The sequence below is a fragment of the Martelella mediterranea DSM 17316 genome, assembly GCF_002043005.1.
GTDB lineage: Bacteria > Pseudomonadota > Alphaproteobacteria > Rhizobiales > Rhizobiaceae > Martelella > Martelella mediterranea.
Map to the genome: position 1 here is coordinate 871,479 of NZ_CP020330.1, position 56,275 is coordinate 927,753.

General features: G+C 63.4%; 53 protein-coding genes (1 of these 53 running past the window's edge). 24 read left to right on the forward strand and 29 right to left on the reverse strand.

What is annotated here, in order from left to right; genetic code table 11:
• Positions 1-253: 253 nt before the first annotated feature.
• From Mame_RS03965 to Mame_RS03995, 7 genes are all read left to right on the forward strand, one after another.
• Positions 254-1,732, forward strand: a complete 1,479-nt coding sequence (locus tag Mame_RS03965) for an NAD-dependent succinate-semialdehyde dehydrogenase (protein WP_018065332.1) — start codon at positions 254-256, stop codon at positions 1,730-1,732.
• Positions 1,732-2,964, forward strand: coding sequence for an iron-containing alcohol dehydrogenase (locus tag Mame_RS03970; RefSeq protein ID WP_018065331.1), 1,233 nt, complete (start codon positions 1,732-1,734; stop codon positions 2,962-2,964). The genes Mame_RS03965 and Mame_RS03970 overlap by 1 nt, the downstream gene beginning before the upstream one ends.
• A gap of 201 nt (positions 2,965-3,165) precedes the next feature.
• Complete coding sequence (locus tag Mame_RS03975) at positions 3,166-3,696, forward strand: hypothetical protein (protein WP_155122020.1); 531 nt, start codon at positions 3,166-3,168, stop codon at positions 3,694-3,696.
• Positions 3,697-3,792: 96 nt separating this feature from the next.
• On the forward strand, positions 3,793-4,512 hold the full coding sequence (locus Mame_RS03980) for a sulfate transporter family protein (RefSeq protein WP_026173564.1): 720 nt from the start codon (positions 3,793-3,795) through the stop codon (positions 4,510-4,512).
• Positions 4,513-4,607: 95 nt separating this feature from the next.
• Complete coding sequence (locus Mame_RS03985; RefSeq protein WP_018065328.1) at positions 4,608-5,465, forward strand: D-amino-acid transaminase; 858 nt, start codon at positions 4,608-4,610, stop codon at positions 5,463-5,465.
• 406 nt (positions 5,466-5,871) lie between these two features.
• The gene (locus tag Mame_RS03990; RefSeq protein ID WP_018065326.1) at positions 5,872-7,011 is read left to right on the forward strand and encodes a TAXI family TRAP transporter solute-binding subunit; all 1,140 of its coding nucleotides are present in this window, start codon (positions 5,872-5,874) and stop codon (positions 7,009-7,011) included.
• A 9-nt stretch (positions 7,012-7,020) separates the two neighbouring features.
• Entirely contained in the window at positions 7,021-9,012 is a 1,992-nt protein-coding gene (locus Mame_RS03995) for a TRAP transporter permease (RefSeq protein WP_018065325.1), read from the forward strand.
• Positions 9,013-9,074: 62 nt separating this feature from the next.
• On the opposite strand, the gene Mame_RS04000 is transcribed toward Mame_RS03995, so the two are convergent.
• Together Mame_RS04000 and arfB are read right to left on the reverse strand one after the other, a co-directional pair.
• Positions 9,075-9,686, reverse strand: coding sequence for an alpha-ketoglutarate-dependent dioxygenase AlkB family protein (locus tag Mame_RS04000; RefSeq protein WP_018065324.1), 612 nt, complete (start codon positions 9,684-9,686; stop codon positions 9,075-9,077).
• A 5-nt stretch (positions 9,687-9,691) separates the two neighbouring features.
• Entirely contained in the window at positions 9,692-10,129 is a 438-nt protein-coding gene (gene arfB, locus Mame_RS04005) for an alternative ribosome rescue aminoacyl-tRNA hydrolase ArfB (protein WP_018065323.1), read from the reverse strand.
• Between the two features lie 254 nt (positions 10,130-10,383).
• On the opposite strand from arfB, the gene Mame_RS04010 reads away from it, so the two are divergent.
• On the forward strand, positions 10,384-10,824 hold the full coding sequence (locus Mame_RS04010) for a glyoxalase superfamily protein (protein WP_018065322.1): 441 nt from the start codon (positions 10,384-10,386) through the stop codon (positions 10,822-10,824).
• A 95-nt stretch (positions 10,825-10,919) separates the two neighbouring features.
• Here the strand turns inward: Mame_RS04010 and Mame_RS04015 are convergent, their stop codons facing one another.
• On the reverse strand, positions 10,920-12,527 hold the full coding sequence (locus tag Mame_RS04015) for a phosphoenolpyruvate carboxykinase (protein ID WP_018065321.1): 1,608 nt from the start codon (positions 12,525-12,527) through the stop codon (positions 10,920-10,922).
• A gap of 334 nt (positions 12,528-12,861) precedes the next feature.
• Here Mame_RS04015 and Mame_RS04020 point away from each other — a divergent pair, with 334 nt between their 5' ends.
• The 7 genes from Mame_RS04020 (at position 12,862) to Mame_RS04050 (ending at position 18,639) form a co-directional block, all read left to right on the forward strand.
• Positions 12,862-13,578 (forward strand): response regulator transcription factor, encoded by a 717-nt coding sequence (locus Mame_RS04020; RefSeq protein ID WP_018065320.1) that lies wholly within the window; start codon positions 12,862-12,864, stop codon positions 13,576-13,578.
• A 127-nt stretch (positions 13,579-13,705) separates the two neighbouring features.
• A complete protein-coding gene (locus Mame_RS04025) occupies positions 13,706-15,412 on the forward strand; it encodes a HAMP domain-containing histidine kinase (RefSeq protein ID WP_018065319.1) in 1,707 nt (568 codons plus the stop codon).
• Positions 15,409-15,891, forward strand: coding sequence for an HPr kinase/phosphorylase (locus Mame_RS04030; RefSeq protein ID WP_018065318.1), 483 nt, complete (start codon positions 15,409-15,411; stop codon positions 15,889-15,891). The genes Mame_RS04025 and Mame_RS04030 overlap by 4 nt, the downstream gene beginning before the upstream one ends.
• 113 nt (positions 15,892-16,004) lie before the next feature.
• A complete protein-coding gene (locus Mame_RS04035; RefSeq protein WP_018065317.1) occupies positions 16,005-16,406 on the forward strand; it encodes a PTS sugar transporter subunit IIA in 402 nt (133 codons plus the stop codon).
• 8 nt (positions 16,407-16,414) lie between these two features.
• Positions 16,415-16,690, forward strand: a complete 276-nt coding sequence (locus Mame_RS04040) for an HPr family phosphocarrier protein (protein ID WP_018065316.1) — start codon at positions 16,415-16,417, stop codon at positions 16,688-16,690.
• A gap of 55 nt (positions 16,691-16,745) precedes the next feature.
• Positions 16,746-17,531 (forward strand): ThuA domain-containing protein, encoded by a 786-nt coding sequence (locus Mame_RS04045; protein ID WP_018065315.1) that lies wholly within the window; start codon positions 16,746-16,748, stop codon positions 17,529-17,531.
• A gap of 16 nt (positions 17,532-17,547) precedes the next feature.
• Positions 17,548-18,639 (forward strand): Gfo/Idh/MocA family protein, encoded by a 1,092-nt coding sequence (locus Mame_RS04050; RefSeq protein WP_018065314.1) that lies wholly within the window; start codon positions 17,548-17,550, stop codon positions 18,637-18,639.
• A gap of 79 nt (positions 18,640-18,718) precedes the next feature.
• Here Mame_RS04050 and Mame_RS04055 read toward each other — a convergent pair whose 3' ends face one another.
• Entirely contained in the window at positions 18,719-19,474 is a 756-nt protein-coding gene (locus Mame_RS04055) for a Crp/Fnr family transcriptional regulator (RefSeq protein ID WP_018065313.1), read from the reverse strand.
• A 317-nt stretch (positions 19,475-19,791) separates the two neighbouring features.
• Between Mame_RS04055 and Mame_RS04060 the strand changes: the two genes are divergently transcribed.
• Positions 19,792-20,859, forward strand: a complete 1,068-nt coding sequence (locus Mame_RS04060) for a glycosyltransferase (RefSeq protein WP_018065312.1) — start codon at positions 19,792-19,794, stop codon at positions 20,857-20,859.
• Between the two features lie 13 nt (positions 20,860-20,872).
• Here Mame_RS04060 and Mame_RS04065 read toward each other — a convergent pair whose 3' ends face one another.
• The 6 genes from Mame_RS04065 to Mame_RS04090 all read right to left on the reverse strand — a co-directional run bounded on the left by Mame_RS04065 (position 20,873) and on the right by Mame_RS04090 (position 27,928).
• Positions 20,873-22,393, reverse strand: a complete 1,521-nt coding sequence (locus Mame_RS04065; protein ID WP_018065311.1) for an aldehyde dehydrogenase (NADP(+)) — start codon at positions 22,391-22,393, stop codon at positions 20,873-20,875.
• 311 nt (positions 22,394-22,704) lie between these two features.
• On the reverse strand, positions 22,705-23,655 hold the full coding sequence (locus tag Mame_RS04070) for an alpha/beta hydrolase family protein (protein WP_018065310.1): 951 nt from the start codon (positions 23,653-23,655) through the stop codon (positions 22,705-22,707).
• A 19-nt stretch (positions 23,656-23,674) separates the two neighbouring features.
• Positions 23,675-24,877, reverse strand: coding sequence for a CaiB/BaiF CoA transferase family protein (locus Mame_RS04075; RefSeq protein WP_018065309.1), 1,203 nt, complete (start codon positions 24,875-24,877; stop codon positions 23,675-23,677).
• Positions 24,878-24,950: 73 nt separating this feature from the next.
• Positions 24,951-25,919, reverse strand: a complete 969-nt coding sequence (locus tag Mame_RS04080) for a Bug family tripartite tricarboxylate transporter substrate binding protein (protein WP_018065308.1) — start codon at positions 25,917-25,919, stop codon at positions 24,951-24,953.
• 3 nt (positions 25,920-25,922) lie between these two features.
• Positions 25,923-27,485 carry a tripartite tricarboxylate transporter permease gene (locus Mame_RS04085; RefSeq protein ID WP_018065307.1) on the reverse strand — a complete coding sequence of 521 codons (1,563 nt, stop codon included), beginning with the start codon at positions 27,483-27,485 and terminating at the stop codon, positions 25,923-25,925.
• Positions 27,482-27,928 (reverse strand): tripartite tricarboxylate transporter TctB family protein, encoded by a 447-nt coding sequence (locus Mame_RS04090; RefSeq protein WP_018065306.1) that lies wholly within the window; start codon positions 27,926-27,928, stop codon positions 27,482-27,484. Before Mame_RS04090 ends, Mame_RS04085 begins: the two co-directional genes overlap by 4 nt.
• 123 nt (positions 27,929-28,051) lie before the next feature.
• Here Mame_RS04090 and Mame_RS04095 point away from each other — a divergent pair, with 123 nt between their 5' ends.
• The 3 genes from Mame_RS04095 to Mame_RS04105 all read left to right on the forward strand — a co-directional run bounded on the left by Mame_RS04095 (position 28,052) and on the right by Mame_RS04105 (position 32,216).
• Positions 28,052-29,038 carry a LysR family transcriptional regulator gene (locus Mame_RS04095; RefSeq protein ID WP_018065305.1) on the forward strand — a complete coding sequence of 329 codons (987 nt, stop codon included), beginning with the start codon at positions 28,052-28,054 and terminating at the stop codon, positions 29,036-29,038.
• A gap of 116 nt (positions 29,039-29,154) precedes the next feature.
• Positions 29,155-29,697 (forward strand): biliverdin-producing heme oxygenase, encoded by a 543-nt coding sequence (locus Mame_RS04100; RefSeq protein WP_018065304.1) that lies wholly within the window; start codon positions 29,155-29,157, stop codon positions 29,695-29,697.
• Positions 29,694-32,216, forward strand: a complete 2,523-nt coding sequence (locus tag Mame_RS04105) for an HWE histidine kinase domain-containing protein (protein ID WP_018065303.1) — start codon at positions 29,694-29,696, stop codon at positions 32,214-32,216. The genes Mame_RS04100 and Mame_RS04105 overlap by 4 nt, the downstream gene beginning before the upstream one ends.
• Before the next feature lie 17 nt (positions 32,217-32,233).
• On the opposite strand, the gene Mame_RS04110 is transcribed toward Mame_RS04105, so the two are convergent.
• Genes Mame_RS04110 through Mame_RS04120 form a run of 3 tightly spaced genes read right to left on the reverse strand, consistent with a single transcriptional unit; the run spans position 32,234 to position 33,895 of the window.
• Positions 32,234-32,596, reverse strand: coding sequence for a helix-turn-helix domain-containing protein (locus tag Mame_RS04110; RefSeq protein ID WP_018065302.1), 363 nt, complete (start codon positions 32,594-32,596; stop codon positions 32,234-32,236).
• Positions 32,593-33,150, reverse strand: coding sequence for a Smr/MutS family protein (locus Mame_RS04115; protein WP_018065301.1), 558 nt, complete (start codon positions 33,148-33,150; stop codon positions 32,593-32,595). The genes Mame_RS04110 and Mame_RS04115 overlap by 4 nt, the downstream gene beginning before the upstream one ends.
• Before the next feature lie 43 nt (positions 33,151-33,193).
• On the reverse strand, positions 33,194-33,895 hold the full coding sequence (locus Mame_RS04120; RefSeq protein ID WP_018065300.1) for a Tim44/TimA family putative adaptor protein: 702 nt from the start codon (positions 33,893-33,895) through the stop codon (positions 33,194-33,196).
• Positions 33,896-34,067: 172 nt separating this feature from the next.
• Between Mame_RS04120 and Mame_RS04125 the strand changes: the two genes are divergently transcribed.
• Together Mame_RS04125 and secB are read left to right on the forward strand one after the other, a co-directional pair.
• Positions 34,068-34,592, forward strand: a complete 525-nt coding sequence (locus tag Mame_RS04125; RefSeq protein ID WP_018065299.1) for an FxsA family protein — start codon at positions 34,068-34,070, stop codon at positions 34,590-34,592.
• A gap of 105 nt (positions 34,593-34,697) precedes the next feature.
• Positions 34,698-35,183, forward strand: coding sequence for a protein-export chaperone SecB (secB, locus tag Mame_RS04130; RefSeq protein ID WP_018065298.1), 486 nt, complete (start codon positions 34,698-34,700; stop codon positions 35,181-35,183).
• Between the two features lie 101 nt (positions 35,184-35,284).
• Here secB and Mame_RS04135 read toward each other — a convergent pair whose 3' ends face one another.
• The 13 genes from Mame_RS04135 to betI all read right to left on the reverse strand — a co-directional run bounded on the left by Mame_RS04135 (position 35,285) and on the right by betI (position 51,031).
• Positions 35,285-36,721 (reverse strand): aldehyde dehydrogenase family protein, encoded by a 1,437-nt coding sequence (locus Mame_RS04135; RefSeq protein WP_026173561.1) that lies wholly within the window; start codon positions 36,719-36,721, stop codon positions 35,285-35,287.
• Positions 36,722-36,747: 26 nt separating this feature from the next.
• Positions 36,748-37,812 carry an ABC transporter ATP-binding protein gene (locus Mame_RS04140; protein ID WP_018065296.1) on the reverse strand — a complete coding sequence of 355 codons (1,065 nt, stop codon included), beginning with the start codon at positions 37,810-37,812 and terminating at the stop codon, positions 36,748-36,750.
• A 42-nt stretch (positions 37,813-37,854) separates the two neighbouring features.
• Positions 37,855-38,562 (reverse strand): GntR family transcriptional regulator, encoded by a 708-nt coding sequence (locus tag Mame_RS04145; protein ID WP_018065295.1) that lies wholly within the window; start codon positions 38,560-38,562, stop codon positions 37,855-37,857.
• 38 nt (positions 38,563-38,600) lie between these two features.
• On the reverse strand, positions 38,601-39,455 hold the full coding sequence (locus Mame_RS04150) for a carbohydrate ABC transporter permease (protein WP_018065294.1): 855 nt from the start codon (positions 39,453-39,455) through the stop codon (positions 38,601-38,603).
• Entirely contained in the window at positions 39,452-40,393 is a 942-nt protein-coding gene (locus Mame_RS04155) for a carbohydrate ABC transporter permease (RefSeq protein WP_018065293.1), read from the reverse strand. Before Mame_RS04155 ends, Mame_RS04150 begins: the two co-directional genes overlap by 4 nt.
• 84 nt (positions 40,394-40,477) lie before the next feature.
• Complete coding sequence (locus Mame_RS04160) at positions 40,478-40,942, reverse strand: hypothetical protein (protein ID WP_018065292.1); 465 nt, start codon at positions 40,940-40,942, stop codon at positions 40,478-40,480.
• Positions 40,943-40,949: 7 nt separating this feature from the next.
• Entirely contained in the window at positions 40,950-42,548 is a 1,599-nt protein-coding gene (locus Mame_RS04165) for a GMC family oxidoreductase (protein WP_018065291.1), read from the reverse strand.
• A 31-nt stretch (positions 42,549-42,579) separates the two neighbouring features.
• Complete coding sequence (locus tag Mame_RS04170; RefSeq protein WP_033410350.1) at positions 42,580-43,806, reverse strand: mandelate racemase/muconate lactonizing enzyme family protein; 1,227 nt, start codon at positions 43,804-43,806, stop codon at positions 42,580-42,582.
• Between the two features lie 178 nt (positions 43,807-43,984).
• A complete protein-coding gene (locus Mame_RS04175) occupies positions 43,985-45,331 on the reverse strand; it encodes an ABC transporter substrate-binding protein (RefSeq protein WP_155122189.1) in 1,347 nt (448 codons plus the stop codon).
• Between the two features lie 220 nt (positions 45,332-45,551).
• Positions 45,552-47,165: a choline dehydrogenase gene (gene betA / locus Mame_RS04180; protein WP_418287797.1), complete on the reverse strand. Its 1,614-nt coding sequence runs from the start codon at positions 47,163-47,165 to the stop codon at positions 45,552-45,554.
• A 294-nt stretch (positions 47,166-47,459) separates the two neighbouring features.
• Positions 47,460-48,923 carry a betaine-aldehyde dehydrogenase gene (betB, locus tag Mame_RS04185; RefSeq protein WP_018065287.1) on the reverse strand — a complete coding sequence of 488 codons (1,464 nt, stop codon included), beginning with the start codon at positions 48,921-48,923 and terminating at the stop codon, positions 47,460-47,462.
• Positions 48,924-48,926: 3 nt separating this feature from the next.
• Positions 48,927-50,444 carry a choline-sulfatase gene (gene betC, locus Mame_RS04190; RefSeq protein WP_018065286.1) on the reverse strand — a complete coding sequence of 506 codons (1,518 nt, stop codon included), beginning with the start codon at positions 50,442-50,444 and terminating at the stop codon, positions 48,927-48,929.
• Positions 50,441-51,031, reverse strand: coding sequence for a transcriptional regulator BetI (betI, locus tag Mame_RS04195; RefSeq protein ID WP_026173558.1), 591 nt, complete (start codon positions 51,029-51,031; stop codon positions 50,441-50,443). Before betI ends, betC begins: the two co-directional genes overlap by 4 nt.
• Before the next feature lie 185 nt (positions 51,032-51,216).
• Between betI and choX the strand changes: the two genes are divergently transcribed.
• The 3 genes from choX to choV all read left to right on the forward strand — a co-directional run bounded on the left by choX (position 51,217) and on the right by choV (position 54,216).
• The gene (gene choX, locus Mame_RS04200; protein WP_018065284.1) at positions 51,217-52,158 is read left to right on the forward strand and encodes a choline ABC transporter substrate-binding protein; all 942 of its coding nucleotides are present in this window, start codon (positions 51,217-51,219) and stop codon (positions 52,156-52,158) included.
• Between the two features lie 181 nt (positions 52,159-52,339).
• Entirely contained in the window at positions 52,340-53,176 is an 837-nt protein-coding gene (choW, locus tag Mame_RS04205) for a choline ABC transporter permease subunit (RefSeq protein ID WP_018065283.1), read from the forward strand.
• The gene (gene choV / locus Mame_RS04210) at positions 53,176-54,216 is read left to right on the forward strand and encodes a choline ABC transporter ATP-binding protein (RefSeq protein ID WP_018065282.1); all 1,041 of its coding nucleotides are present in this window, start codon (positions 53,176-53,178) and stop codon (positions 54,214-54,216) included. The genes choW and choV overlap by 1 nt, the downstream gene beginning before the upstream one ends.
• A 51-nt stretch (positions 54,217-54,267) precedes the next feature.
• Here the strand turns inward: choV and Mame_RS04215 are convergent, their stop codons facing one another.
• The 3 genes from Mame_RS04215 to Mame_RS04225 all read right to left on the reverse strand — a co-directional run.
• Positions 54,268-55,260 (reverse strand): WavE lipopolysaccharide synthesis family protein, encoded by a 993-nt coding sequence (locus Mame_RS04215; RefSeq protein WP_018065281.1) that lies wholly within the window; start codon positions 55,258-55,260, stop codon positions 54,268-54,270.
• Between the two features lie 154 nt (positions 55,261-55,414).
• A complete protein-coding gene (locus tag Mame_RS04220; RefSeq protein ID WP_018065280.1) occupies positions 55,415-55,753 on the reverse strand; it encodes a hypothetical protein in 339 nt (112 codons plus the stop codon).
• On the reverse strand, positions 55,750-56,275 hold the 3' portion of the coding sequence (locus tag Mame_RS04225; RefSeq protein ID WP_018065279.1) for a glycosyltransferase family 2 protein. Its footprint extends 215 nt past the window's final position; the window shows 526 of its 741 coding nt (coding positions 216-741); its start codon lies off the right edge, out of view; it ends in the stop codon at positions 55,750-55,752. Before Mame_RS04225 ends, Mame_RS04220 begins: the two co-directional genes overlap by 4 nt.

The window sequence follows — 56,275 nt, forward strand, 5'->3', positions numbered from 1 at the left end:
AAATCTTGCGGCGGCAAGGCGCACGCCGGTCTTTATCCTTAAGCGGGTCGCGGAGCCGGCGCTTGGTTTTGAGCCTGACGCTTCCGGCGGCAAAAAATGCGCCGCAGACCTCGCTTTCACACACTCATATGGTATTACGGTATTATCGTCAATGACGCAAAATGCCCTTGTCATGATCATATTCCTATAATACCGTAATACGAACATATTAAAAAGGCAGCGACCAGCGCCGCTTCACCAAGGATGGTATGACATGAACACGCAAAGTCCGCTCTCCACGGATCACGAGGCTCTGATGCCCGATCGCAGGCTCTATATCGGTGGCCAATGGGTGGAAGGGCCGTCAGAGTTTCAGGTGATGAACCCGGCAAACGGACGGCCGGTCGCGTCGGTGTCGCATGCGACCTCGGCCGAGGCGCTTGCCGCCCTTGATGCCGCGGCCGCGGCCCAGCCCGGCTGGGCAAAGCTTGCGCCGCGCGCCCGCGCCAACCTCATGCACAAGGCCTACCGTCTGATGATGGAGCGCGAGGAAGCGTTCACGAAGGTCATGACGCTCGAAAGCGGCAAGCCGCTGACGGAATCGCGGGCGGAATTTCTGCTGTCCGCCGATTTCCTGTTGTGGTTCGCGGAGCAGAGCGCCCATATCCACGGTTCCTATTCCGACAGTTCCAGCGGTGATTTCCGGGTCGTGGTCAAGCATCAGCCGATCGGGCCCTGCCTGTTGATCACCCCCTGGAACTTCCCACTGCTGATGATCGTGCGCAAGGCGGGCGCGGCCCTTGCCGCCGGCTGCACCACGATCACCAAGACTGCCCAGGAGACGCCGCTCACGGGCGCGCTGTTTGTGGAAGTGCTGCATGATGCGGGCTTTCCGGCAGGCGTCGTCAACCTGCTGCACACCACCAAGTCCTCCGGCGTCTCCGAGCCGCTTTTGAAGGATAAGCGCCTGCGCAAGGTCTCGTTCACGGGCTCCACCGGAGTTGGCGGCCTGCTGATGGAGCAGGGCGCGCGCAACATTCTCAACGCATCGATGGAGCTTGGCGGCGACGGGCCGTTCATCGTGCTCGATGATGCCGATATCGATCTCGCGGCCGAGCAGGCGATCATCTGCAAGTTCCGCAATGCCGGCCAGGCCTGCGTTGCCGCCAACCGGATCATCGTCGACCGGAGGGTGGAGGCCGCGTTCACGGAAAAGTTCGTGGCCAAGGTCAAGGCGCTGAAAGTCGGCGACGGCATGGGCGCGGTCGATGTCGGGCCGATGATTTCGGCCAGGCAGCGCGACCGGCTGGGCGAGACCCTGAAGCAGCTCACCGATGCCGGCGGCCAGCTGCTTGCCGGCGGCAAGCCGGTGGCGGGCGAGGGCTATTTCTTCGAGCCGACGGTGGTGCGGTTCGAGGGCCGCAACGAAGTGATGTGCTCGAACGAGCTGTTCGCGCCGATTGCGGCCATCTTTTCGGTCGATGGTCCGGAGGCGGCGCTCGCCTTTGCCAATGAAAGCGATTTCGGCCTGGCCTCCTATGTGTTTACAAGGGACCTGTCGCGCGCGCTGACCTTTGGCGAGCGGCTGGAGTTCGGCATGGTCGGCATCAATCGCGGCATCATGGCCGATCCCAAGGCCCCGTTCGGCGGCACCAAGGCCTCGGGCATCGGGCGCGAGGCCGGGCAGGAGGGGATCTATGAATTCATGGAGCAGAAATACATGGCGGTCACGGTCAACGAGGCGCTGAGCTGATGACGATGGAGAATACACTGGGGCTTGGCCTCGTGCGCCAGCCGAAAACGGTGCTGTTCGGCCCCGGCCAGCGCCGCCAGCTTGGCCGCTATGCACGCGGCTTCGGGACCCGCGCGCTGGTGGTCACCGACGCCCGCATGGCGACGACTTCGGAATTTGCGGTGCTTGCCGAGGACCTGCGCGAATGTGGTCTTGCGGTTTCGGTCTATGACCAGGCCGAGCCGGACCTGCCGCGCCGCAACGTCATGGAGGTCGCGGAGACGGCGGGCGCTGTCGATGTCATCATCGGCGTCGGCGGCGGGTCCTGCATGGATCTCGCCAAGGCGGCCTCGGCCGTACTCGCCCATGGCGGCGATGTCCGCGATTATTTCGGCGAGTTCGCGGTGCCGGGCCCCTGCATTCCGGTGATCACCATCCCGACCACCGGCGGAACCGGGGCGGAGGTCACCAGCCTCGCGATCGTCTTCGATGAGGACACCGGCATGAAGATGGCGGTCGCCGATGCCCATATCGAGCCGGCGATTGCGATCATCGATCCCGAACTGACGCTCACCTGCCCGCCCGGCCTGACGGCGGCGACCGCCGCCGACGCGCTGTCGCATCTGGTCGAGGCCTATACCGCGAAACCGAAGAACCCGAGCCCTGAGCAGATCGAAACCCAGATCTATGTCGGCAAGAACCGCATCACCGACATGTTCTGCGAGAAGGGGCTCAGGCTGATGAACCGCTCGCTTGCGCGCGTGGTCGAAAACCCCGACGATCTCGCCGCGCGGTCGGATGTGATGTTCGCCGCCTATTGCGCCGGCATGGCGATCAATACGACGGGCACGGCGGCGGCCCATGCGATCCAGAGTCCGATGGCGGCGATCGGCCACACCTCGCACGGTTTCGGCGTCGGCGCGCTGCTGCCCTATGTCATGCGGCTGAACCTGCCTTATGCAACGGCGGAATTCGCGGAGATGGCGCATTGCCTCGATGTCGCCGACGCTGCGGCCGCGCCGGAGGAAAACGGCCGGGCTGCGATCGAACGAATCGAGGCGCTGCTGGAACAGGCCGGCACGCCGCTGGAGCTCAAATCGCTCGGGATCGAGGAACGCCATCTCGACCAGATCGCCCGCTCGGCGGTCAAGGCGACCCGGCTGGTGCTCAACAATCCGGCGCCGCTGACCGAGGATGCGGTCCGCAAGGTGCTGGCCCGCGGCCTTGCCGGCGACCGGAGCTGGTGGGCGTAGGCCGGTTCCGCCAATATGCGGATTGGACGGATGACGCCTTGGCGGGGCGGCCCCGCCGCTTTCGGCCGAGCCCGCAGCAATCTCTTGTTTTCCATCAGCAATCGCTCAAAAAATGCCTTTCGCACACGTCACAATTTGGGCGTGAAGGGCGAGCCATTGTCGCCGCGCTGTCAATGTACAGAAAGGAAAACGTTCATGAAAATGCGTTCACTTGTATATGCGGGGCTGGCGGCCTCGGTGGTTGGCGTGCTTTCGCTTCAGACCACGGCTTCGGCGGCGGAAGTGCTCGATACCGGCGCCACCTGGAACGCGGCCTGCAACGCGGCCATGACCTGCCGGCTGACCACCAGCGACCTGCCGGCCAATGATGGCGGCCTGGCGATCCCCTCCTTCGTGCGGACCAGCGGCGCGAACTCGCCGGTCATGATGGTGCTGCCGACGATCGACGGCTGGGACACGCTCCCGAGCGACGGCAAGTTCACCATCTCGGTGGACGGCGAGGAGGTCGCCGCGATCAAGGTCAACCAGCTCAGGCAGGATGACGCCGAGGGCGGTTATGTGACCACCGACCCGAAGATCGTCCAGCCGGTGCTGGCGGCGGCAAGGGTCGGCGAGGACGCGATCATGGTGAGCTATGACGGCCCGGAAAGCCAGGAAGTGGCGACCGCCGACCTCACCGGCTTCCGCGAAAGCCTCGACTGGCTGGCCCAGCAGCAGCATCACCCGGCCTGAAGCCGCTTGTTTCACGTGAAAAACCACCCTACATCGCGCAGGAAGCCTTGCGCGGTGTAGCCAAGGCCGGTCCTTGCCTGCATGCTGGAGCCGACCATGCTGATAGATGCCGCCCGCCGGGCGCTTTACGATCTGATCGACCCGAAGATGCGCGCCATCCTGTGGAAGGTGCTCGGCCTTTCGCTGCTCTGCCTGATCGGATTATGGGTTGCGATCCGCAGCCTGTTCATGTGGCTTGCCGTTCCCTGGCTTCAGAACCTGTTTCCGACCATGCCGGAATGGACCGGCTGGATCACCTTCGTGCTGCTGATGTTCGCCGCGGTCGGGTTGGCGCTCGGCCTCGCGCTGCTGATGGCGCCGGTCTCCGCGCTGGTCGCCGGCATTTTTCTGGACGAGGCGGCCGAGCATATCGAGCGCAATCATTATCCCGACGATCCGCCGGGCGAGGCGCTACCGGTCTTTGCCGCCATGAAGGAGGCGCTGGCCTTTCTCGGCGTCGTCATCCTCGGCAATATCTTCGCGCTGCTGCTGCTGGTGGTGCCGGGCGTCAACCTGATCGCGTTTTTCGTCGTCAACGGCTATCTGCTCGGCCGCGAGTTCTTCGAATTCGCGGCGATGCGGTTCATGAGCCCGCCCGAGGCGCGGGCGTTCCGGCGCAAGCGCGGATTGACGGTGTTCCTCGCGGGCCTCGTCGTCGCCGGCTTCGTGGCGATCCCGATCGTCAATCTCGCGACCCCGCTGTTCGCCACCGCCTTCATGATGCATCTGTTCAAGCGCATGGATCCGGTAAAAGCCGTGGTTCGTGCGGAAAATTGATTTCTATTCGCAACAAACAACGAAGATTTCGCGCTTGAATCGAAGCCTGCGAGCCGCTATGACATTTTCATACCACGAAAACGCAGGAGCGCGCGATGAGCCGTATCGTCTATCTCAACGGAGAATGGCTGGCCGAGGAAGAGGCCAAGGTCTCGATTTTCGATCGCGGCTATGTCTTTGCCGACGCGATTTACGAAGTCACCTGCGTGCTGGACGGCAAGCTGCTCGATTATGACGGCCATGCCGCGCGCCTGAAGCGCTCGACCAAGGCCATCGGCATCGCCATGCCGACCGATGATGATACCCTGCTTGCGCTCCATCGCGAGATCGCGGCGCGCAACGACATGACCGAAGGTCTGATCTACCTGCAGGTCTCGCGCGGCAATCCGGGCGACCGCGACTTCATGTTCGAAAACAACATGACCCCGACCTTCTCGATGTTCACCCAGAAGAAGAATGTGCTGGGCGCGGCAACGGGCAAGAACGGCATCACCGTGGTGACGGTCGAGGATCTGCGCTGGGGCCGTTGCGACATCAAGACCGTGCAGCTTCTCTATCCGAGCCTTGCCAAGATGGAGGCCCATGAAAAGGGCGCGGACGATGCCTGGATGGTCAAGGACGGCTTCATCACCGAGCAGACATCGGCAACCGCCTATATCGTGACGCAGGAGAGCGTGGTCGTGACCCGTCCGCTGTCGCGCGAGATCCTGCCCGGCATCACCCGCGCCACCGCGCTCGAGATCGCCGCCCGCAACGGCTTCAAGGTCGAGGAACGCGCCTTCACGGTGGAAGAGGCGAAGACCGCCAAGGAAGCCTTCTTTACCTCCGCCAGCAATTTCGTGACGCCGGTCACTGCCATCGACGGCCACAAGATCGGCGACGGCAAGCCGGGCGAGATCAGCCTGAAGCTGCGCAACCTCTATATCGCCGATCGGCGGGCGAACGCGATTTAAAGTTCTCTAACTTATTGAATCTGCGCATCGTGCGCTAAAGCGTATGATTGTCGCAGCAGCATCGCGATCAGGCTCAAGCCTCCCCGGTCTCGCTATCGGCGGAATCTCCTGACGCGCTTTTCCAGTTCATAACGAGCGCGCGGAGCCGTCCTCTTTTTTGCTGGGCTCCATTTTCGGGCTCTGGAAATTCCTTCAATTTGGGCGGTTCCACCGGGCTGCCCTTTTCGTGTTTCCGCGCGACCGCCTTCCTCTCATCCGGCGCCGAGATCATTCCGACAGGCGAAACGCATCCGGATTGAAATATCTCCAAAACGCAAGTCATCTTAACGTCGGGTCGGGACGGCGGATGGGCAGCGATTGCGCCTGCATGCCGGGAAGTCAGCGAAAATGACGAGGAGGAAGACCAATGAACATGATTGCGCGCATGGCGCTCGGCGCATTCTGCCTGGTGGCTGGCGGTGCTGTCGCCGATGACACCGTTACCCTGCCGAAGACGCTGGTCTGGACCAGCTTCGACACCGGCAGTCTTGGCTACAACCAGTCGATCGCGGTCGGCAAGGCGCTGGAAGATGCCTATGGCATTTCGCTGCGCGTGCTGCCGGCCTCCACCGACCTTTCGCGGATCGCGCCGGCGCGCGAGGGCCGGGTGCCGTTCGCGCTGGCCGGTAGCGATGCCTTCTATGCCTTCGAGGGTGTGTTGAGCTATGCCACGCCCGGTCTCGGGCCGCAGAAACTGACGGCCGTCGATCTGGCGGGCGCCGATAACGGCGTGGCCATGGGAGTTGCCGAGAATGGCGACATCAATTCGATCCAGGACCTGAAGGGCAAGAAGATCGGCTGGGTTGTAAGCTCGCCATCGCTTCAGTCCAATGTCCGGGCGTTTCTGGCCTTCGGGGGCCTCACCGTTGATGATGTCCAGCTTGTCGAGCAGCCGAGCTATGGCGGTGCCTGGCAGGCATTCACCAGCGGCCAGATCGACGCGATGACGGCGGTGACTTCCGGCAGCGGCGTGCTGGAACAGGCGGCGGCCTCGCCGCAGGGCCTGAAATGGCTGGCGATGCCGTTCTCCGACAAGGAAGGCTGGGAGCGCCTGCAGGCCGTCAACCCGCACTTCACCCAGCGCAAGGCAACCGTCGGCGTCCATATCGACGAGGAGCATCCGCTGGAATGCGCAGGCGTGCCCTATCCGGCGCTGATCACCTACACCGCGCCGCAAGACCTGGTCTACAACGTCACCAAGGCGATCGACCTGCAGGCGCCGGTCTATTCCAAGATGCAGTCGGGCACGTCCGGCTGGGCGGCGGACCGGCAGGTATTCGACTGGGTCGTGCCGTATAATGCCGGCGCCATCGAATACTACAAGGAAGCCGGCGTCTGGACCGACGAAATCCAGAAGCACAATGACGACCTCGTTGCCCGCGGCAAGGTGCTGCAGGATGCCTGGGCGACCATGGAAGGCGAAAGCGGCGACGGTTTTGCCGAGAAGTGGATGCAGGTGCGCGCCGATGCGTTGGAAGCAGCGGGCTTCCCGGCCTATTTCAGGTAAGAGAAGGCAATGTCCGAACCGGAAAAGATCTATCATGACGGCGAGTCGACGCCCACTCGCCAGCTTCCCGGTCCGGCGCGATGGACGGTCAGGGTCTTCACCCTGATCCTCCTCGTGCTCGGCACCAACCAGACGTTCAATCTCGGATCGCATTTCGGTTTCACGATCCTCGAAAACCAGTATTTCTATCTCGTGCTGGCGCTCGCCATCCCGATGGTGTTTCTGTTGATCCCCGGATTCGGCGGCAACACCGCCAAGGGGCCTGGCATCATCGACTGGGCGCTTGCCGCCATCACCGTCGGCACGCTCGCCTATTTCGTCATTCATTCCTATGACATCGTGCTGCTCGGCTGGGAAATGTCGCCGCCTCAAACGGCGGTGATCTTCAGCGCGATCCTGTGGGCGCTCATGCTCGACGCCGGCAGGCGCGCGGGCGGGCTTATCCTCGGCCTGATCGTGCTGTTCTTCTCTGCCTATCCGCTGTTTGCCGACCGGATGCCGGGGCCGATCTCGGCGTTTTCCTCGCCGTTTTCCTATGTCGCCGCCTATCACGCGATGAGCCTTGAAAGCATGCTCGGCATTCCGCTGAAGGCGTTCGCCAATCTGGTGTTCGGCTTCGTCGTGTTCGGCGCGGCGCTGGAACATACCGGCGCAGGCCGGTTCTTCATCAATCTCGCCTTTGCGCTTCTCGGTCATGTCCGCGGCGGACCGGCCAAGGTCGCGATCCTTTCGAGCGGGCTGATGGGTTCGCTTTCGGGCAGCGTCGTCACCAATGTGCTGACCACCGGCGTCATGACCATTCCGGCCATGCGCAGGGTCGGCATGAAGGGCACGACGGCGGCCGGGATCGAGACCTGCGCCTCGACGGGCGGCGTGCTCATGCCGCCCGTCATGGGGGCCGCCGCCTTCGTCATGGCGGATTTCCTGCAGGTGCCCTATGCCACGATCGCGGTTTCGGCCGCCATCCCCGCCTTCCTCTATTTCATGGGCCTGTTCATCCAGATCGACGCGCGTGCGGCGCGTGACGGGCTGAAGGGCATTCCGGTCGAGGAACTGCCGAAGCTGAAGCAGACGCTGAAGGAAGGCTGGCACCATGTCTTCGCCTTCGGGCTTCTGACCTTCATGCTGCTGGTGATGCAGAACGAGCAATATGCGCCGTTCTATGCCACCGCCGCGCTGCTGGTGATCAACCAGATCGTCTCGAAGACCGATCGCTGGGGCAGGAAGGAAGTGCTGCACTTCATCGACTCGCTTGCCCGGCTGTTCGCGACGCTCGCCGCCACCCTTGCCGCCGTCGGCATGATCGTCGGCGGGCTCTCGATGACCGGCCTTGCTGCGACGCTGGTCAACGATCTGCTGTCGATCGCCGGCGACAGCCCGCTGCTGCTCCTGATCATGGGCGCGCTGACGAGCCTCGTGCTCGGCACCGGCATGACGGCGACGGCCTGCTACATCTTCCTCGCGGTGATGCTGGCGCCGGCGCTGATCCAGGTCGGGCTCGATCCGCTGGCCTCGCACCTGTTCATCTTCTACTGGGGCATGCTGTCCTTCATTACGCCGCCGGTGGCGCTCGGCGCATTCGCCGCCGCATCGGTCGCCAACACGCCGCCGATGCGCACCGGCTTCGAGGCGATGAAGATCGGCAGCATCGTCTATTTCATTCCGTTCTTCTTCGTATTCGATCCGGCGCTGATCGGCCACGGCAGCTGGGGCAATATCGTGCTCTCGCTGATGCTGGCGCTGTTCGGGGTGTGGATGTTCGCGGGCGGCATCCAGGGCTATATCATGGGCATCGGTCCGGTGTTCCGCGACAGCCCCTATGCCTGGATCCTGCGGCTGCCGCTCCTGATCGGCGCGATCCTGATCGCGCTGCCGGGCGAGGCAATCGCCGGGATCGGCGATCTGGAACTGCTGGCGATCGGGCTTGCGGTGATGTCGCCGGTGGTGATCGCGGCGCTCATCCAGAACCGCCGCGGGTTGAGCCCGACGGGCGCGGTCTGAACACAGCCTCCCAAGGCGAGCCGGCGGGGTCATGCCCGCCGGCTTTTTTGTGCAATGAGGCGCTATGCCGTCACCCGGCGGAGCGTCAGATTGATCCGGCCGCCGTTCTTCAAAAGCGTCGAGGTGCCGGGATAGGTGCGGGTGACGCCGTGGAAGGCGAGGCGGCTTTTGCCTGCAAGCAGAACGATATCGCCGCTCTTGAGCTTCAGCGACACCGCCTTGTCGGTCCGCTCGGTCCCGCCGACGCGGAACAGGCAGGTATCGCCGAGCGAGACCGAAAGCACGGGTGCCGCGAAATCGGCCTCGTCGCTGTCCTGATGGAGGCCCATCTTGGCGGTATCGTCATAGAAATTGACGAGGCAGGCCTCGGGCGGGCGCTCGTAATCGGCGAGCGTATCCCAGAGGTTCAGAAGGCTTGCCGGCATGGGCGGCCACGGCCTGCCGGTCACCGGATGGGTTGCCTGATAGCGATAACCGCGTTCCTTGTCGGTGACCCAGCCGAGCGCGCCGCAATTGGTCATCCGGACCGACATCGGCTTGCCGGTGCGCGGCATGGTCGGCACGTAAAGCGGGGCGTCTGCGACCACGGCGCGGATTTCGGCCACCAGCGCCTCCTGGGCGGCGCGGTCGAGATAATCCGGCAGATAACGGAAGCCTTCGGGCAGGTCGTTCATCGCTCTCACTCGTCCGACGCGGGCTTGCCGCGCATCTTCTTGATGGCGCCGCGTCCGGTCTTTGCCTTCAGCCGGCGTTCGATCGAGCCCTTGGTGGGCCTGGTCTTGCGGCGTCTCGGCGGCGGCGGGGCGGCGGCGGCGAGGATCAGCTCCTTGAGACGCTCGCGGGCATCCTCGCGGTTGCGCTCCTGGGAGCGAAACCGGTTGGCCTCGATCATCAGCACGCCTTCCTTGGAGAGCTTGCGGCCGGCGATGCGCGCGGCATTGCGCTTGACCGTATCGGGCAGAGAGGGCGAGGCCGTGAGCGGAAAGAATAGCTGAACGGCGGTCGCCACCTTGTTGACGTTCTGCCCGCCGGGTCCGCCCGACAGCACGAACTGCTCGGTCAGCTCCCAGCCGAAAATGGTGATCCGGTCGTTGATGAAAAGGTCGCTTGAGGCCATGGCTGGCGTTATCTCACGCCGTCCCTTGCCCTTCAAGGTCGCAATCCCGGTCGGGCGGACTTTGCTTGACGCAGACGGAAAAGCGGCGTACCGAGCCATAACGGCAAGGGACGCCGGCCGCCCGCAAGCACGCTGTGCTCTGGTGAAGTTCCCTTCAAACCGATGAGCGATGTTTTCAAACCTTGCGCATTCGCGTTTCAGGCAATGCGGGCACCGGAACACCATAAAAGCGAATGCGAAGGGAAGACTTCGCAATGCCCCATACACCACTCCCAGCCCTTGAGACGCTCAAGGATCAGGCGAAACGCCTGCGCGCCCGGCTGGCGCAGGAAGACCAGACCATCAGCCACTCCCGCGCGCTGGAACTGATCGCCGCGCAATACGGTTTTCGCGACTGGAACACGCTGCATGCCAAGGTCGGCAACCGGCCGCCGCTCAATCCGTGGATGCTCGGCGCGCGCGTCAGCGGAACCTATCTCGGCCATAAGTTTACCGCCGAGGTGATCTCGGTGCAGGCGATCCAGAACAGACCGGGCTACTACCGGCTGACGATGAAGTTCGATGAACCCGTCGATGTGGTCACGTTCGAGAGCTTTTCGGCCTTTCGCCGCCGGATCAACTGCACCATCGACGAAACCGGCCGCTCGCCTTCAAAGACGTCCGATGGACGCCCGCATGTGGAACTGTCCTGGTAGCAGAGTGGGGAGGCCGGCGTCTAAACGAAAAATACCCGAGCAACCTGAGCCGCCCGGGTATTTCATGCACTCCTCCTGCGGAGCTAAAGCTGTTTTCAGGCCGCGGCCAGCACGCCCGGGGAAGCCGCCTTCACGCCGGCATCGACATGGTCCTCGAACTTGGCGAAGTTGGCGACGAACATGTCGACCAGCTTCTTGGCCTGCGCATCGTAGGCGGTCGGGTTCGACCAGGTGCCGCGCGGGTTAAGGATCGCGGCATCGACGCCCGGCACCGCGACCGGCACCTCGAAGCCGAAATTGTCATCGGTGCGGAATTCGGCTTGCGCCAGCCGGCCCGACAGCGCCTCGGCGAGCATGGCGCGGGTCTGGCGGATCGGCATGCGGCTGCCGGTGCCATAGGCGCCGCCGGTCCAGCCGGTATTGACCAGCCAGCACTGGACGCCATGCTTGGCGATCAGCGCTTTTAAGAGATTGCCGTATTCGGTCGGGTGGCGCGGCATGAACGGCGCGCCGAAACAGGTCGAGAACGTCGCTTCCGGCTCGGTCACGCCCTTTTCGGTGCCCGCGACCTTGGCGGTGTAGCCCGACAGGAAGTGGTACATCGCCTGTTCGGGCGTGAGTTTCGCGATCGGCGGCAGCACGCCGAAGGCATCCGCCGTCAGCATGATGACGGTCCTGGGATGCGGCGCGAGCCCGGTGCGCGAGGCGTTGGGGATGTAATCCAGCGGATAGGCGCAGCGGGTGTTTTCGGTCAGCGAGCCATCGTCGAAATCGGGCTCGCGGTCGGCATCGAGCACGACGTTTTCCAGCACCGTGCCGAACCGCTTGGTGGTGGCGTAGATTTCGGGCTCGGCCTCCGCCGAAAGCCGGATGGTCTTGGCGTAGCAGCCGCCCTCGAAGTTGAACAGGCCCTTTTCGCCCCAGCCATGCTCGTCATCGCCAATCAGCGTGCGCGCCGGATCGGCCGAAAGCGTGGTCTTGCCGGTGCCCGACAGGCCGAAGAACACCGCAGCGTCGCCATCCGGCCCGACATTGGCCGAGCAGTGCATCGGCATCACGCCGCGTTCGGGCAGCAGGTAGTTGAGCACGGTGAAAACCGACTTCTTCATCTCGCCGGCGTAGGATGTGCCGCCGATCAGCACCAGGCCGTTGACGAGATCGCAGGCGATCACGGTTTCGGTGCGGCAGCCATAACGTTTCGGATCGGCCGAAAACGACGGCAGGTTGATGATCGTCAGCTTTGCCTCGAAATGTTCAACCGCGTCGCGATCCGGACGGATCAGCAGGTTGCGGATGAACTGGGCGTGCCAGGCATATTCACTGATCACCCGCGTTGGCAGGCGATTGTCCTCGTCGGCGCCGCCGATCAGGTCCTGGACGAACAGGTCCTTGCCGGCGGCATGGGCCAGCATGTCGGCCTTCAGAAGCGCGAAATGCTCCGGCGACATCGGCTTGTTGTTATCCCACCAGATCTGGTCGCGGGTGGCGTCGTCGCAGACCACGAACTTGTCCTTGGCCGAGCGGCCGGTGTGCTGGCCGGTCAGCGCGCGCAAGGCGCCGCCCGCCGTCAGAACCGCTTCCCCGCGACGGATCGATTCCTCGCAGAGTTCGGCCGGAAGGAGGTTGTAGTAGACTGATTTCAGGTCTTTCAGACCCGCGCTCTCGACCGGAAAGCTGCGATTGTAGATTCCATGCTCCGCCATGTTCTCGCCTTTCAAGGGAAATTCAATTTTTTAAAAACATATTAAATTAATTCGCATCCGACAACCGGGGAAGTCGCAAAATCTAATGAAATCAGTCATTTAATCGATTAAAGAAATTTCGCCTATGACGCATATATGAAAATTTCTCTGTTTTCTCATGACTTTAACCCTCCAAAAAGGCCGACGCTAAATCCGGTTTAAACCGCAACGGATCGGACGTGTCGGGCGGCTTGCCACAATTTGTTCCAGTTTTTTTCCAAGAAATGCTAGAAACAGGGAGTTGGTCCGCTTTGCGGCGGCCCTTCCAAAAAACAAATGCTGACAGGGAGTTCCCATGCAGACGATCGCTCTGGTCGATGACGACCGCAACATTCTGACCTCGGTGTCGATCGCGCTCGAATCGGAGGGGTACCGCGTCGACACCTATACCGATGGCGCGACCGCGCTGACCGGACTTCAGGCCAACCCCCCGCAGCTTGCGATTTTCGATATCAAGATGCCGCGCATGGACGGGATGGAACTGTTGCGCCGCCTGCGCCAGAAATCCGATATGCCGGTGATCTTCCTCACCTCCAAGGATGAAGAGATCGACGAGCTGTTCGGCCTGAAGATGGGCGCCGACGATTTCATCACCAAGCCGTTCTCGCAGCGCCTTCTGGTGGAGCGCGTGCGCGCCGTGCTGCGCCGGGTCGCCGCCCGCGAGGCCGCCGCCAATGGCGTGAAGCCCGCCGATGGCGAGGCCAACCGTCCGCTGGAGCGCGGGCCGCTGGTGATGGACCGCGAGCGCCACACCTGCACCTGGAAGGGCGGCGCTGTGACGCTCACCGTCACCGAGTTCCTGATCCTGCAATCGCTGGCCCAGCGCCCGGGCGTGGTCAAGAGCCGCGACGCGTTGATGGATGCGGCCTATGACGATCAGGTCTATGTCGACGACCGCACCATCGACAGCCACATCAAGCGCCTGCGCAAGAAGTTCAAGATGGTCGATACCGATTTCGATATGATCGAGACCCTTTACGGCGTCGGCTATCGCTTCCGCGAGGCGGCCTGATTTTCCACGATGACGACCGGCGCTCCGCAGATAGGCGGCCGCGCCGGCGTTCGCAGGACGTAGCGTGACGGACACAGCCAGCAACAAAGCGAAACCGGCCCGGCGTTGGCGAAAGCCCTTCGCCGTGATGCGCTGGGTGCTGGCCTCGACCGTGTTTTCGAGCCTCAACTGGCGCATCCTGTTCTTCAACCTTCTGGCGCTGTTCTTTCTGGTCGGCGGCATTCTCTACCTCAATCAGTTCCGCGAGGGCCTGATCGACGCGCGTGTGGAAAGCCTGCTGACCCAGGGTGAAATCATCGCCGGCGCGATCGCCTCTTCGGCCTCGGTCGAAACCGACACGATGACGATCGATCCGCAGAAGCTTCTGGAACTGCAGGCCGGCGAAAGCGCCCGGCCGACCGCAAGCGACGAGGACCTTCGCTTTCCGCTCAACCCCGAAAAAGTGGCGCCGATCCTCCGACGGCTGATCTCGCCGACCCGGACGCGGGCGCGGATCTTCGATCCCGACGCCAATCTCATCCTCGATTCGCGCTATCTCTACTCGCGCGGCCAGGTGCTGCGCTACGACCTGCCCGCCGCCAGCCAGGATGACGCCGAAAGCATCGGCGACAAGCTCGGCAACCTCATGAACCGCTTCCTGCAGCCCGGCAACCTGCCGCGCTATGAGGAAGCGCCGGGTGGCGACGGCTCGATCTATCCGGAGGTCATCAAGGCACTGGACGCCCAGCGCTCCGCCGTGGTGCGGGTCACCGACAAGGGCAAGCTGATCGTCTCCGTGGCCGTGCCGATCCAGCGGTTCCGCGCGGTGCTCGGCGTGCTGCTTTTGTCCACCCAGGCCGGCGATATCGACGAGATCGTCCATGCCGAGCGGATTGCGATCATCCGTGTCTTCGGGGTCACCGCGCTGGTGACGATGATCCTGTCCTTCATGCTGTCCTCGACGATCGCAAGCCCGCTGCGCCGGCTGTCGGAGGCCGCCGTGAGGGTGCGGCGCGGCGGACCGCGCGAGCGCGAGGAAATCCCGGATTTCTCTGCCCGCCAGGACGAGATCGGCCATCTGTCGACGGCGCTTCGGGAAATGACCACGGCGCTTTATGACCGGATCGACGCGATCGACAGTTTCGCCGCCGACGTCGCCCATGAGTTGAAGAACCCGCTGACCTCGCTGCGCAGCGCGGTCGAAACCCTGCCGCTGGCGAAAACCGAGGAATCCAAGGCCCGGCTGACGGAGATCATCCAGCACGATGTCCGCCGTCTCGACCGGCTGATCAGCGACATTTCCGACGCTTCCAGGCTCGATGCCGAGCTTGCCCGCGAGGATGCGGCGCGCTTCGATGTCGAGGCTTTGCTCACCGATCTGGTGAATATCTCGCGCGAAACCAGCAAGCGCCACAAGAAGGTTCAGATCGGCTTTACCGCCCATCCCGGCAATCACGGCAAGAGCGCGTTCGAGACCTATGGCCATGACCTGCGCATCGGCCAGATCGTCACCAACCTGATCGAGAATGCCCGTTCCTTCGTGCCTGAAAAGACCGGCCGCGTCGACGTGGCGCTGACCCGCACACGGGCGCAGATCATCGTCACCGTCACCGATAACGGCCCCGGCATCCGCCCCGACGCGTTGGAGCGCATTTTCGAGCGGTTTTATACCGACCGGCCGGACGGCGAGGCGTTCGGCCAGAATTCCGGGCTCGGCCTGTCGATCTCGCGCCAGATCGCCGAAGCCCATGGCGGCACGCTGATGGCGGAAAATGTCACCGATGCGGAGACCGGCGCGGTCAAGGGTGCGCGCTTCACCCTCACCCTGCCGGCCGCCACCGGCAAGGCGTCATGACCGGCGCGGTCAATCTGCATGCAACCGCAATCGTGCTCGGCGCGACCGGCATCCTGATCACCGGCCCTTCCGGCGCCGGCAAGAGCGCGCTGGCGCTTTCGCTGATCCGGGCGGGTCGGCTGCATGGCCTTTACGCAAGCCTCGTCGCCGATGACCAGGTGATGATCTCGGCGCTGAACGGCAGGGCGGTGGCGGCCGCGCCGCCGGCGACCGCGGGCCTGATCGAAATCCGCGGAACCGGTCTCGTGCCGATCGATTACCTGCCGGAGGCGGTTGCGGATTTTGCGCTGCGGCCCGTCGATCCGGCCACGGCCGAGCGTCTGCCGGTGTCCGGCGAGAGGCTTGACCTTCTTCCGGGTCTGGCGCTGCCGCTCGCCCGCCTCGCCTTTCCCTCGCCCGATCCGTTTTCGGCGCTTGCAGCGCTTTGCCCCGAACTTGAGGAAGGGCGTCCCGCGCGCCCGCGTCTTGCCGACTGCTGACCGCGATGGCCCGGCCGCGACTGATTTCATGTGTGATTTAGCCGTTTTGGCTTGCACTTCGCGCCCGCTTCGACAAGATGCGAACGTTATCGCCCCGAGAAGGAGCTTGGTGAATGATCGGACTGGTTCTTGTGACCCATGGCGGCCTTGCGGAGGAATTCCGTCTGGCGGTCGAACATGTTGTTGGGCCCCAGGATGCCATCGAGACGATTTCGATCGGCCCGGAAGACGACATGGACCGCCGACGCGACGATATCGTTGCCGCCGTCGGCAAGGTCGATGCCGGCAACGGCGTCATCATCCTGACCGACATGTTCGGCGGAACGCCTTCAAACCTCGCGATTTCGGTGATGAGCAACGGCACGATCGAGGTGATCGCCGGCGTCAACCTGCCGATGCTGATCAAGCTTGTGGCCGTGCGTCAGGAAAACGACATGGCAAAGGCGCTTGCCGAAGCCGAGGATGCCGGCCGGCGCTATATCAATGTCGCAAGCCGTGTGTTGAGCGGGAACTAGCAGGCCATATGGAAACCGTTACACGCCGCCTGACCATTCTCAACAAAAGGGGGCTGCATGCGCGCGCTTCGGCGAAATTCGTCCAGACCGTCGAGAAATTCGATGCCTCCGTCGCCGTTGCCAAGGATGGCATGCGCGTGGGCGGCACGTCGATCATGGGGCTGATGATGCTTGCCGCCGGCATCAACAGCACTATTGTTGTCTCAGCCGCGGGCGCGGAGGCGGAAGCGGCGCTCGATGCCATCGAGGCGCTTGTTGCCGACCTCTTCGGCGAGGACGGCTAAGCCCGGTCGCCCCGCCTTTCGCGCCGCGCCAATCCGAAAAAAATGGATACCAGACATGACCATCAGAACCCTTGTGTGGGGCGAGAACGTCCACGAGCAGACCAACAAGACCGTGGCCGAGCTTTACCCAAGCGGCATGCATGCCGCCATCGCCGACAGCCTCAACCGCAATGACGGCATCAAGGCGGACACCGCCGTTCTCCAGGACCCCGAGCACGGCCTGACGGCCGAGCGGCTTGCTGCGACCGACGTCCTGCTGTGGTGGGGCCATGCAGCCCATGGCGAGGTTTCCGACGCGATTGCCGAGCGCGTCTGCGAGGCGGTCTGGAGCGGGATGGGCATGATCTTCCTGCACTCGGCGCATTTTTCCAAACCGTTCAAGCGGCTGATGGGCACGGCCTGCAATCTCACCTGGCGCGAAGCCGGCGAGCGCGAGCGGCTGTGGGTGACCTCCGCCAACCACCCGATCGCCGAAGGCGTCGGCCCGATGTTCGAGCTCGAGAACGAGGAGATGTACGGCGAACCCTTCGGCGTGCCGGAACCGCTGGAGACCGTGTTCGTGAGCTGGTTCCAGGGCGGCGAGGTGTTCCGTTCCGGCCTCACCTATAAGCGCGGCGCGGGCAATGTGTTCTACTTCCGCCCCGGCCACGAGACCTATCCGACCTATCACGACGCCAATGTCCAGCGCGTGATCGCCAATGCCGTGCGCTGGGCCCATAACCCGGCCCGCCGGATCGCCGATCCTACCGCGGCGCCCAACGTGCCCGTCGACGAAGCGCCGGAAAAGATCACCGAGCGCGGCGCCCGCCTGCACAATCCCGGCGAAGACGGTTTTCGCTGACCACGGAGACAGCCCCATGAGCAAGACGAAGAAACCGGTCCAGGTGCTGATCGTCGGCACCGGCGGCATGGCGCGCGTTCATGCCGAAGCCTTTGCCGAAATGGACGGCGTGAGCGTGGTGGCGGGCGTCGATCCGCGCGCCGAGGTGCTCGCTGCGTTCTGCGACAAACACGGGATCGAAGGCCGCTACGCCACGCTTGCCGAGGCGATCGAGCAGTGCGATTTCGACGCCGCCTCGGTGGTGACGCCCGACGGCCTGCATTATGCCACAACCATGCCGCTGATCGCGGCCGGCAAACATGTGCTGTGCGAAAAGCCGCTGAGCACCGACTACGCCTTCGCCTCCGAGATGGCCTCGGCCGCGGAGGCTGCCGGCATCGTCAACATGATCAATCTCAGCTACCGCAATGTCGCCGCCCTGCAGAAGGCCGCCGACATGATCGCCGCGGGCGAGATCGGCGCGGTGCGCCATTTCGAGGCCTCCTACCTGCAGAGCTGGCTGACGCAGTCCGTCTGGGGCGACTGGCGCACCGAGCCCGGCTGGCTGTGGCGGCTTTCCACCGCGCATGGCTCCAAGGGCGCGCTCGGCGATGTCGGCATTCATATCGTCGATTTCGCCACCTTTGCCGCCGGCTCCGCGCCGCATTCGGTCTCCTGCCGCACCGCCGTGTTCCACAAGGCCCCAGACGACAGGATCGGCGAATACACCCTCGACGCCAATGACAGCTTCGTCATGCATATGGACCTCGCCAATGGCGCGATCGGCACGATCACGGCGTCGCGCTTCGCCTCCGGTCACCACAATGACCTCCGCCTCCGGATTTACGGCGACAAGGGCGGGCTGCAGGTGCTGTTCGAACGCGGCGAAAGCCATTTGCGCGCGGCCATCGGCCCGGATGCGCTCGCAAAGGAGGAATGGAGCGATATCGACTGCCCGCCGGTCGCCACGATCTACCAGCGCTTCATCGCCGCGATCCGCGGCGAGGCGCCGGCCGAGCCGACCTTCCTGCGCGGCGCGGAACTGCAGCAGGTTCTCGACCTCGCCGGCCGCTCCCAGGAGATGGGCAGCCGTTCCCTGACGCTCGAGGCGGTTGCGAAACCGTCATGAAATCGTCCCGCCCAGGCCAAATTAACTGAATTTCAGTTTATTTGGCCTAACAGGCTGAAAACAAAGAGATTTGACATATTCAGGCCTCGACGGGCGTCCCGTCGGGAAACCAGGATGTGTCGAGTTTGGTATGTCGGTCGGAGAAGTCGCAGATGCGCTTCATCCGGTCCTCCTCGAGGATCTCCACCGAGCCGTTGGAGCGGCGGATCAGGCCGTCTTTTTCGAGCGCCGTGAAACTGCGGCTGACATAGACATTGGTGAGCCCCAGTACATCGGAAATCTCGGTCTGGTTTAGAGGCAGCCGGAAAGTCGTCGTCATCGTCGTGTTGGTGATGCGCAGCCGCGCCTGGAGGTCGAGCAGCAGATAGGCGATCCGCTCGCGCGCGCTCATGCGGCCGATGGCACGCAGGAAATCAATCATGATCACCTGGTTGCGCACCGCAAGCGCAAACAGCAGCGCGGCAAGCTGCGGCGCGCGCTTGAACACCTCGTCGAGATCCTTTTTCGGAAACGGGCAGAGCCGGACGTCTTCGGCGGCTCTCAAGACTGTGGTGCGTTCGGTAAAGGCGATATCGGGAAAACCGACGATATCGCCCGGGTGGTGTATCTCCACGATCTGCCGGCGGCCATCCTTAAGGTCGGCATAGCTGTAGAGCCAGCCCTTCTTAACCACATAGAGGTGAATATTCTGGTCGCCCTCCTGATAGACCTCGTCATTCTTGGCGAAATCCTTTTCCTCGCGCTCGAAGCGGGCGATGCTCTCAAGCGAGGCTTCGTCGAGTTCGGCATAATGCGATAGCTTCTGGGCCAGACAGCTTTTCGTGTGCGCGTTCATCTTTCCAAAACCTTCCGGCAGAGCGACTGTGGTGACATGCTCGCTGCCACTGCAATTATGGCCGAATGATGGCAGCCGCTGCAATCATCATGCTCGGTTGAGGCGACACTTTATGCGCGCCGTCCTCGTTTTCAACGTAATTTTAGACGATTTGTAACCAGTTTAATGCGCGCCTTTTCTAAACAGTACAGGTACATGACAAACGAGGAGGGCCTGATGTCGGAACTGCCATCGGGTCAAAAGAAGCAATTCGCGGCCGGGCGGGTCCTGTTGATCGCGAAAATCCTTCAAAACGAACAAAGAAAGGAGGCACTCTCATGTCCTCCGCCATTGCCGTTATAGACCCATATTGCCTTACGCCCTATACGCTCGGCTCGCTGGAAGCCGGCGCGCTCAGCGGCGCGGAATCCATTGCCATGCGCGTTGCAAGAGCCCATGGCAGGAACTTCCGGTTTCATTTCTACCAGAACGGCCGCATCGATATCGACCGCGATGCCTGCGGCTTCTACAGACCGCTCGCGTCGCTGAAGGCGGACGATCTCGCGGGCGTTCAGGCGATCGCGGTGGTCAGCTCATGGAAATCGGCGCTGAAGGCGCGCAAGCTCAATGCGCATTGCCCGATCTTCCTCCGGCTTCATTCCAATCCGGGGCGGCACAATCGCCGCATGGGCGAAGCGCTTGCCGAGGCCGGTATCGAGATCGTCTGCGTCTCTCATGCGCATGCGCGCCATGTGAGCGAATTCCTGAGCGCGGAAAACGACAGGCTGCCGAAGATCACCACGATCTACAATCCGGTCGATGATCATCTCGCACCCGATGACACGCCGCGCGACGTGAACCGGCTGTTCTTTCCCGGCACGCCGCTCAGGGGAATTTCGGAGGTTCTCGCCAAGTTCGAACGGCTCCGCCAGCAACGCCCCGAGCTGAAGCTCGATATCGCCGAAGACGGCAACAAGATCTGGCCGGATGGCGTGCCGCCGGTCGGCGTCACCTTCCTGGGGCGGCTCGATCATGGCGAGATGATTGACCGGATGCGCGGGTCGCTTTGCGTCTTCTATCCCCAGACACGGTTTTTCGAGCCCTTCGGCCTGCCGTTGGCCGAGGCCAATGCGGTCGGCACGCCGGTGCTCGCGGATGAGGGGCTGGCGGTCAATCATGAAATTCTGGGCGGCGACGGCCAATGCGTCGACACCGGCGACATCGCCGCGATTGTCAGCCGGCTCGACGCCTGGCGCGATACGCCGCCGAAGGTTACGGCCGCGCCGCATTACCGCATTTCCCATATCGCCGAGTTGTGGCGGCAGAAGCTGACCGGGTCGCTTCAGTCGCCGCAGGGCGGTCCCGCAGCCATGGAAGCCGCGGCAGCCGCACCCGCTTCGCGGTAGCTGCCGCTCCTCTCTAACCAGTATGCCTCAGATCTTCCGGCAGCAGCGCCGCCGGCATGTTCTGGTAGCAGACCGGCCGCAGGAAACGGCGTATCGCCATGGTGCCGACCGAGGTGCCGCCGAAATTGGTGGTGGCCGGGTAGGGTCCGCCATGGATCATGGCATCGGCAACGGCGACCCCGGTCGAGAATCCGTTGGCGAGCAGCCGGCCGGCCTTGCGCTCAAGCACCGGCAGCAGCGAGCCGGCGAACTCGGCGTCATCATGATCCATGTGCAGCGTGCAGGTCAGCTGGCCCTCCAGCCGCTCGGCGACAGCCCGCATCTCCTGGGCGTTCGACGCCACGACAATGATGCCGAGCGGGCCGAAGACCTCATGGGCGAGCGCCGGGTTTTCGATGAATGCCGCGGCGGAAACCTTGTAGAGCGCGGGCGCGGCCTTGCGCCCATCCGCCTCCAGCTTGACCAGCGTTTCGACCCCGGATGCATGGGCAACCGCATCGCTGCCCTTGCGGAAGGCCTCGGCTATGCCGTCGGTCAACATCGTGGCCGCGCCGACCCTGCCAAGCTCCTCTGCCGCCTCTTCGGCGAACCGGTCGGCCTCGGGACCGGCCAGCGTCACCATCAGGCCCGGATTGGTGCAGAACTGGCCGACGCCCATGGTCAGCGAGCCGGCCCAGCCCTTGGCGATCTCGCTGCCGCGATTGGCGAGCGCGTCCGGCAGCAGGAAGTTGGGGTTGACCGAGCCGAGTTCGCCGAAGAACGGGATCGGCTCATCGCGACGGGCGCAAAGATCGAACAGCGCCTTGCCGCCGGCAAGCGAGCCGGTGAAGCCGACCGCCTTGATCAGCGGATGGGTGACAAGCATCGTGCCGGCCTCGTGCGAGGCGCCCTGCAGCAGTGAGAAGACGCCCGGATGAATGCCGCATTTCTCCGCTGCCGCCGCAATCGCCTCGGCCACGATCTCGCCGGTTCCGGGGTGGGCGGGGTGGCCCTTGACCACCACCGGGCAACCGGCGGCAAGGGCGGAAGCGGTGTCGCCGCCGGCCGTTGAAAACGCCAGCGGGAAATTCGAAGCGCCGAACACGGCCACGGGGCCGATCGGGCGCTGGATCATCTTCAGATCGGGCGAAGGCGGCGTCGCCTCGGGATTGGCGGCGTCATGCCTGCGGTCGAGATAATCGCCGTCCAGAATGTGGCGCGCGAACATGCGGAGCTGGCCCGTCGTGCGGCCGCGCTCGCCTTCAAGGCGGGCTTCCGGCAGGCCGGTTTCCGCCATGGCGATCGCGGTGATGTCGCTGCCGCGCTTTTCGATCTCGTCGGCGATCTTGTTCAGGAATTCGGCGCGGGTCCTGCGCGAGGTGTAGCCGTAATCCCAGAACGCGGCCTCGGCGGCCTTTACCGCCTCGTCCACCAGCGCCTCGTCGGCTTCGAAATATTCGAGCCGCTTTCCGGTCACTGGCTGTGAGCTGAAGCGTTTGGCGGTTTCTTTCCATTCGCCGCCGATCAGGTGCCGGCCATGTGGTTCGAAAGTCATAGATGTCTCCATTCAGATGAGGTCGCGGTGCGCGATCTCCGCCGTCAGCGCGCCAAGTCGACAGTCGGACGTGCGCTGACCCGGCCGCGACCCTCGTCAGTGTTGTGGGGCAAAACCTCACCCCGGGATGCAGCCCGCCAAAGATACAGCGACAACAGTTTCGGGCTCCGGATTGTTCCACCTCGCGGCCCGACAAGGTCCGCTGCGGCGGCCGATTATGCTCATTCCGCCCACGCGCGCAATCGGCCTGCAACAATGCGCAAAATGGCGCCGGACGCAAGCGCTTCCCGCGGTGCTGGCGTCCGGGAGCTCTATTTCCGCATGAACTGCGCGGGCCAGTCGGCGATGCGGTCGTCAAGCGCGGTAAGCCATGCGCGCGCATTCTGGTCATCCGCAAGATGGGCATCGAGGAAGGCGAGGGTCAGCATGGAGACCGCTTCGCGCTGGCCGGGGTGGCCGGGCGTCGGGTCGTTATCGGTCATGCCGCCGAGAAAATGATCGGCTTCCTCCAGCACGGCGAGATATTTGTCGCCGGCGGGCGCGTGATGAAACGGCTCGGTCTTCCAGTTCCAGTCCTGCCCCTTGGCGCCGCCGTCAAGCGTGCCCGTCACCGCCAGCACGGGCCCGTCCATCGCATCCCAGGAGCCCTCGCGCAGGCCCTGCTGGCCGCGGCCCTGACCGCTCAACAGCACGGCGGCCGAAAACCGCCGGTCGCGGAAACTGCGCGGGCCTTCGCCCGGCATGTCGATTTCCGCGCCGGTGAGCAATTGCGACGTATAGGCGCCGAAGGAATGGCCGGCGATCGCGGCGGGCAGGGGCGTGGACGACGCGCCGATGGTTTTCGCCTGGATCGCCGCCAGATTGTCCATGACGGCGGCGACGATCCGGATCCGCTCCATCCAGTAATGCGGCGTATGCAGGATCTGGAACATCCGGTCTCTCAGCGGCGGAAAGATGATCCACTTCGAAACCTCCGGACCATCGGGCGCAAAGCCGAGTTCGCGCGCCACAGCCGCAAGCGCGGCCGCGCCATCAGGAAACGTCGGATGGATGACGAGATAGCCATGGCTCGCCAGAAACGTGGAGAGCTCGACATGATCTCCGCCATGGCCCCCGAGGCCATGGCAGAAAACGACGATACCCTTCGCCTGCCCTTCAGCGGGATACCGGCAGACGAGCGGCAGGCGCGCATCCCGGTCCTCGATCTCGAAACGGACGGTGCTGACGGCGCTGGCTTCTCCCGGCCAATCCTTTGCATCCATTGTCTTTCCTCACTCTCCCTCAGATCACCCCGGCGCTGCGCAATGCGTCGATCTCGCCCTCCGAAATGCCGATCCCCTGCAGCACGCCTGCAGTGTCGGCGCCGAGTTCGGGCGGCGGCGCATGCGCGGTCACCGCCTCGCCATTGGCGCGGAAACTCATCGAGGGTACGTGGATCGGCCCGTCATGGCCTTCGATCCGGAATTCGGAAAGCAGGCCGCGCGCGGCAATATGCGCCTCCGAAAGGGTTTCGTCGAGACTGCGCACCCTGGCGGCCGGAACATCGACCTTGGCCAGCAAGGCCTCCCATTCATCCGCCGTGCGCGTCAGGAAGGTGGCGTTCAGCGCCTCACGCAGGGAAGCCGCGTTTGCCTTGACGGCGGCGGGCGTGTTCCAGCGCGCATCGGCGAGAATGTCGTCGCGGTCGATCGCCTTGCAGAGCCTGATGAACTGCGGAACGTTGTTGGCGGCCAGCATCAGCACGCCGTCCTTCGTCTCGAACGCGCCCGAGGAGGGGCTGGCGCTCCAGGCCTCGTTGCCGCTCTGTGTCGGCATCCATCCGGCGGTCATATGCTGGGTCATCAGCGAGGCCATCAGCATCAGCGCGGTATCGAGCATGGCGACGTCGACCTCAACCGCCTTGCCGGTGCGGCGAACCTCCAGCAGTCCCGCCATGATCGCCTGCGCGGCATTCATGCCGGTGGCGAAATCGATATAGGGCGCGCCGACCTTGGTCGGGCCATCGCCGGGCTTGCCGGTGGTCAGCATGATGCCGCACATGCCCTGGATGACGTGATCATAGGCGGGCCTTCCGCTCCACGGCCCGTTCTGGCCATAGGCGGAGATCGAGCAATAGACGATATCCGGCTTGATCGCCTTCACGACCTCGAAGCCGAGGCCCAGCCGCTCGGCGACGCCCGGCTTGAAATTTTCCACGAAGACATCGGCGCTCGCGATCAGCCTCTTCGCGATCTCGAGCCCCTTCGGATTCTTAAGATCGAGCGTAACGGATTTTTTGTCGGCGTTCTGGGTCAGGTAGCTTGAGGCCATGCGCCGCTCGGTCAGCTTCGGTAGCAGCCCGCCGATGCGGGTCCAGTCGCCCTCGCCGGGTTTTTCGATCTTGATGACTTCCGCGCCCATCAGGGCTAGTTGATAGGTGGCATAGGGGCCGGCCAGAACCTGGCTCAAATCGATCACCCTGACGCCCTTGAGTGGCTGAAACATAACGGCTTTCCGGTCTTGGGAGAGGAGCGCCGCGCGTTTCTGCGCGACGCGATTTCTTTTGGCAGACGGCCTGTTACTGCGCCGCCTTCTTGGCCTCTTCGATGATCTGCCTGTTCTTGTCGTAGGAAGACCGTATTTCGTTATAGGACTCATCGACGCCGAGGAACTTGATCGGGATATCGGCCGCCGCCGTGATCTTCTTGAAGTTTTCGTCGGTCTCGGCAACCGCGAGCGCTTCGGCGAGGCGGTCGAGAATTGCGCGGGGCGTTCCTTTGGGCAGGAACAGCGTGGTGCGCGAATCCATCGCCATCGGATAGCCTTCCTCCTCGATGGTCGGAACGTCCGGCGCGGACGGATGGCGGAAGGTCGTCAGGGCCGAAATCGTCTTCAGCTCCTCCGGGTAACGATAGTGAATGCCGCCGGAAAACGCCGCCGCCACCTGGTTGCCGAGCAGCGCATTGATCATTTCGCTGCCGCTCTGCAGCGGAACGATATTGACGTCGATATCATTCTGCTTGCTCAGCGCCTGAATGTAGAGCCGCGCTTCGGGGCTCAACGCGCCAAAGCTGGAGCCGGGATTTTCCTTGGCCCATGCCAGATATTCGGTGAGGTTGTCGTACGGGCTGTCCTTGCGGGCGGCCATGCCGACCTGGAAGGCGGTAATCATGCCGGCATATTCGAAATCGTCCGCGGTGAAATTGATTCCCTCCATGATGAAGGGCGAGGTATTGACCACCGAGTTCGACTGGAACAGCATGGTGTAGCCGTCGGGCTTGGCCTTTGTCAGCTCACGCGCGGCGACAGCGCCGCCGGCGCCCGGTTTGTTGACGATATTGACCGGCTGGCCGAGTTGGTCGGACATCACCTGCGCGGCCGCGCGAGCAACCAGGTCGGTCTGGCCGCCGGCGCCGTAGCCCACCATCATGGTGATCGGCCGATCGGGATAGGCGTCTTCGGCAAAGACCACGCCCGAGAGACTGGCAAGGCTCAGGGCCGCACCGCTGAGAAGGCCGAAAAGCCCCCGTTTGGTAATCGATTTCATCGCTCATCCTCCCTTTTGATTGCGAGAAACGTCCCGGTCTTCCGGGTCAGTAAAATCATGCGCGTCATGCCTGCCGACCGATGCCGCCAGCTTGCTGCCATGGCCGATCCACCAGGCAACCACCACGGTCAGCACCAGAAAGACGAGCGCGATCGGGTGCTGCAGCAGATTGAGCGCGTTGTGATCGAGCAGTTGCAGCGACTGGCGGAAGCTCAGCTCCAGATTGGGGCCGATGACGAAGCCGATCAGGAAGGTGACGAAGGAAAAATCGAGCTTGCGTGCGAAGAACCCGACAACCGCGAAGGCGAGCATCACATAGATCGAGAAGATGCTGCCGGTTTCCATATAGGCGCCGATGCTGCACAGAAGCAGCACGCCCGGAATGATCAGCCGCATCGGCGCCTTGATGATCTGGGCGAACACGCGCTGGCCGAGATAGCCGATCGCCAGCATGATCACGCTGGCGCACAGCATCGCGGCATAGACATCGGCGACGAGGCGCGGCTGTTGTTTGAACATCAGCGGGCCGGGCGTCAGCCCGTGCAGGATGAAGGCGGCGATCAGGATCGCGGCGATGACGCTGCCGGGTATGCCGAGCGCGAAGAGCGGGATCAGGCTTGCGGGCACGACGGCGTTGTCCGCGCTTTCGGCGGCCGCCACGCCCTCGATCATGCCCGTGCCGAATTTCTCCGGCGTCTTGGAGGCCTTGCGGGTCGCGCCATAGGACATGAACGAGCCGACGCTGGCGCCAAGACCCGGCAATATGCCGACGACCGAACCGATCAGCGTGCCGCGCGCAATCGCGGGAAAGCAGCGGCGCCATTCAGACCACAGGATCACGCGGTCCTCGCGCCTGTCGCTGTCGCGGATCTGGCCGGTCGCGGAATCGAGCGTCTTGAGATTGCCCGCCTGCACCACCATTTCGGCGACCGCCAGCATGCCGATCGCCATCGGCACCAGCTTGATGCCGTCATCGAACTCCAGCAGACCGAAGCTCATGCGCGGCACGAAGGTTTCGGTCTCGAACCCGATCGTGGCGAAGAAGATGCCGAGCGCGCCGGCGATCAGCCCCTTGGTCATCGAGGTGCCGGAAAGCCCGCCGATGAAGGTGAGCGAGAACAGCAGGATCGCGCAGAGTTCCACCGGACCGATCAGAAGCGCATAGCGCGCCAACGGCGCGGCCAGCAGGATCAGGATGATGGTCGAGATGAAGTCGCCGATCACCGAGGCGAACAGCCCCATTTTCAGCGCCTTCTGCGCCTTGCCCTGGCGGGCCAGCGGATAGCCGTCCAGCGCGGTCGGCGCGGAAGACGGTTCGCCGGGCGTATTGAGCAGGATAGCGGAGACCGCGCTGCCCGCGCCGCTGCCCTTGGCGATGCCGATCAGCATGCCGATGGCCGCCGGCGGGGTGAGGTAGAAGGTCAGCGGAATGGCGACCGCCACGCCGGTGCCCTTGCCAAGCCCCGGCAGCGCGCCGACGACATAGCCGATGAACACCCCGAGCGCGACCCATATCAGCGTGGCCGGGTGAAGGACATCCTGAAAACCGAGAAGGATATGGCTCATAGAATGCCCGTCCCAAGCAGCTTGTAAAATAGCAGCCAGACCGCGATCAGCAGCCCGGCGGTCATGCCGATGATCACCAGCGGCCGCCGCTCGCCCAGAAGCAGCAGGCTCGCTGCCACCAGGAAGATGCCGCTGGCAAGCGGGGCGAGAAGCAGGTAGAGCGCGATCGAGATCAGGAACACCGCGCCGATCCTGACCAGCGCCAGCATTTCGCCGCGCGTGATCGTCGGCTCGGCATCCTCCGGCGAGGGCTTCGCGCGCAGATTGGAAAACGCCAGAAAGGCCGACAGCGCGACCACGACGACCATCATCATGTGCGGCACGAGTCGGGGCGACATCATGCCGTCAGGCCCCTCGCCGATCCCTTTCGGAATGATGAAGACAAGCGCAAACAGGCCCAGAAGAGCCAGAACAACGCCGGAAACGATATTGGCGCGTCTCAATTTTTCCTCCCGATCGGTGACGCGTTGGCGACAAACGCCTGCCGTCACTCTCCTCGGTTGCACTATCGCCGATCCAGCGAAAAGAAATAGTCGAAACTTCCTTCAATATGATAAGTTGTGTTTATGGCTAAGGCATCGAACCGTATCGACGGACTCCGTCTCAGACACCTGCGCGTCCTTGAACTGATCGACGAGCATCGCTCCCTGCGCGCCGTCGGGCAGGTCCTCAACCGGACCCAGCCCGCCGTTTCGCAAATGGTGAAGGATCTGGAATATGCCTTCGGCGTCGAACTGGTGGCGCGCTCCGTGCGCGGCGTCGGGCTGACGCCCGCCGGTCATGTCGCGCTGGAGCGGGCCCGTTCGGGGCTCTCCTCGCTTGACCAACTTGCGGCCGAGTTGAAGATCAGCCCGTCGCCGATCCTCAGGATCGGCACCAATCCGGCGCTGATCTTCAACCTGCTGCCCGCGACCCTCAGAATTCTCGACGCAGGAAACAATGCGGTCCGCTACCGCGTCTCGGCCGGTGTGGTCGGCGATATACTGCGCGAGCTCTGGGACGGCCGGATCGACTGTTATGTCGGACGGATCGACTGGAACCATATTCCCAAAACCGTGATGCCGTCGCTGCGCCACGATCCGCTGACGCACACCGACCTCGTGCTGGCCTGTTCGAAGAACCATCCTCTTGCGGGACGTTCCGATATCGACATTGCCGAACTGGCCGACTGGCCCTGGCTGCTGCCGCCGGCGGAAAGCAATAACCGCATCGCGCTCGAAACGGAACTGCGCAACCATGGCGTGATTCTTCCCCAGCCGATGCTGGAACTCAACGCCGGGCCCGGCTCGCTGCTCACGCTGACCCACGAAATGCAGGTGCTGACGCTCACGCCCCGTTTCATGCTCGAAAGCCGGCTCGCCGTCGGCGAGGTTGTTGCGCTCAATATTCCCGGTTTCGCGCTGCCCGAGATCCAGGTGGGGTTTGTCACGCTGGCCGAATACGAAACCATGGCCTCCGTCAGGAACTTCCGCCAGGCCCTGCGCCAGGCCGCCGAGGCGCTGACGGGTGAGCATGGCCGGCCCTGCCAGCTCGCCAATAGCGACCCGCTTTAATCTGGTTTAAAGCCCGCCCCTGCCTGTCTCCCCCATAATCGCAAACGTCTGGCGCGGCCCGCATTATTCGTCTAAAGGTCACGTTTCCCGTATATTAATTTCTTCTAAAGTGGCGAATGGAACTGCTTGCCGAACTGCGAAACAATACCAGCGACCTGCATCAGCGCCTCGATCGCGCGGTCAGCCGCACCCCGTTCGCCTCGCCCGAAGGCTATCAGCGTTTCCTGCTGATGCATGCCCGCGTGCTGCCGCAAGCCGAGCGCTGGCTTGCCGCCCAGCCGCTTTATGCGACGCTTCCCGGCGACAGGCTGCGCACGGCGGCGCTCGCGCGCGATCTTGAGGCGCTCGCGCTTTCAATGCCGGCAGGCGCTTGCGTTGCGGGCAACAGCAGCTCGGTCGCGGGTCTGGCCTATGTGCTGGAAGGCTCGCGGCTTGGCGCGCGTTATCTGCTCGGCCAGTTGGCGAAGGCCGGCGCGCCCTATCCCGTCGCCTTCCTGCGTCATGGCGAGGGCGAGGATCACTGGACATCTTTCCGGGCCTGGCTCGCCGCCCAGCCTGCCAACCAAAGCGCCGTCGCAACGGCCGTAACGTCAGCCAGGGCGCTTTTCGATGCCTATCTGGAGGCCGTTTGCCATCTTGAAGGAGCACAGGCGCAATGAACGACCGGGTCGATCTGACCAATTGCGATCGCGAGCCGATCCATCTTCTCGGCCGCGTGCAGGCCTTCGGCTTTCTGGTCGCCGTCGCGCCCGACTGGACGATCTCGCATGTCTCCGAGAACATCGGCAATTTTCTCGACGTTGCGGCAGCGTCGCTGCTTGGCCGGCAGGCAGAGGCGCTGCTTCCGGCGGACACGATCCATACCATCCGAAACGGGCTGCAATTCCTCAATCCGCATCGCGGCGTGGAGGTGATCTACGACCTCGGCATCGCCGGGTCCGCAAACCGGTTCGATGCTTCGGTGCACAGGTTCAACGACACCATCATCATCGAGTTCGAGCCCGCAACGCCGGTGGAGGGCGCGGCCACCGACATGGCCAATGTGCGCAACGCCATCGACCGCATGGCCGAGCTCCCGTCCTTTGCCGCGGTCTACAGCCACACCGTCCGCTTCGTGAAGCTGATCACCGGCTTCGACCGGGTGATGCTCTACAAGTTCGGCGCGGACGATACCGGCGAAGTGGTGGCGGAGGCCAGGAAGCACGATCTCGAACCGTTCCTGAACCTGCGCTATCCGGCCACCGACATTCCAAAACAGGCGCGCGCGCTCTATGTCGAAAACCCGATCCGGCTGATCGGTTCCGTTGCGGACGAAGGATCACCGATCCTTGCCCTTGACGGCGAGGTGCTGGACCTTTCGGGAAGCCGGCTCAGAAGCGTGTCGACCATCCATCTCGAATATCTGCGCAACATGAATGTCGGCGCCTCGATGTCGATCTCGGTGATCGTCAACGGCGCGCTGTGGGGGCTGATCGCCTGTCACCACGGCAAGACCCATGTTCCCTCGATGCGGCTTCGAAATGCCGCGCTGCTGTTCGGCCACATGCTGTCTCTGATCCTGCAGACGCGGCTTTCAGCCGACGAGCGCGCCAATGACGAGGTGGTGCACCGGCTGACGACGCATATTTCCCGCACGCTTTCGAAGGACGCCACCACGCCGGAACTGCTGCGGTCCTCCGCCGAATCCTTCGCCGACATTCTCAAGGCCGATGGCTACGCCGTGGTGCAGGAGAACAAGGTCGTGGTTGGCGGCGACGCGCCGGAGGCGGCCGATATCCTCGCGCTCTGCGACCATCTGAACGCGCTGCCCGGCAACGCCGTCTACGCCAATCACGAGATCGGCACATTCATGCCGGACGCGGAGCGCCTTGTCGCAAAGGCAGCCGGCGTGCTGTCGATCCCGATCTCGCGCTCGCCGCGCGACTATCTGCTGTTCTTCCGGGTCGAACTGATGCAGCAGGTCAACTGGGCCGGCAATCCGGAAAAGCCGGTGAGCTACGGCCCTAACGGCGCCCGGCTGACGCCGCGCAAGAGTTTTGAGACCTGGCAAACGACGGTGCGCGGCCAAAGCGTGCCGTGGTCCGCCGCCGATATCCGCGCCGCCTCGCAATTGCGGATCATGCTGCTGGAAGTCGTGCTGCGGCTGACGGAAGAGGCAGGGCGCGAGCGCAAGCTTGCCAACGAGAAGCAGGAACTGCTGATCGCCGAGCTCAACCACCGGGTCCGCAACATTCTGGGCCTGGTGCGCGGCCTGATATCGCAGACCAGCGTTGGTGCGATCTCCACCAGCGAACTGGTCGCCAAGCTCGATGGCCGGGTGCAGACGCTGGCCCGCGCCCACGACCAGATCACCCGCCACCACTGGGCCCCGGCCGCGCTCACGGAGCTGATCGAGGCGGAGGCGGAGAGCTACCTCCTCGACAGGAAGACGCGGCTGGAAACCACCGGCCCCAGCGTGCTTCTGACGTCGAAAGCCTATACCTCGATGGCGCTGGTGATCCATGAGATGATGACCAACTCCGCCAAATACGGCGCGCTGTCATCGGCGCGCGGCACGGTCAGGATCGACTGGAGCCTCGGCCCGGACGAAAGCCTCCAGATCGACTGGCGCGAGATCGGTGGTCCGCCGGTGAAAGCGCCAAAACGCCGGGGCTTCGGTTCGACGATCATAGAGCGAACCATACCGTTCGAGCTGTCCGGCCGGGCCGATATTTCCTATCGTCTGGAAGGCGTGACGGCCGCGTTCTGGCTGCCGGCCGAACATGTGGTTGCCGAGGAGCCGGAACCGGCGCCCGCAGCTGTTGAACAGGTCTCCGCGCCCACCGCCTTCACGCCACCGAAATCGGTGCTGGTGGTCGAGGACAATCTGATGATTGCGCTGGATGCCGAGATGATCTTCGAAAGGCTCGGCTGTCTGGAGACCGCCATCGCGCCGACGGTGGAAGCCGCGGTCGGCATGCTTGACCGGCGTGACAGCCCCTTCGACTTCGGCCTTCTCGACATCAATCTCGGCAACGAGACCAGCTTCGAGGTGGCGCGCCGGCTGAAGCGGGATGGCGTGCCCTTCGCGTTCGCCTCCGGCTATGGCGACAGCCTGACGCTTCCCGAAGACCTCGAGGATATCCGCATCCTGTCCAAGCCCTATGACAAGGACATGATCAGGGGGCTGTTCGGTTAATCGAGACCGGGAATGCCTCAGCGTTTCAGGCGCTTTTGAAGAACGGCCTCCAGTTCCGCCACCGCATCCTCATCCAGCCGGCCGATACTGCGCGACAGATGGTTGGCGAAGGCGGTGTGGGTGGAGGGTAGGCCGATCGTGTCGATCACGACGCGCGGATCGGACTGGTCGGCGATTTCGAAAAAAGCCTCGGCATCGTCCCAGATGATGTGGAAATAGCCGGCCACCCGCTGCAGGAAATCGAAGCTCGGCTTGCCGCGCCGTCCGTGTTCGAGCGCCGAGAGATAGGCAGGCGAAACGCCGATCGCCTCGGCCATCTGCTTTTGCGTGACGCCGCGTTTTGCCCGCAATGCGCGCACGGCATCGCCGAAGGGGGTCATGCCGCTCCTCCCTTCCGGCGCGAGAGACGGACATAGAGCGCGCCCTCGCCTCCATGGTGTCGGGCGGCGGTCTCATAGGAGGAAATCAGGGGGCGGAAATCCGGCAGAGAGAACCACAGCGGCACGGTGCGTTTCAGCACGCCGTCGCTGCCAAGCGAGGCCCCCTTGCCGGTGATCACCAGAATGTGGCGATGGCCGCGCTCATGGGCGCGGCGCAGAAAGGAGAGCAGCAGCGCATGCGCCTCGTCCTGAAACAGGCCGTGAAGATCGATGCGGGCATCGATGCCGATGCGCCCGCTGGCGAGCTTTCTTTTCACCGGCCGCTCCAGCGGATGGTGGCGCGGTTCCTTTGGCTGCCGGAGCGCAAGCGGCGAGACACCGGCGCGCGGCGGTTCGGCCTTTATGGGTGCGGGCGCCTTCGGGCTCATCATTTCCGCGAAACTCTCGGCGGACGGCTCGGGCCTTTCCGCCTTGCGGCCGGGAAGCGGCCGCGCCGTGCGGGCCACCTTGTTCCACAATTCGCGTTCCTCGGACGAGAGCTTGCGCCGGCTCATCAGTCGAACTCCCGTCAGGCGGCAGATGCCGCCGGATCAAAGCTTATTCGGAAGCCGTGGCGATCAGCTTCCAGTTCGGATCGCGCGCCTTGGTGTCGCGGGCGAAGGTCCAGAGATCCCGGATTTCCGCGATTTCCTCGGGGTCGCCGTCGACGACCTCGCCATCCTTGCCATAGGTGGCCGAGATCATCTGGCTGACGATACGGAGCGTGATCCGGGCTTCGGTCTTTTCGACCTCGGCCTCGGTAATCTCGGCCTTTTCGATGCCCACGAAATTCGCCCGCACCGTTTCGCCCTTGGCCTCGCGCTCGCTGATGGCGGCGTTGAAGCCGTCATAGACCTCCTTCGACAACAGGTTCTTGAGGCTGCGGCGATCACCCTCGGCAAAGGCCATCACGATCATTTCATAGGCCGAGCGCGCGCCCTTGAGGAAGGCGTCGGGATCGAACTGCGGATCGGCCGCGGCAATCGCCTGGAGGCCGGAATTGACGTCGCTTCCCGCCGGCGCGATCTTGTCGATCGCCGCCTTGCGTGCGGCTTCCTGTTCCTTCTCGACGCCCGGCAGCGTGATCACCTTGCCCTCGCCGCGCCCCGGCTCCAGCGCATCGGTGCGCGAACGCACCGGCGTCTGCTCGTAGCGCGGCTTTTCATTGCCGGTGCGCCGACCGAGAACGTTGCGGAGCTGGAAGAAAATCACCACAGCCGCAATCAGGAAGAAGAGGGTTATCAGATCGCTTGTGCCCATTTCGTCGTACCCGCCGCTTTCCTTGTTGTTTTCCTATCCCCATATAGACTTCACAGGGCCATGATTCAAATGTAACACATCGGATTATCAAGCGCATTTCCCATGGGCCGCGAAAACGGAAAGAAAGCCAGAAAAAACAAGCTGGAAAAGACAAGCCAGACAGGAAAACGACTTGCCGCTTCTTATTGCCATCATTCTCTACCCGTTCGTTGAAATCGCGGGCTTCATCATCGTCGGTCGCGCGATCGGCCTGTTTCCGACGCTCGGCCTGATCATGTTGACCGCCGTGATCGGCGCGATCCTGCTGCGCATCCAGGGCTTCAGCGTGCTGCAGAGGCTCAACCAGGATGTCCGCGACGGCGGCAATCCGGGCCGCGATCTCGTGCATGGCGGCATGATCGTGCTGGCGGGTATCCTGCTGCTGCTGCCCGGTTTCGTCAGCGATCTCTGCGGCTTCCTGCTGTTTATACCGCCGCTTCGCGATTTCGTGTGGAAGCGGATGAGCCGCAACATGGTTGTGGTTTCGCAGCGCTCCGCCGGGTTCAGCTACACGACGCGCGAGCCGCCGCGCCGCGAAGGCCCGCGCGAGGGGCCGAAAGTGGTCGATCTCGATGCAGACGATTTCTCCCACGACCCGGACCCGAATTCGCCCTGGGCAGGCAAGGGCAAGCCCGACGACGATGATAAGCCGAAATAGGCCGCAATGCGGGCCTTCAAGGCCCGAACGCCGGGGCGAAAGGGTTGTACGCCCGCCGACGAGATGCTAATTCGCACACAACGAAATCACTCGAAAGGACGCGCAATGGCCGAGGAAAACGGGGCGGCGGAAAAGAAACCGAGCCCATCGCTGAGCATTCTCACCCAGTACATCAAGGATCTTTCCTTTGAAAATCCGGGAGCTCCCGCCTCGCTGCAGAAGCGCGACGCCCAGCCTGCGATCAACATTTCCGTAAACGTCAATGCCAACCCGCTCGGCGACGATAATTACGACGTGCTGCTGTCGCTGAAGGCGGAAGCCAAGTCGAACGACAAGCCGATGTTCCTGTGCGAACTGGTCTATGGCGGCGTATTCCGCGTGGCCGGCTTCCCGAAGGAGCATGTGCTGCCGATGCTGTTCATCGAATGCCCGCGCCTGCTGTTCCCCTTCGCCCGCCAGATCGTCGCCGACGCCACCCGCAATGGCGGCTTCCCGCCGCTGCTCGTCGACCCGATCGACTTCGCGCAGATGTTCCAGAAGCGCATGGCCGAGGAACAGGCCCGCGCCAAGGTCCAGCAGCCGGCCAACTGATCGGCGGAGCACTTCCTGAATTGAAAAACCCGGTCGCGAGGCCGGGTTTTTTGTTGGGTACGCTCCTTGGCGACGATGGTGGCCGAGGAGCGTCGGCCCGGCTACGACGACCAGCCGGAGACCGATTTCACGGTCATGTATTCCTCCAGTCCCCAGATGCCGCCCTCGCGCGCGCCGCCCGAATGGCCGACGCCGCCGAAGGGCGATCCGGCGCCACGCGGCTGGCCATTCATCTCGACCATGCCGGAGCGCAGCAGCCGCGCCAGCCGGTTGCGCCGCGCGCCATCGCCGCTCTGGACATAATTGGTGAGACCGTAGCGGGTGTCGTTGGCAATCGCTACCGCCTCTTCCTCATCGGCAAACGGAATGATGCTGAGGACGGGGCCGAAAATCTCCTCGCGCGCGATGGTCATATCGTTGTCGACATCGGCGAACACAGTCGGCTGGACGAAATAGCCGCGGTTGAAGCCGGCCGGCAGGCCGGTCCCGCCCGCGACCAGCCGCGCGCCCTCGCGAATGCCGGTATCGATCAGATCCTGGATCTTGTCGAACTGCCCCTTGGAAATGACCGGTCCCATATGCGCGCCCTCGGCCGATGACGGGCCGACCGCGATCGCACTGGCCGCCGCGCGCGCCTTGTCCACGGCGGTCTCGTAGACCGAACGCTCGACCAGCATCCGGGTTGGCGCGTTGCAGTTCTGGCCGCTGTTGATGAAGCATTGGCGCACGCCGCGCGCGACGGCGTCCTCGTCGGCATCGGCAAAGATGAGGTTGGCGCCCTTGCCGCCCAGTTCCAGCGCGACGCGTTTGAAACTGTCGGCCGCGCCGCGCATGATGCTGGCGCCGGCGCGAGTCGACCCGGTAAAGCTGATCATGGCGACATCGGGATGCTCGACGAGCCGCGCGCCCGCGGTCGCGCCGTCGCCCTGAACAAGGTTGAAGACGCCGGCGGGCGCGCCGGCCTCGTGAATGATCTCGGCCAGCAGGTTGGATGACAGCGGCGCGAGTTCCGACGGTTTCAGCACCATGGTGCAGCCGGCAAGAAGCGCCGGTATGACTTTCAGCGCGACCTGGCTCATCGGCCAGTTCCACGGGGTGATCAGGCCGACGACGCCGATCGGCTGCATCAGAATGCGGTCATCCGGCGCATGCGGCCCGAGCGGCCTTACGAAATCGAAATGCTCCATGGCGGTGAGAAAACTGGTCATGTGGCGCAGGCCGGCCGCCGCCTGACGAGCGCGGGCAAGCTCGATCGGAGCGCCCATTTCCTGAGAGATGACGCGCGCCATCTCTTCGCTGCGGCCGGCATAGATATCGTGGATGCGCCTGACGAGCGCGATCCGGTCGGCCGGATCATTCGCCGCCCATGCCGGAAAGGCGCGTTTGGCGGCCGCCACCGCGGCATCGACCTCGGCTTTTCCGGCAAGCGCCACCGTGCCGAAGGGCTGTTCGGTGGTGGCGTCGATCAGCGTATGGCTCGCTGTCGAAGCGGATGGCGTCCAGCGACCATCGATATAGAAATTGCTGAGTTCAAGCATGGCTTGTTTCCCTTCCTTTGGCGCGGTCATACCGGATCTTCCAGCGCCAGTTCCGGCACCGGCGCGGCGTCGAAGAAATGGATCGAATCGACATGAAGATGGATGGTGTCGCCCGGCTCCGCATCCGTGCGCCCGCGCACCAGGATGCGGATCACCTCGTCGGCAAGCCGGGCCGTGATCTGGGTTTCGGAGCCCGTCGGCTCGACAATCGTGACGATCGCCGGCCAACCGCTTTCGGCAAGCGCGAAATGCTCGGGCCGGACGCCGACGGTGACGCGCTGCCGCCCCTTCGGATCGGCGGCGGGCAACGGCAACACCCGCCCGTCGGCAAGCCTGAGCCCGTTCCCGGCGACCATATCGCCCTGCAGGAAGTTCATCGGCGGCGAGCCGATGAAGGCCGCGACGAACAGGCTGGCCGGCTTGTCGTAAAGCTCCAGCGGCGGGCCTTCCTGCTCGATCACGCCGCCGTTCAGAACCACCACCCGATCGGCAAGCGTCATCGCCTCGATCTGATCATGGGTCACATAGATGGTCGTGGTCTTCAGCCGCTGATGCAGCTCCTTGATCTCGGAGCGCATCTGCACCCTGAGCTTGGCATCGAGATTGGAGAGCGGCTCGTCGAACAGGAAGACATTGGGATCGCGCACGATCGCGCGGCCCATGGCGACGCGCTGGCGCTGGCCGCCGGACAATTGCCGCGGCTTGCGCTCAAGCAGGGGCTCGAGCCCGAGAATGCGCGCGGCATCGCCGACGCGCCGCTCGATCTCCGGTTTCGGCACCCGCCGTTGTTTCAGCGCGAAGCCCATATTGTCGCGGACATTCTTGTGCGGATAAAGCGCATAGTTCTGGAACACCATGGCGATGTCGCGATCCTTCGGGGCGACATGGTTGACCACGCGGTTGCCGATCACGATGTCGCCGCCGGTAATGCCTTCAAGGCCGGCGATCATTCTGAGCAGGGTGGATTTTCCGCACCCGGAAGGACCGACCAGCGCGACGAATTCGCCATCCTCGATATCGATCGAGACGCCGTGCAGCACCTCGACGGCACCGTAGGACTTGCGCACATTGCGGATTTGAACCGTACCCATTCCAAAACTCCTCCCTTTGCCGCCCCTTCCGGCACGGCTGATTTATGGCGCGGAAGCGCGGCGGCCTTCGGCCCGCCGGTTCGCACCCTTGGCCGGCGCAGCCTCGATCAGGTCGATCAGGAAATCGCCGGTGTTCTTTTCGTGCTGGTTCACCAGCGCGGACGCAGCGGTGAAATTACCTTCGCGCAGCCGGTCGCGGATGGCCTTATGCTCCTCCAGGGCATCGGCGAGCCGCCCCGGCTGCGGCGGAATGCCATGGCGTTGCGCCGACATCAGGCCATGCATGTTCTCGAGCAGCCTGCGGCACCAGGGCGATTCCGGGTTGTCGCAGAGCAGCAGGTGAAACTCGTAGTTCTTGGCCCCGAACAGGTCGAAATCCTCGGTTTCCAGCGCCGTGGCCGAGATCGCGATATTCTCGTCGATCTTCGCCAGCCGCTCGGCGTTGAAGTTTCCAGCGCCAAGCTCCACCGCGAGCCCGCAGATCAGGCCGCGCAAGGCGCTGATCTCACGGATCTGCTCGGCGCGCAGGCCCTGCACCACGGCGCCGATATGGTTCTGCACCTCCAGCCAGCCATCGGAGGCCAGGCTGCGGATCGCCTCGCGGATCGGCGTCTCGCTGATGCCGAGCGCGAGCGACACTTCCCGCGTGGTGATCCTGTCGCCCGGCCCGACCGTTCCGGAAAGCACCATCTCCTGGATATGCTGCCGGGCGTGTTCGGCCTTGGTCATGTAGGTCTTGGGGTGGTCCATGGTTTCCGTCCAGTTCCGGTTTTGAGGCTCCGGCGCAATTATCCCTTGGTCGCGCCGTCCGCCAAGCCCTTGATCAACCACTTCTGCACCAGAAGGGCGAAGATCACCACCGGAACGACGGTGATCGTGCCGACGGCGGTGAGCGCGCCCCAGTTTGCGCCGTTGACCGTGTCGCCCGCAATGCCGGCGATCGCGACCGGTATGGTCGAGGCGTTGCGGTTGGTGAGCACGAGGGCGAACAGCAGTTCCTCCCAGGCGAGGATCATGCTGAAGATCAGGGTCGACAGCAGGCCGGGCAGTGAGATCGGCAGGATGATCTTGAAGAAGGCGCCATAGCGCGAGCATCCGTCGATCATGGCGGATTCCTCAAGCTCCTTCGGCAGCGACAGGAAGAAGCTGCGCATCAGCCACATCACATAGGGAATCAGGAAGGTGCTGTAGGCAAGGATCAGGGTGATGTGCTTGTCGGTCAGCCCGAACTTGCGCGCGACCAGGAACATCGGCACCGCCAGCGCGATCGGCGGCACGCCACGCGACAGCAGGATCAGAAGCCCGATCGTGCCGGCCCCGCGCAGCCGTATGCGGGCAAGCGCGTAACCCGCCATAGTGCCGACCACGATCGACAGCAGCCCGGATCCGGTGGCGACGATGACGGTGTTGATCAGCCGCCGGACGATATCGGCGCGCGCGATATATTCCTTGTAGGTCGCAAGTGTCGGCGTGAAGAAGAAGGTCGGCGGATTGGTGAAGATATCCACCTGCTGCTTGAACGAGGTCAGCACCATCCAGTAGATCGGAAACAGGAAGAACAGGCTGACGATGATGGCGGCGGCGATCCGCAGCCTGTGCCCGAAGGCGCCTGCGGGCGCTGACGATGAGACGGGGGCGCTCAAAACAGTTCCTCCAGTTTGCGGCTGCCGCGCAGGAAAATGCCGGTCAGCACCATGGTCAGGATCAGCACGATGACGGCCATCGCCGCCGACTCGGCAAAGCGCAGCGAGCGGAACGCCTCCTCGTAGATGAACAGGTTGATGACGTTGGTGGCCTTGCCCGGCCCGCCATAGGTGGCGGCCAGCACGATGTCGAACATCTTCACCGCGCCGAGCCAGCGGATGACGAAGGTGGCCGCGATCACCGGCACCAGCAGCGGCACGGCGACGGACCAGAGCGTGGACCACCAGCCGGCGCCGTCGATCTTGGCGGCCTCGAACACATCCTTCGGCAGGGCAAGCAACGCGGCGGTGGCGATCAGCACGATGAACGGGGTCCAGCGCCATGTGTCGATGATGATGACGGAGGCCATGGCGAGCCTGGCGTCGCCGAACCAGTCGAGCGGGCCGAGGCCGACAAGGCCGAGCCAGTAATTGGCAATACCCCAGAGCGGATCGAGGATCATCCGCCACATGCCGCCGGCGACCACGGGGGCGACCACCATGGGAATGATGAACAGCGCGCGCAATATGCCCCGGCCCCACCATTCGGCATTGATCAGATAGGCGATGCCGAAGCCGAGCACGACCTGCAGCGGCAGGGCAATCACCAGATAGATCAGCGTGACCTTCAGCGATTCCCAGAACCGGTAGTCGCCGATCACCTCGCGGTAATTCTCCCAGCCGACCCATTGATCGGCGCTGAAGCTCGCAAGATCGAAGGAGGAGAAGCTGATCTCGATCGTGTAGAAGATCGGATAGGCCAGCATGACCACCAGCACCAGCATGCTCGGCATCAGGAACGACCAGCGGGTCAGAAGGTCGGCAAGCGCATGCCGCCGGGCATGGCGCGCGGCCCCGCCGCCTGCGGCATCGCGGCGCGATACGGTCTCTGTCGTCATCCCGGTCTCCTCCCTCATGCTTCCTCGTCCTTTCCGCCCGTCATCCGACGGGGTCTTTCTCGCTGTCGCCGCGGCGCGCTTCGTTCAGGGCGCACGCCAGATCGGCCCGCGCGCCCGCACGGGATCAAGCAGCGACAAGTCCCCTTCCTCCACCGCATAGCCTTCCGGAAACGGCGGACGGACCTCGATGCCGATCGATGCCATGACCCGGTCATCGCGATAATAGCAACGCGCAGTCACGGCCTCGATGACGCTGGCAAGTGCGGGCTCATCGGCGCGAAATTCCTGCAGAACCGCCGCCTGTTCCGCGCGCGAAAGCGCCGCGAAGCCTGCTCCGGCGCGCGTCTCGACCGCTGCGAGCGCCTCGGCGAGCGCCTGCCGGTCGCGGCCGACCGAGCGTAGGATATCGGCATAGATCGCCGGATCATCGGCGCCGGGCACGCCGTGGCGCGCGCTTGCCGGGATCATGTGCCCGACGATCGCAAGCAGCGTCCCGTCGTTATCATCGAAGGGCGGGGTTTCCGCCTGGTCTGTCATCGTCTGTGTCATGGCCGGTTCAATCGAAAAGCTCGTAGAGGCGGGTCTTGATCTGATCGGCGACATAGAGCGCCACCGCCTGGATCGTCGAGGTCGGGTTGACGCCGCCGGAGGTGACGAAAACGCTGCCGTCGACGATGAACAGGTTCTTCACATCGTGGCTGCGGCCCCATTCGTTGACGACGGAGCGCTCCGGGTCCGTGCCCATGCGGGCGGTCCCCATCAGATGCCAGCCGGCATAAGGCAGCGGCGCGCGGGTGGTGATGTCGCGCGCGCCGGCGGCCTTCAGGATTTTGACGCCGCGTTCCACCGAATGGTCGAGCATCAGGCGCGAATTCTCGCTCAGCCGGTAGCTGATCTTCGGCGCGGGAATGCCGTTTGCGTCCTTGAGATCGGGATCGAGCGTGACGCGATTATGCTCCTCGGGCAGATCCTCGCAGATCGCCAGCATGCCGGCGCTGTGGCCGAACAGGCGGCGGAAGGCATCGTGATGGTCCTCGCCCCAGGGCAGCAACCCATCCGCCATGCCGGTCGTCGCGGTGCGGACTGGGCCCATGCCGCGCGAAAACTGATAGCAATAGCCGCGCACGAAGCCGCGCGCCGCTTCGGTCTCGTAGAACTCATGGCTCCAGATGCAGATCGGCGAGCCGCGATGGCCATCCATCGGCTGGTCGAAATGGCCGCGTATCTGGGCATAGGGGTGGAGCATCAGGTTGCGCCCGACAAGGCCGCTGGAATTGGCGAGGCCGTTCGGAAAGCGGCCGGACGCCGAGTTCAGCAACAGGCGCGGCGTACCGATGCCGTTGCAGGCAAGGATCACGATCTCGGCCGGCTGGAAATGCTCCTTGCCGTCCGCGTCGAAATAATGAGCGCCCGTCGCCATGCCATCCGGACCGGTCTCGATCCGGCTGACGCGACAGCGCGGCCGTATCTCGACGCGCGCGCGCTGCGCCTCCGGCCAGTAGGTCAGATCGGTCGTGCCCTTGGCGCCCTGGGCGCAGCCGGAGCCGCATTGCCCGAGATTTATGCAGGGCGCCCGGCCCTCATATTCGCGCGTCGCGATCGCCGCATCCGACGGCCACCAGTGCCAGCCGAGATCGTTCAAGGCCTTGCCCAACACCTGACCCGTGCGGCCAAGCGGGATCGGCCCCATGACCTGATCTTTCTCGGGATAGGCCGGATCGCCCGCCAGGCTGGCAACGCCCATCATTCGGTCGTTGAGGGCGAAGAAAGGTTCCAGCGTCTCGTAGTCGATCGGCCAGTCATCGGCGACGCCATCCAGACTACGGACCCTGAAATCGGAGGGGTGGAGCCGGGGATAATGCCCGGCATAGAGGATCGTGCCGCCGCCGACGCCATTGAAATTGGAGATCTTGATCGGCGAATCGTCGTCATTGACCGGGTAGTCGGCGGAGAGCCGCCGCCGGTTGGGGCTGAGGGCGAAGTCCTCCGTCAGGCGCGCCTCCCAGTCCCGCCCGTTGCTGGGGAAGTCGGAGGTGTTCTGCCAGTCCCCCTGATCCAGGCACAGGATACGCATCCTGGTATCGGCCAGGCTCCAGGCCATGGCCGCGCCGGACGCGCCGGCGCCGATGATCAGGACATCCACTTTCTCATTCATGATCGAAGCCCGGGCCTCCCCTCAACCGCCATTATACCGAAAGCTTCGAGGCTTCGGTACGCTGCCACATGCCAGCACCCGGAACCGGCGGATGGTCGGCAAGCGCCGCCTCGATCGGCTCCGTGCCCCAGCCCGGCCTGTCGGGAAGGATGAGATAGCCGTCCTGGAATTCCGGCAGGTGGGTGAAGATTTCCGCATCCCAGCCGATCCGGTCGATATCGGTTTCCATGATCGCCAGGTTCGGCACCGCCGCGCAGAAATGCGCATTCATCATCGTGCAGAGATGACCATAGAAATTGTGGCAGGCGACATTGGTCTCGTAGGCCTCCGCCGCGGCGGCGATCTTCATCGACTGCCAGACGCCGTTCCACGGCGTATCGATGATCGCGACATCGACGGCCTGGGCGCGGAAGAAGGGCAGGAACTGCTGCAGCCCGATCAGGGTCTCGCAGGAGGCGATCGGGTGCCGGCTCTGCGAGCGGATATAGGCCAGCGCCTCGGGATCGAGCGTATCGAGTTCGACCCAGAACAGGTCGAGGTCGTCGATTTCGCGCAGGATCTTCAGATAGCCGTCGGTCTTGGCGTTGAAATTGAGATCGAGCAGCATGTCGATGTCGGGACCGGCCTCGGCGCGCATGACCTCAAGGTGACGACGAAGGCCCTCAAGCGTCTTGCGCTCGACATTGCGCCCGGTCTCGTAGGGACGGCCGAAGCCGGGCGACCAGGGCTCGATCTTATCCTCGGCGTCATAGCGGAAGATATTGGTCTTGAGCGCCGAAAATCCCTTCTCGCCGACTTCGCGGGCGATCTGCTTCACGCCCTCGATATCGGTGATGCCGGGCGAGAAATGCTGCGTGCGGGTGCGATAGGAAACGCAATGCGACCAGTAGACCCGGATCCTGTCGCGCACCTTGCCGCCGAGCAGGACATGGCAGGGCACATCCAGCGCCTTGGCCTTGATGTCGAGAAGCGCATTCTCGATCGCTCCCAGCGCCTGGCCGACCACGCCGCCGGAACCGGGCCGGGTGACATTGCGCAGATCCTCGCGGATATGCTCGTGAAGCATCGCGCTCTTGCCGATCATGCGCGGCGCGATCTGGTTGATCGCCGCGCCGACGCCAGGCGAGCCGAAATACTCGTCGAACTCGCTCCAGCCGACGATCCCGTCCTCGGTGGTGATCTTCAGGAAATTGTAATTGCGCCAGGAATTGCTGCAGGACAGCGTCTTGACGTCACTGATTATGGCCTTCGTTGGCATCATGGTCCTCAGTCGGTATGGGCGCGGATGACTCCGACCCAGGCATTCGATGCCGAAAGCATCGACACGATCGCGATTGCACCGCGTCTCCGCCGGCAAAAGCTGTTGTAAAATTCTGGAAGGTTGGCGGCAGATGCGGGAAGGGCCCGCATCCGTCTTGTCTGCTTGGCTGAACGGCCTAGTTCAGCACCCTGGAGATCTTCTTGGAGGCGGTATCGAGCGCCTCCTGCGGGGATGCCTGGCCGGCAAGCGCGCGGGCCACTTCATCGGCAAGCACCTGCTGGGCGGCATCCGATTTCGGGCTGCGGATGCGCCACATCTTGCCCTCTTCGGCAACCTCATAGGCGTTCTGCAGTGTGGCATAGACCGGCGCCAGCCAGGGTTCGCTCGGCTCTCCGGAAAGCGTCGACTTGCGGGCCGGGAACGAGCCGACCAGCGCGGCATTGACGCTTTCGCCCTCCTTCGAGGTCAGCCACTGGAGGAAGGCCCAAGCCGCCTCGGGATGTTCCGTCTTGCTGCTGATGCCGGCAATCCAGATGCCGCGATGGGTGCCGGCGCGGACATCGCCGACCGGAAGCACCTGGATACCGATCTCATCGGTGGTGAGCGTCGTCGACTGCGGGTCGACTGCGGTCGACTTGTAGACGCTGCCCCAGGTGATCATGTTTGCGACCGCGCCCTGACGGAAGGCCTGGAGCGATTCCGAGAAGCCGTGGCTGAGGCCGCCGGGCGGCGCGTAGTCGAGCAGGCGCTTGTGAGTTTCGAGTGACGCGACGCCGATATCGTTTGCAAAGGCGGGATTGCCGTCATCATCGAGCAGGCTGCCGCCATTGGCGTTGAGGATCGACTGCCAGATGGTCGGCGTCAGCGGGTCGCGCACGAAATAGGTATCGATCGCCCAGGCATCGACCTTGCCGTCGCCATCGGTATCCTGAACCAGCTTCGGCGCATTCTCGAAAAACTGCTCCCAGGTGAGTTCCGGCGTCGGCTCGGGCACGCCCGCCTTGTCGTAGAGCGAGCGATTGTAGAACATCAACAGCATGTTGGAGCGGACCGGAACGGCATATTGGACGCCCTGCCATTCGCCGGCGGCAAGCGGCGCGGCGTTGAAATCGGCCCAGTCGTAATCCGCGTCGGTGATCGCGGCGATCTCGTCTCCCTTGAGATCCATCAGTGCGCCGATCGAGGCGAGCTGCGGCACCCACGGGTCGTCTGCCAGCAGGATATCATATTCCGGATCGGGGCTGGTGGCATCGAGCATCATCTTGGCGAGCAGTTCCGTATAGGGAACGCCATCGATGCGGACCTCGACATTCGGAAACTTCTTGTTGAATTCCGGAACCAGAATGGTCTGCCAGGTATTGGCGAATGCCTCATTGGCCATGATCTTGATTTCGACCGGGTCGCCCGGCGAACCGAGGCCATCCTGCGCCTGGGCCAGCCCCAGTGGCATTGCCGCCAGCACCAAAGACGTGGCCATCCCCTTGAGCACGCGCCTCCTCGCGGCGCGCTGTCCTTTTATCATGCCTTTCACGACTTACTCCTCCTCCGCGTTGCATGTTCTATATTCTATAGAATATTGAAATTGCGTTCGTCAAGCGCCCGCGGAACGGGTTTTCCGCAATCGCTGAATGGTCACGTCACGACGGAGCCGGGCGCAGGGAGACACAAACCGAACGCCCCTTATGAGCGCCCAGGATCTGAGATAATTTTGTAAAATCAGTAAGGTAAGCGGCGGTGCCGGCCTATCGGTCCGACGTTTGCCGGCGCGGGTTCATCCATGGCTCGGCGTTTTCGGGCGCAAGCGGGTGGCGGCCGAGGATGTGGTCGCTGGCCTTTTCGCCGACCATGATCGACGGCGCGTTGAGATTGCCGTTGGTGATGCGCGGGAAGATCGAGCTGTCGGCAACGCGCAAGGCTTCAACGCCGATGACCCGGCATTCGGGATCGACCACCGCCATCGGATCGCTGGCTGAACCCATCTTCGCCGTGCCGCAGGGATGGTAGGCGCTTTCGGCATGCTCGCGGATGAAACCGTCGATCTCGTCGTCGCTCTGGACGTCGGCACCGGGCTGGATTTCCTTGCCGCGATAGGGATCGAAGGCGGGTTGCGCGAAGATTTCGCGGGTCAGCCGCATGCAGCGGCGGAAATCGGCCCAGTCTTTCTCATGGCTCATATAGTTGAACACGATCCTCGGGTCTTCCGCCGGATCAGCGCTCTTCAGCGTGATTTCACCGCGGGACGGCGAGCGCATCGGCCCGACATGGGCCTGGAAGCCGTGGCCTTCCGCCGCCGCCTTGCCGTCATAGCGCACCGCCATCGGCAGGAAATGATACTGGATATCCGGATAATCGACGCCGGCCGCCGAGCGCAGGAAGGCGGCGCTTTCGAACTGGTTCGAGGCGCCGATGCCGTTCTTGAAGAACAGCCATTGCGCGCCCGCCAGCGCCTTGCCGAACAGGTTCCAGTGCTTGTAGAGCGTGATCGGCTGGGTGCTGGCCTGCTGGATATAGACCTCCAGATGGTCCTGCAGGTTCTTGCCGACGCCGGGACGGTCGGCGACCACCGGAATATCATGCTCGGCGAGTTCCGCCGCCGGGCCGATGCCGGAAAGAAGCAGCAGTTTCGGCGTGTTGATCGAGGAGGCGGCGAGGATGACCTCGCGGCGCGCCCTGACCGTTTCAACCCTGCCGCCGCGCTCGATCTCGACGCCGATGGCGCGGCCGTTCTCGATGATCACCTTGCGGGCGAAGCAGCGGATCAGGTCGAGGTTGTCACGCTTCAGCGCCGGCTTCAGATAGGCGTTCGCCGCCGACCAGCGCCGCCCTTTCCAGACCGTCTGCTCCATCGGTCCGAAGCCTTCCTGCTTCTCGCCGTTATAGTCCTCGGTCAGTTCGAAACCGGCCTGTTTTCCGGCCTCGACAAAGGCGTGAAACAGCGGGTTCTTGCGCGGGCCGCGGGTGACATGCAGCGGGCCGGCATTGCCGCGCCAGGACGGATCGCCGCCATGGCCGCTGTCATGCCAGTTTTCCATGCGCTTGAAATAGGGCAGGACATCCGCATAACCCCAGCCGGCAGCGCCGGTTTCCGCCCAGTGGTCGAAGTCCATCGCGTGGCCGCGCACATAGACCATGCCGTTGATCGAGGACGATCCGCCGATCACCTTGCCGCGCGGGGTGGCGAGCCGCCGGTTGCCGAGGTTGGGCTCCGGCTCGGAGCTAAAACCCCAGTCATAGCGCTTCATGTTCATCGGATAGGAAAGCGCCGCCGGCATCTGGATGAACGGCCCGATATCCGTGCCGCCATATTCCAGCACCAGCACCGAATATTTCCCGTCCTCCGACAGACGATAGGCCATCGCCGCGCCCGCGGAACCCGAACCCACGATGACAAAATCTGCTTCAGCCAATTTAGACCCTTTCATTGCCGCGGTGGGCGAGTGTTTCACAGCCACACCGCTTTCAATCACCATCCTCCCCTTTATCTCCGCGTCATCCTCGGGCTTTTGACCCGAGGATCCATGCTGCCTCCGCCCGTATGAGTGGATCCTCGGGTCAAGCCCGAGGATGACGCCGAAGGAGAAGGCGGGCGTCCATCACAAAAGGAATCACGGGGAGTGCGACAATTGCACCGCCCGGCAGCGCCTCACTTCTCAATACGGGCTATCCACCCCGCCCAACGCCACATGCACCGTCTTCACCTGCGAATAGAACTCCATCGCCGCCCGTCCGTTCTCGCGGCCAAAGCCCGAATGCTTCACGCCGCCGAAGGGGATTTCGACGGGGGTCAGGTTATAGGTGTTGATCCAGCAGATGCCGGCCGCGAGCCTGCCCGCAACCCGGTGCGCGCGGGAGATATCCTTCGTGAACAGACCGGCGGCCAGGCCGAATTCCGTGCCGTTGGCGCGTTCGATCACCTCGTCCTCGGTGTCGAAGGCGAGCACGCTCATCACCGGGCCGAAGATTTCTTCGCGCGCGATGGTCATGTCATCGGTCACGTCGGCGAACACGGTCGGTTCGATATAGCTGCCGTTTGCAAAGGCCTCACCGCCCGGCACGCCGCCGCCGATGACAAGCCGCGCGCCTTCCGCCTTGCCCTTTTCGATATACCCCATCACCTTTTCGCGTTGGCCTTCGGAGATCAGCGGGCCGAGATGGGTGTCGGGATCGAGCGGATCGCCGAGGCGGATCGCCTTGGTGCGCTCGGCAAGCCGGGTCAGGAATTTTTCCAGAATCGATTTCTGCACGAACACGCGGGTGCCGTTGGAGCAGATCTGGCCGGTGGAATAGAAATTGCCGAGCATCGCGCCGCCGATCGCGTCTTCGAGATCGGCATCCTCGAACACCACCAGCGGCGACTTGCCGCCAAGCTCCATCGTCACATGGCGCATGCCGGAGGCGGCCGCGGCGTAGACCTTGCCGCCGGTCGGCACCGAGCCGGTCAGCGAGACCTTGGCAGTATCCTTGTGCGTGGCAAGCGCCGCCCCGACATCGCCGAAGCCCTGAACCACGTTGAACAGCCCCTTCGGCGCGCCGGCCTCGATGAAGATCTCGGCGAGCTTGAGGGCGCAAAGCGGCGTCATTTCGGAGGGCTTGAACACCATCGCATTGCCGCAGGCAAGCGCGGGCGCCGCCTTCCAGCAGGCGATCTGGGTCGGATAGTTCCACGCCCCGATGCCGACGCACACGCCAAGCGGTTCGCGCACCGTATAGGCGAAGGCATTGCCCAGCGGCACGCTCTCGCCGGACAGCGAGGCGGCTTGCGCGGAAAACCATTCGAGGCTGTCCGCCCCCGAACTGGCGTCGGCCACCAGCGTTTCCTGTATCGCCTTGCCGGTGTCGAGGGTTTCGAGTTCCGACAGCGCTTCATTGCGCACACGGATGATATCGGCGGCGCGGCGCAGCACCCGGGCACGTTCGACCGGCAGCCATGACGCCCATTCCTGCTGGGCGCGGACGGCCGAGGCCATCGCCTGATCGATGATCGCCGGCGTTGCGCTGTGGAGCTTGGCGATCACCTCGCCGGTCGCGGCATAGCGGCTTTCGAACGCCTTGCCGGCCGCGTCCTCCACATAGGCGCCGTCGATGAAATGGCTTGCTTTCGGCTGAGCCCGCATAACTTACTCCCCTCGCGGCCAGCGCTGGCTGGCCTCGAGTATGTTGAGATCCATGTGATTGCGCATGAAGCGCTCGGAGGCATCCTTGAAGGGCTGGAAGTCCCAGGGACGATACTGCCCGGCGCGCAGCGCCTCATAGACGACATGGCGGCGCGCCTGGCTTTCGCGCACCTCGTCGTCATAGGCCTTCATGTCCCAGAACTGCCGCACCTTGGCGGCGAAATCCGCCGCCGTTTTGGCATGGGCCGGATCGTCGGCGAGATTGTTCAGCTCATGCGGATCGGCCTCAAGGTCGAAGAGCTGGGGCGGGTCGAGCTCGCAGTGGTTATATTTGAACCGGCCCTCGCGGATCGAGACCAGCGGGGCCTGAGAAGCTTCGGCGGCGTATTCCATCCGCACCGGCAGCTTGCGTTCAGCGCCGGCTGCGATCGGCAGCAGGCTTTCGCCATCGACCCAGGGTTCGATTTCGCCCAGATCAACGCCGGCGATATCGGCAAGCGTCGGCGTGATGTCGATCGAGGAGGCCGGCGTCTTGACGAGGCCGGGTTCGATGCCGGGCGCTGCCACCATCAGCGGCACCCGGGCCGAGCCATCGTAGAAGCACATCTTGTACCACAGCCCGCGCTCGCCCAGCATGTCGCCATGGTCGGAGACGAACACGATCGCGGTATCCTCGCCGAAGCCGACGCTGTCGAGCGCTGCGAGAATTTCGCCGATCTTGTCATCGATATAGGAGACATTGGCGAAATAGGCGCGCCGCGCATTGCGGATATCCTGCTTGTCGATCGTGGCCTTGTGCCAGTCATTGGCGTCGAGAATGCGCCTGGCGTGATTGTCCTGCTGATCGTAATCGAGCGTGTCGATTTCGGGGTCGAGATGGTCGCAATCCTCGTAGAGGTCCCAGTATTTCTTGCGCGCCACATAGGGGTCGTGGGGATGGGTGAAGGACACGGTCAGCATGAACGGCCGGTCCTCCTTGCGGCGGCCGAGATCGTAGATCTTGCGCACCGCCTCATAGGCGACTTCGTCGTCATATTCGAGCTGGTTGGTGATCTCGCCGATGCCCGCACCCGTGACCGAGCCCATATTGTGATACCACCAGTCGATCCGCTCGCCGGGCTTGCGGTAATCCGGCGTCCAGCCGTAATCGGCCGGGTAGACATCGGTGGTCAGCCGCTCCTCGAAACCGTGCATCTGGTCGGGTCCGACGAAATGCATCTTGCCGGAAAGCGCGGTCTGGTAGCCGGCGCGGCGCAGATGATGGGCATAGGTCGGGATATCGGGCGCAAACTCCGCGGCATTGTCATAGACGCGGGTGCGGCGCGGAAGCTGGCCGGCCATGAACGAGGCCCGCGCGGGCGCGCAGAGCGGCGAGCCGGTATAGGCGTTCTGAAACCGCGCCGAGCGGGCCGCGAGCTTCTTCAGGTTGGGGGTATGCAGAAAATCGGCCGGGCCGTCGGGAAACAGCGTGCCGGCAAGTTGGTCGACCATCAAAACGAGAATGTTCGGTCGCGCACTCATGAGGACATCTCCTTGGCGAGCGTGAGTTCGAGATATTCCAGCGTCATGGCGACGGCATCGCCCCGGCTCATGCCGAAATCCTTCAGCGCGGCGCGCAGGTAAAAGCCGTCGATCAGGGAGCCGAGCCCGGTGGCGATCCGCCGGGCGGCTTCGAGGGGCACAAGCTGGCGCAGGGCATAGACCAGGTTGGAGCGCAGCCGCGCTTCGTAGATCGCCAGAAGCCGGCTGGCATCGCCCTTGCGCTGGGCCTGGACGTAAAAGGCGAGCCATGCAGCCACAACCGCCGGGTCGAACTGGTCCGGCCCGAACGAGGCCTCGATGATCGCCTCGAGCCGCTCTCTGGGCGTGGCCGCATCCTTGTAGCGGGCCTTGACCGAGCTGCCGAACTCGTCAAGGATACGGCGCATGGCCGCAAACAGGATCTTTTCTTTGGAGCCGAAATAGTGATGCGCGAGCGCAGGCGAAACGCCCGCCCGCTTGGCGATCTTGGCGACCGTAACCTCGACCATGCCGACTTCGCCGACTTCGGTGATGGCCGCACGTACAAGCGCTTCGCGACGTATGGCTTCCATTCCGATCTTAGGCATTGGCTTGACCCGCTGAAAAAATGCTCACTGGCGCTGTGTGGCGAATTTCTGGGCAACCCGCCGTTTACACGACTTAACATATGTTATATTGATTGACCGATCAATCAAGGAAACCGCCAGTTTATTTTGACACGCCGATCAATCCGCCACGGCCTTCGACAAACGAACCGAAAGGAAACGCTGACATGTCTTATAACTTGAAACTGACCCTCGCCGCGCTTGCCGCCGCGACCGCCCTTTCCGCCGGCACCGCCAAGGCGCAGGAACCAACCGCCTGCGACAGCGTCAGCTTCTCCGATGTCGGCTGGACCGATATCACCACCACCACGGCAACCGCCAAGCACCTGCTGGAAGGCCTCGGCTACAAGGTTGACGTCAAGGTCCTGTCCGTTCCGGTCACCTTCGCCTCGCTGAAGAGCGACGATGTCGACGTCTTTCTCGGCAACTGGATGCCGGCCCAGTCCGGAGCGATCACGCCCTATATCGATGAAGGCGAGATCGACGTTGTCGCCACCAATCTCGAGGGCACGAAATACACGCTCGCCGTGCCGACCTACACCTATGAAAAGGGTCTGAAGACCTACGCTGACATCGCCAAGTTCGGCGATGAGCTGGACCACAAGATCTACGGCATCGAGCCTGGTAATGAAGGCAACGCCTATCTGGTTTCGTTGATCGAGGCGAACAAGGATGGTCTCGGCGACTTCGAGGTTGTCGAAAGCTCCGAGCAGGGCATGCTCGCCATGGTCGGCCGCAAGTACCGCCAGGAACAGCCGATCGTGTTCCTCGGCTGGGAACCGCATCCGATGAACGCCAGCTATTCGCTGAAATACCTCACCGGCGGTGAGGATTTCTTCGGCGGCGAAGGCATCGTGCGCACCGTCACCCGCAAGGGCTATGCCGAGGAATGCCCGAATGTCGCCAAGCTGCTTGAAAACCTGAAGTTCACCCTGCCGATGGAAAACGAAGTCATGGGCAAGATCCTGAACGACGGCGAGAACGAGGCGGACGCCACGGCCGAATGGATCAAGGCCAATCTGGATGCCCTTGACGCCTGGCTTGCGGGCGTGACCACCACCTCCGGTGAACCGGGGCTGCCGGCGGTCAAGAAATCGCTCGGTCTCTAAAATACTTCAAGCCCGGCAAGCCAACGCTTTCCGGGCTTTCCTTTTTCGATGATGATAGATTTTCAGCCGCGCATTTCGCGGCGCGGGCCTAAGGCAAAATGCCGGGGCCGGATCGCTCTGCGCCGCCTGCGGCCGCAACACGGTCCGACACGCTGAATTCGGGGAACAAAGGAGCAGTCTCTTGCACTGGCTGACGGATTACAAAATCCCGCTGGGACGATGGGCCCAGGATATTTTCGACTGGCTGCAAATGCATGGCGGCTGGTTTTTCGACGGTCTGGCCGAGGTCATGGGCTGGCTGATCGACCAGTTGCTGTGGATCCTGCAGGCGCCGGGGCCGATCGTAATCGCGGTGATCGTGACCGCGGCCTCCTACTGGCTGCAGCGCAACTGGAAGGTCTCGCTGTTCGTCTTTCTCGGCTTCCTGTTCATCGTCAACCAGGGCTATTGGGAGGAAACCACCGAAAGCCTGGCGCTGGTGATCTCCTCCTGCATCATCTGCATGGCGATCGGCGTTCCGATCGGCATTTACGCGGCCCACCGGCCCCGCCTCTATCAGGTCCTGCAACCAATCCTCGACCTGATGCAGACGCTGCCGACCTTCGTCTACCTGATCCCGGCGATCGTGTTCTTCGGCATCGGCATGGTGCCGGGCCTGCTGGCCACCGTCATCTTCGTCGTTCCCGCCTCGATCAGGCTCACCTATCTCGGCGTTTCCACCGTGCCCAAGCCATTGCTCGAGGCGGCCGATGCCTTCGGCGGCACCGGCTGGCAGAAGCTGACCAAGGTCGAACTCCACTACGCCCTGCCGCAGATCATGGCCGGGCTCAACCAGACCATCATGCTGTCGCTGTCGATGGTGGTGGTGGCAGCCCTGGTCGGCGCCGACGGGCTCGGCGTGCCGGTGGTGCGCGCGCTTAACCAGGTCAATCCGGCGCTCGGGTTCGAGAGCGGCTTCGTCATCGTCGTCGTCGCCATCATTCTTGACCGCGTTCTCAAGATCGAAAGGAAAAGGTAATGGCTGATTCCGTTGTTTTCGAGGATGTGAACATTGTGTTCGGCGACCGGCCGCAATCAGCCCTGCCGATGATGGACGAGGGCAAGAGCCGCGCCGAGGTGCAGGAGGAAACCGGCCAGGTGCTCGGCGTCCACAACTGCTCGCTTGCCGTGGGCGAGGGCGAGCTTCTGGTGCTGATGGGCCTGTCCGGCTCCGGCAAATCGACGCTGCTTCGCGCCGTCAATCGGCTGAACCCGGTCTGCCGGGGACGTGTTCTGGTCAATGACGGTAACGGCATGACCGACGTGACGGCGGCGGATGCCAAGACGCTCAGAAACATCCGCCTGTCGCGCGTTTCCATGGTGTTCCAGCAATTCGGCCTTCTGCCGTGGCGGACCGTCGTAGAGAACGTCGCGCTCGGTCTGGAATTCGCCGGCATGAGCCAGAAGGAGCGGCTCGAAAAGGCAAGGGCCCAGCTCGACCTGGTCGGCCTCAAGGACTGGGGCGACAAGCTTGTCGGCGAATTGTCGGGCGGCATGCAGCAGCGCGTCGGCCTTGCCCGCGCCTTTGCCACCGAGGCGCCGATCCTTTTGATGGACGAGCCGTTCTCCGCGCTCGACCCGCTGATCCGCACGCGGCTTCAGGACGAGCTGATCGAGCTGCAGAGAAATCTGAAGCGCACCATCATCTTCGTCAGTCACGACCTCGACGAGGCCTTCAAGATCGGCGACCGGATCGCGATCATGGAGGGCGGGCGCATCGTCCAGTGCGGTACGCCATCGGAGATCGTGCGCAAGCCGGCCGATGCCTATGTCGCCGACTTCGTCGCCAATGTTAACCCGCTGGGCGTATTGCGCGCGCAGGACGTGATGAGCGAGGACGAGGCGCTTGCCGATTCGCCCACCGTCGAGCCCGAAACCAAGCTGGCGGCGATGATGGATGCGCTCGGCGATGGCAAGGTACTGCGTGTGGTGGACAAGAGCGGCAACACGATCGGCAGCATTCGCCCCTCCGACGTGGTCACCGCGCTCAATCCAGAAAGCAATCAGGAATCGGCGTGACGCCTTCCTTGCCCCGCGTTTCCCGGCCTTGCGCCGGGGAGCGCGGTTGCGTCAGCGCGGCAGCAGGAAGAACTCCAGCACGCCGGTGCGGATCGCCCGGCGGCGGACCTTGCTCTTGAACGGCAGCGAGATGACATTGCCGATCAGGCGACAGATCTTGTAGGGCTTGTAGAATTTCTCGATCTTCTCGCGCTCCGGATCTTCCGCCGGAACGGGCGTGCTGGCGTCGACATGCTTGCGGTAAAGCCCGATCCACTCATTATGGGTGTAGCAGGTCATGAACGAGTTCGGATGCACCTTCATCACGAAGGTCGGCTTTGAGGGCATCAGGTCGAACTGGTCGAAGGTGAGGAAGATAAAATTCGAGGCGAAATATTTCTCGGTTTCGAGGATCGCCTGCGGGTTGGCGTCCTTGTAATAGGCGCATGGCACATGCCTTCCGTCCCGGCGCAGCGCGTTGACGAAAATGTGCTGCTCGGGGGTGTAGCGGTTGTAGCGGTGGCCGCCCGTATCCCAGTTCGCCTCCTCCTCGGTCATCAGCGGCACGTCGAACATCTTGCGGATGTCGTCTGTATAGCCGAAGAAGGCGAGGTCCGAGGGGTGGAATGGAAAGCTTACCCGCGAGCGCGGATTGCGCGAGAAATAACAGGCCGCCAGCAGCTTGTGCGAAAACACCTGATAGGCATCGACGCTGTCCGGATAGGCATCGAAAAAATGCAGGAATCCGTCGCCGGTCAGCCTGAAATCGGTGCGCATGCGGAAGCAGAAACGGGTATCGACCTTTTCCAGCCCCGCGCGGGTACCGACAATTTGGCGGTTGACATTGTTGGGTTTTTCGCCGGCGCGCGGGGAATAATAGAAAAAGCCCGGATCCTCGCACAGCACCACTTCATCACAGTCGAGACCCGATGTATCGGTCCCGACCCAGGTCGACAGAACGATCCTGGAGGAGGGAAAAAAGCGCCTGACCGCAGCGAAACTGCCGCGCAGAAAAGACTTGTCCACCACGCCCTGGAACAGAAATGTGATTTCGTCTTTGTCCATCTTCTCACACCCTACGATCAGCGTGCCCCAGCTTGATAACCCCATACACTACACGTAACCCAAACGGATGTAGAGCTATTAAATATAACGCAGTCCCGGAACATCCCGAGAACTATATCCAAGCAGACCGCCGGACTTTCATTCCCGATACACTTCACTCCTGCCGGGCAATTCCCATATACTTGTCATTCCGGGCGCCCGGAATCTTCACCACCACGTTCACGCTGTCATTCTCAAGACACTCGAAATCGGTCGCCTCTCCCGGCTCCATCACGATGATGTCGCCGGCGCCATACTCGACCCCGTTCATCCGGATCCGACCCTGCACCACGACGGTGTATTCGGTCGCAATCTTGTGAAAATGCCGGGCCTCGCTGTCGCCGCGATCATAACGCTTGACCGCGACCTCCACATCCTCGGTCTTTGCAAGGCTGGGATCGAAATTGCCGATGAACCAGCCCTTCACCATGTCGTCGAGCCGCGCGGTCTTCAATGGAGCAGCCCCTCCTTGTGGTCGTTGAGCTGGGAGATGTACTGCGCAAGCTGCATCTCCGTCTTCAACGGGTGGAAACTGTCATTGCCGATGAATTCGATGCCGACCTTGGCGTGACGCAGGATCATCTCGTTGATGGTCTGGCTGATGTAGAAGGCGTTATTGATCTTGCGATCCTTGCGCACGACATTGAGGGCCGCGCGCACGAAATCCTTGCCGCTGCGGAAATAATAGAAGCTCACCAGCGCATGCTTGCTGATCGGCCGCTTCTCGGCGACCTCGCAGACGTCGCCGTCCTGGTCGAGAAGGGCGAAGGAATAACGCGGGTGCACCGAGCGGAACGCCAGCACACCGGCATCGCAATCACGTGCGCGGAAGGCTTTGACGATGCTGTCGAGATCGGCCTCGACCAGTTCATCGGCGGCGACAAGCACGATCTCCTCGTTTTCGTCGATATGTTCGGCCGCCAGAAGCGCGGTGCAGACCGAGCCCGCCGTCGGGCCGGCAACCTCCACGCAGAGA

What these genes read in the sequence shown, in the direction of transcription:
- Mame_RS03980 (WP_026173564.1), top strand. Translation starts at nt 3,793, where the DNA reads ATGCTGATAGATGCCGCCCGCCGGGCGCTTTACGATCTGATCGACCCG.
- Mame_RS04075 (WP_018065309.1), bottom strand. Translation starts at nt 24,877, where the DNA reads ATGTTTCAGCCACTCAAGGGCGTCAGGGTGATCGATTTGAGCCAGGTT.
- betA (WP_418287797.1), bottom strand. Translation starts at nt 47,165, where the DNA reads ATGGCCTATCGTCTGTCGGAGGACGGGAAATATTCGGTGCTGGTGCTG.
- Mame_RS04155 (WP_018065293.1), bottom strand. Translation starts at nt 40,393, where the DNA reads ATGACGACAGAGACCGTATCGCGCCGCGATGCCGCAGGCGGCGGGGCC.
- betC (WP_018065286.1), bottom strand. Translation starts at nt 50,444, where the DNA reads ATGAGTGCGCGACCGAACATTCTCGTTTTGATGGTCGACCAACTTGCC.
- Mame_RS03975 (WP_155122020.1), top strand. Translation starts at nt 3,166, where the DNA reads ATGCGTTCACTTGTATATGCGGGGCTGGCGGCCTCGGTGGTTGGCGTG.
- Mame_RS04170 (WP_033410350.1), bottom strand. Translation starts at nt 43,806, where the DNA reads ATGCCAACGAAGGCCATAATCAGTGACGTCAAGACGCTGTCCTGCAGC.
- Mame_RS04105 (WP_018065303.1), top strand. Translation starts at nt 29,694, where the DNA reads ATGAACGACCGGGTCGATCTGACCAATTGCGATCGCGAGCCGATCCAT.
- Mame_RS03965 (WP_018065332.1), top strand. Translation starts at nt 254, where the DNA reads ATGAACACGCAAAGTCCGCTCTCCACGGATCACGAGGCTCTGATGCCC.
- betI (WP_026173558.1), bottom strand. Translation starts at nt 51,031, where the DNA reads ATGCCTAAGATCGGAATGGAAGCCATACGTCGCGAAGCGCTTGTACGT.
- Mame_RS04115 (WP_018065301.1), bottom strand. Translation starts at nt 33,150, where the DNA reads ATGAGCCGGCGCAAGCTCTCGTCCGAGGAACGCGAATTGTGGAACAAG.
- Mame_RS04035 (WP_018065317.1), top strand. Translation starts at nt 16,005, where the DNA reads ATGATCGGACTGGTTCTTGTGACCCATGGCGGCCTTGCGGAGGAATTC.
- Mame_RS04000 (WP_018065324.1), bottom strand. Translation starts at nt 9,686, where the DNA reads ATGAACGACCTGCCCGAAGGCTTCCGTTATCTGCCGGATTATCTCGAC.
- Mame_RS03995 (WP_018065325.1), top strand. Translation starts at nt 7,021, where the DNA reads ATGTCCGAACCGGAAAAGATCTATCATGACGGCGAGTCGACGCCCACT.
- Mame_RS04010 (WP_018065322.1), top strand. Translation starts at nt 10,384, where the DNA reads ATGCCCCATACACCACTCCCAGCCCTTGAGACGCTCAAGGATCAGGCG.
- choX (WP_018065284.1), top strand. Translation starts at nt 51,217, where the DNA reads ATGTCTTATAACTTGAAACTGACCCTCGCCGCGCTTGCCGCCGCGACC.
- Mame_RS04045 (WP_018065315.1), top strand. Translation starts at nt 16,746, where the DNA reads ATGACCATCAGAACCCTTGTGTGGGGCGAGAACGTCCACGAGCAGACC.
- Mame_RS04060 (WP_018065312.1), top strand. Translation starts at nt 19,792, where the DNA reads ATGTCCTCCGCCATTGCCGTTATAGACCCATATTGCCTTACGCCCTAT.
- Mame_RS03990 (WP_018065326.1), top strand. Translation starts at nt 5,872, where the DNA reads ATGAACATGATTGCGCGCATGGCGCTCGGCGCATTCTGCCTGGTGGCT.
- Mame_RS04160 (WP_018065292.1), bottom strand. Translation starts at nt 40,942, where the DNA reads ATGACACAGACGATGACAGACCAGGCGGAAACCCCGCCCTTCGATGAT.
- Mame_RS04080 (WP_018065308.1), bottom strand. Translation starts at nt 25,919, where the DNA reads ATGAAATCGATTACCAAACGGGGGCTTTTCGGCCTTCTCAGCGGTGCG.
- Mame_RS04120 (WP_018065300.1), bottom strand. Translation starts at nt 33,895, where the DNA reads ATGGGCACAAGCGATCTGATAACCCTCTTCTTCCTGATTGCGGCTGTG.
- Mame_RS04085 (WP_018065307.1), bottom strand. Translation starts at nt 27,485, where the DNA reads ATGAGCCATATCCTTCTCGGTTTTCAGGATGTCCTTCACCCGGCCACG.
- Mame_RS04140 (WP_018065296.1), bottom strand. Translation starts at nt 37,812, where the DNA reads ATGGGTACGGTTCAAATCCGCAATGTGCGCAAGTCCTACGGTGCCGTC.
- choV (WP_018065282.1), top strand. Translation starts at nt 53,176, where the DNA reads ATGGCTGATTCCGTTGTTTTCGAGGATGTGAACATTGTGTTCGGCGAC.
- Mame_RS04015 (WP_018065321.1), bottom strand. Translation starts at nt 12,527, where the DNA reads ATGGCGGAGCATGGAATCTACAATCGCAGCTTTCCGGTCGAGAGCGCG.
- Mame_RS04025 (WP_018065319.1), top strand. Translation starts at nt 13,706, where the DNA reads ATGCGCTGGGTGCTGGCCTCGACCGTGTTTTCGAGCCTCAACTGGCGC.
- Mame_RS04110 (WP_018065302.1), bottom strand. Translation starts at nt 32,596, where the DNA reads ATGACCCCCTTCGGCGATGCCGTGCGCGCATTGCGGGCAAAACGCGGC.
- secB (WP_018065298.1), top strand. Translation starts at nt 34,698, where the DNA reads ATGGCCGAGGAAAACGGGGCGGCGGAAAAGAAACCGAGCCCATCGCTG.
- Mame_RS04020 (WP_018065320.1), top strand. Translation starts at nt 12,862, where the DNA reads ATGCAGACGATCGCTCTGGTCGATGACGACCGCAACATTCTGACCTCG.
- Mame_RS03985 (WP_018065328.1), top strand. Translation starts at nt 4,608, where the DNA reads ATGAGCCGTATCGTCTATCTCAACGGAGAATGGCTGGCCGAGGAAGAG.
- Mame_RS04175 (WP_155122189.1), bottom strand. Translation starts at nt 45,331, where the DNA reads ATGATAAAAGGACAGCGCGCCGCGAGGAGGCGCGTGCTCAAGGGGATG.
- Mame_RS04135 (WP_026173561.1), bottom strand. Translation starts at nt 36,721, where the DNA reads ATGCTTGAACTCAGCAATTTCTATATCGATGGTCGCTGGACGCCATCC.
- arfB (WP_018065323.1), bottom strand. Translation starts at nt 10,129, where the DNA reads ATGGCCTCAAGCGACCTTTTCATCAACGACCGGATCACCATTTTCGGC.
- Mame_RS04100 (WP_018065304.1), top strand. Translation starts at nt 29,155, where the DNA reads ATGGAACTGCTTGCCGAACTGCGAAACAATACCAGCGACCTGCATCAG.
- Mame_RS04055 (WP_018065313.1), bottom strand. Translation starts at nt 19,474, where the DNA reads ATGAACGCGCACACGAAAAGCTGTCTGGCCCAGAAGCTATCGCATTAT.
- Mame_RS04050 (WP_018065314.1), top strand. Translation starts at nt 17,548, where the DNA reads ATGAGCAAGACGAAGAAACCGGTCCAGGTGCTGATCGTCGGCACCGGC.
- Mame_RS04215 (WP_018065281.1), bottom strand. Translation starts at nt 55,260, where the DNA reads ATGGACAAAGACGAAATCACATTTCTGTTCCAGGGCGTGGTGGACAAG.
- betB (WP_018065287.1), bottom strand. Translation starts at nt 48,923, where the DNA reads ATGCGGGCTCAGCCGAAAGCAAGCCATTTCATCGACGGCGCCTATGTG.
- Mame_RS04065 (WP_018065311.1), bottom strand. Translation starts at nt 22,393, where the DNA reads ATGACTTTCGAACCACATGGCCGGCACCTGATCGGCGGCGAATGGAAA.
- Mame_RS03970 (WP_018065331.1), top strand. Translation starts at nt 1,732, where the DNA reads ATGACGATGGAGAATACACTGGGGCTTGGCCTCGTGCGCCAGCCGAAA.
- Mame_RS04145 (WP_018065295.1), bottom strand. Translation starts at nt 38,562, where the DNA reads ATGGACCACCCCAAGACCTACATGACCAAGGCCGAACACGCCCGGCAG.
- Mame_RS04070 (WP_018065310.1), bottom strand. Translation starts at nt 23,655, where the DNA reads ATGGATGCAAAGGATTGGCCGGGAGAAGCCAGCGCCGTCAGCACCGTC.
- Mame_RS04040 (WP_018065316.1), top strand. Translation starts at nt 16,415, where the DNA reads ATGGAAACCGTTACACGCCGCCTGACCATTCTCAACAAAAGGGGGCTG.
- Mame_RS04165 (WP_018065291.1), bottom strand. Translation starts at nt 42,548, where the DNA reads ATGAATGAGAAAGTGGATGTCCTGATCATCGGCGCCGGCGCGTCCGGC.
- Mame_RS04030 (WP_018065318.1), top strand. Translation starts at nt 15,409, where the DNA reads ATGACCGGCGCGGTCAATCTGCATGCAACCGCAATCGTGCTCGGCGCG.
- Mame_RS04095 (WP_018065305.1), top strand. Translation starts at nt 28,052, where the DNA reads ATGGCTAAGGCATCGAACCGTATCGACGGACTCCGTCTCAGACACCTG.